Origin of the sequence: Pseudomonas sp. St29, assembly GCF_001547915.1 — a bacterium.
Classification (GTDB): Bacteria; Pseudomonadota; Gammaproteobacteria; order Pseudomonadales; family Pseudomonadaceae; genus Aquipseudomonas.
The window spans coordinates 1,341,999-1,398,769 of record NZ_AP014628.1 but is presented as its reverse complement, the minus strand read 5'-3'; the positions used below and the strand labels follow the sequence as shown (position 1 = coordinate 1,398,769).

The 56,771-nt window shown below is 61.1% G+C and carries 59 protein-coding genes (2 of these 59 cut by a window edge); 3 read left to right on the top strand and 56 right to left on the bottom strand.

Features of this window, described 5'->3' with window-relative positions:
- The 28 genes from PST29_RS06270 to PST29_RS06145 all read right to left on the bottom strand — a co-directional run.
- Positions 1-414: the 5' portion of a phage minor tail protein L gene (locus tag PST29_RS06270; RefSeq protein ID WP_019093175.1), read on the bottom strand. It extends 270 nt beyond the left edge of the window; 414 of the gene's 684 nt are visible here — the first part of the coding sequence; it begins with the start codon at positions 412-414; the stop codon falls past the left edge of the window.
- Between the two features lie 48 nt (positions 415-462).
- The gene (locus PST29_RS06265) at positions 463-726 is read right to left on the bottom strand and encodes a hypothetical protein (protein WP_060842624.1); all 264 of its coding nucleotides are present in this window, start codon (positions 724-726) and stop codon (positions 463-465) included.
- On the bottom strand, positions 726-1,022 hold the full coding sequence (locus PST29_RS30745) for a hypothetical protein (protein ID WP_082729182.1): 297 nt from the start codon (positions 1,020-1,022) through the stop codon (positions 726-728). The genes PST29_RS06265 and PST29_RS30745 overlap by 1 nt, the downstream gene beginning before the upstream one ends.
- Positions 1,023-2,267 carry a hypothetical protein gene (locus tag PST29_RS32310; protein WP_177342978.1) on the bottom strand — a complete coding sequence of 415 codons (1,245 nt, stop codon included), beginning with the start codon at positions 2,265-2,267 and terminating at the stop codon, positions 1,023-1,025.
- The gene (locus tag PST29_RS06260; protein WP_060842623.1) at positions 2,264-2,602 is read right to left on the bottom strand and encodes a phage tail protein; all 339 of its coding nucleotides are present in this window, start codon (positions 2,600-2,602) and stop codon (positions 2,264-2,266) included. Before PST29_RS06260 ends, PST29_RS32310 begins: the two co-directional genes overlap by 4 nt.
- A 39-nt stretch (positions 2,603-2,641) precedes the next feature.
- Positions 2,642-4,051, bottom strand: coding sequence for a phage tail tape measure protein (locus PST29_RS06255; RefSeq protein ID WP_060842622.1), 1,410 nt, complete (start codon positions 4,049-4,051; stop codon positions 2,642-2,644).
- Between the two features lie 59 nt (positions 4,052-4,110).
- Positions 4,111-4,365, bottom strand: a complete 255-nt coding sequence (locus tag PST29_RS06250) for a hypothetical protein (protein WP_060845073.1) — start codon at positions 4,363-4,365, stop codon at positions 4,111-4,113.
- Between the two features lie 29 nt (positions 4,366-4,394).
- Positions 4,395-4,745 (bottom strand): phage tail assembly chaperone family protein, TAC, encoded by a 351-nt coding sequence (locus PST29_RS06245; RefSeq protein ID WP_016964891.1) that lies wholly within the window; start codon positions 4,743-4,745, stop codon positions 4,395-4,397.
- 8 nt (positions 4,746-4,753) lie between these two features.
- The gene (locus PST29_RS06240) at positions 4,754-5,245 is read right to left on the bottom strand and encodes a phage tail tube protein (RefSeq protein WP_016964892.1); all 492 of its coding nucleotides are present in this window, start codon (positions 5,243-5,245) and stop codon (positions 4,754-4,756) included.
- Between the two features lie 90 nt (positions 5,246-5,335).
- Entirely contained in the window at positions 5,336-5,527 is a 192-nt protein-coding gene (locus PST29_RS06235; RefSeq protein WP_019093183.1) for a hypothetical protein, read from the bottom strand.
- A gap of 66 nt (positions 5,528-5,593) precedes the next feature.
- Positions 5,594-6,745 (bottom strand): glycosyl hydrolase family 18 protein, encoded by a 1,152-nt coding sequence (locus PST29_RS06230; RefSeq protein WP_060842621.1) that lies wholly within the window; start codon positions 6,743-6,745, stop codon positions 5,594-5,596.
- A gap of 104 nt (positions 6,746-6,849) precedes the next feature.
- The gene (locus PST29_RS06225) at positions 6,850-7,905 is read right to left on the bottom strand and encodes a phage late control D family protein (RefSeq protein ID WP_060842620.1); all 1,056 of its coding nucleotides are present in this window, start codon (positions 7,903-7,905) and stop codon (positions 6,850-6,852) included.
- Between the two features lie 61 nt (positions 7,906-7,966).
- The gene (locus PST29_RS06220) at positions 7,967-8,173 is read right to left on the bottom strand and encodes a tail protein X (RefSeq protein ID WP_060842619.1); all 207 of its coding nucleotides are present in this window, start codon (positions 8,171-8,173) and stop codon (positions 7,967-7,969) included.
- Positions 8,148-8,993 carry a phage tail protein gene (locus PST29_RS06215; protein ID WP_060842618.1) on the bottom strand — a complete coding sequence of 282 codons (846 nt, stop codon included), beginning with the start codon at positions 8,991-8,993 and terminating at the stop codon, positions 8,148-8,150. Before PST29_RS06215 ends, PST29_RS06220 begins: the two co-directional genes overlap by 26 nt.
- A gap of 9 nt (positions 8,994-9,002) precedes the next feature.
- Entirely contained in the window at positions 9,003-11,558 is a 2,556-nt protein-coding gene (locus PST29_RS06210; protein ID WP_060842617.1) for a phage tail tape measure protein, read from the bottom strand.
- A 141-nt stretch (positions 11,559-11,699) separates the two neighbouring features.
- Positions 11,700-12,005: a phage tail assembly protein gene (locus tag PST29_RS06205; protein WP_060842616.1), complete on the bottom strand. Its 306-nt coding sequence runs from the start codon at positions 12,003-12,005 to the stop codon at positions 11,700-11,702.
- A 12-nt stretch (positions 12,006-12,017) separates the two neighbouring features.
- Complete coding sequence (locus PST29_RS06200) at positions 12,018-12,527, bottom strand: phage major tail tube protein (protein ID WP_016965333.1); 510 nt, start codon at positions 12,525-12,527, stop codon at positions 12,018-12,020.
- A 12-nt stretch (positions 12,528-12,539) separates the two neighbouring features.
- On the bottom strand, positions 12,540-13,706 hold the full coding sequence (locus PST29_RS06195; protein ID WP_060842615.1) for a phage tail sheath subtilisin-like domain-containing protein: 1,167 nt from the start codon (positions 13,704-13,706) through the stop codon (positions 12,540-12,542).
- A 102-nt stretch (positions 13,707-13,808) separates the two neighbouring features.
- Positions 13,809-14,234 (bottom strand): phage tail assembly chaperone, encoded by a 426-nt coding sequence (locus PST29_RS30735; RefSeq protein WP_232513205.1) that lies wholly within the window; start codon positions 14,232-14,234, stop codon positions 13,809-13,811.
- Positions 14,235-14,244: 10 nt separating this feature from the next.
- The gene (locus PST29_RS31560; protein ID WP_148659596.1) at positions 14,245-16,665 is read right to left on the bottom strand and encodes a phage tail-collar fiber domain-containing protein; all 2,421 of its coding nucleotides are present in this window, start codon (positions 16,663-16,665) and stop codon (positions 14,245-14,247) included.
- Entirely contained in the window at positions 16,662-17,267 is a 606-nt protein-coding gene (locus PST29_RS06180; protein WP_060842613.1) for a phage tail protein I, read from the bottom strand. The genes PST29_RS31560 and PST29_RS06180 overlap by 4 nt, the downstream gene beginning before the upstream one ends.
- Position 17,268: 1 nt before the next feature.
- The gene (locus PST29_RS06175; protein WP_060842612.1) at positions 17,269-18,150 is read right to left on the bottom strand and encodes a baseplate assembly protein; all 882 of its coding nucleotides are present in this window, start codon (positions 18,148-18,150) and stop codon (positions 17,269-17,271) included.
- Positions 18,147-18,473, bottom strand: coding sequence for a GPW/gp25 family protein (locus PST29_RS06170; protein WP_060842611.1), 327 nt, complete (start codon positions 18,471-18,473; stop codon positions 18,147-18,149). The genes PST29_RS06175 and PST29_RS06170 overlap by 4 nt, the downstream gene beginning before the upstream one ends.
- A 4-nt stretch (positions 18,474-18,477) precedes the next feature.
- A complete protein-coding gene (locus tag PST29_RS06165; protein WP_060837783.1) occupies positions 18,478-18,681 on the bottom strand; it encodes a hypothetical protein in 204 nt (67 codons plus the stop codon).
- Positions 18,682-18,761: 80 nt separating this feature from the next.
- Complete coding sequence (locus PST29_RS06160) at positions 18,762-19,352, bottom strand: phage baseplate assembly protein V (protein WP_060842610.1); 591 nt, start codon at positions 19,350-19,352, stop codon at positions 18,762-18,764.
- Entirely contained in the window at positions 19,349-19,870 is a 522-nt protein-coding gene (locus PST29_RS06155) for a hypothetical protein (RefSeq protein ID WP_060842609.1), read from the bottom strand. Before PST29_RS06155 ends, PST29_RS06160 begins: the two co-directional genes overlap by 4 nt.
- Before the next feature lie 80 nt (positions 19,871-19,950).
- Positions 19,951-20,301: a phage holin family protein gene (locus tag PST29_RS06150; protein ID WP_016967167.1), complete on the bottom strand. Its 351-nt coding sequence runs from the start codon at positions 20,299-20,301 to the stop codon at positions 19,951-19,953.
- A 518-nt stretch (positions 20,302-20,819) separates the two neighbouring features.
- Positions 20,820-21,566 (bottom strand): LexA family transcriptional regulator, encoded by a 747-nt coding sequence (locus tag PST29_RS06145; RefSeq protein ID WP_060837780.1) that lies wholly within the window; start codon positions 21,564-21,566, stop codon positions 20,820-20,822.
- A gap of 186 nt (positions 21,567-21,752) precedes the next feature.
- Here PST29_RS06145 and mutS point away from each other — a divergent pair, with 186 nt between their 5' ends.
- On the top strand, positions 21,753-24,332 hold the full coding sequence (gene mutS, locus PST29_RS06140) for a DNA mismatch repair protein MutS (RefSeq protein WP_060842608.1): 2,580 nt from the start codon (positions 21,753-21,755) through the stop codon (positions 24,330-24,332).
- 142 nt (positions 24,333-24,474) lie between these two features.
- On the top strand, positions 24,475-24,798 hold the full coding sequence (gene fdxA / locus PST29_RS06135) for a ferredoxin FdxA (protein ID WP_016964674.1): 324 nt from the start codon (positions 24,475-24,477) through the stop codon (positions 24,796-24,798).
- 517 nt (positions 24,799-25,315) lie between these two features.
- Here fdxA and rpoS read toward each other — a convergent pair.
- From rpoS to PST29_RS06100, 8 genes are all read right to left on the bottom strand, one after another.
- Complete coding sequence (gene rpoS, locus PST29_RS06130) at positions 25,316-26,323, bottom strand: RNA polymerase sigma factor RpoS (protein WP_016964675.1); 1,008 nt, start codon at positions 26,321-26,323, stop codon at positions 25,316-25,318.
- A 106-nt stretch (positions 26,324-26,429) separates the two neighbouring features.
- A complete protein-coding gene (locus PST29_RS30730) occupies positions 26,430-27,302 on the bottom strand; it encodes a peptidoglycan DD-metalloendopeptidase family protein (RefSeq protein WP_082729181.1) in 873 nt (290 codons plus the stop codon).
- A 211-nt stretch (positions 27,303-27,513) separates the two neighbouring features.
- Complete coding sequence (locus PST29_RS06125) at positions 27,514-28,149, bottom strand: protein-L-isoaspartate(D-aspartate) O-methyltransferase (RefSeq protein WP_173655928.1); 636 nt, start codon at positions 28,147-28,149, stop codon at positions 27,514-27,516.
- A 41-nt stretch (positions 28,150-28,190) separates the two neighbouring features.
- The gene (gene surE / locus PST29_RS06120) at positions 28,191-28,940 is read right to left on the bottom strand and encodes a 5'/3'-nucleotidase SurE (protein WP_047302063.1); all 750 of its coding nucleotides are present in this window, start codon (positions 28,938-28,940) and stop codon (positions 28,191-28,193) included.
- Complete coding sequence (gene truD / locus PST29_RS06115) at positions 28,928-29,986, bottom strand: tRNA pseudouridine(13) synthase TruD (RefSeq protein ID WP_060842607.1); 1,059 nt, start codon at positions 29,984-29,986, stop codon at positions 28,928-28,930. Before truD ends, surE begins: the two co-directional genes overlap by 13 nt.
- Positions 29,983-30,456, bottom strand: a complete 474-nt coding sequence (ispF, locus tag PST29_RS06110; protein ID WP_060837777.1) for a 2-C-methyl-D-erythritol 2,4-cyclodiphosphate synthase — start codon at positions 30,454-30,456, stop codon at positions 29,983-29,985. Before ispF ends, truD begins: the two co-directional genes overlap by 4 nt.
- A 52-nt stretch (positions 30,457-30,508) precedes the next feature.
- A complete protein-coding gene (gene fghA, locus PST29_RS06105) occupies positions 30,509-31,354 on the bottom strand; it encodes an S-formylglutathione hydrolase (RefSeq protein ID WP_060842606.1) in 846 nt (281 codons plus the stop codon).
- 87 nt (positions 31,355-31,441) lie between these two features.
- Positions 31,442-32,554 carry an S-(hydroxymethyl)glutathione dehydrogenase/class III alcohol dehydrogenase gene (locus PST29_RS06100; RefSeq protein ID WP_060837775.1) on the bottom strand — a complete coding sequence of 371 codons (1,113 nt, stop codon included), beginning with the start codon at positions 32,552-32,554 and terminating at the stop codon, positions 31,442-31,444.
- A 104-nt stretch (positions 32,555-32,658) separates the two neighbouring features.
- On the opposite strand from PST29_RS06100, the gene PST29_RS06095 reads away from it, so the two are divergent.
- Entirely contained in the window at positions 32,659-33,558 is a 900-nt protein-coding gene (locus tag PST29_RS06095; protein WP_060837774.1) for a LysR substrate-binding domain-containing protein, read from the top strand.
- A gap of 116 nt (positions 33,559-33,674) precedes the next feature.
- On the opposite strand, the gene ispD is transcribed toward PST29_RS06095, so the two are convergent.
- From ispD to frr, 20 genes are all read right to left on the bottom strand, one after another.
- Positions 33,675-34,382: a 2-C-methyl-D-erythritol 4-phosphate cytidylyltransferase gene (ispD, locus tag PST29_RS06090; protein ID WP_060837773.1), complete on the bottom strand. Its 708-nt coding sequence runs from the start codon at positions 34,380-34,382 to the stop codon at positions 33,675-33,677.
- On the bottom strand, positions 34,379-34,657 hold the full coding sequence (ftsB, locus tag PST29_RS06085; protein WP_011059544.1) for a cell division protein FtsB: 279 nt from the start codon (positions 34,655-34,657) through the stop codon (positions 34,379-34,381). Before ftsB ends, ispD begins: the two co-directional genes overlap by 4 nt.
- Positions 34,658-34,829: 172 nt before the next feature.
- Positions 34,830-36,119, bottom strand: coding sequence for a phosphopyruvate hydratase (gene eno / locus PST29_RS06080; RefSeq protein WP_060837772.1), 1,290 nt, complete (start codon positions 36,117-36,119; stop codon positions 34,830-34,832).
- Positions 36,120-36,276: 157 nt separating this feature from the next.
- Complete coding sequence (kdsA, locus tag PST29_RS06075) at positions 36,277-37,122, bottom strand: 3-deoxy-8-phosphooctulonate synthase (RefSeq protein WP_042940934.1); 846 nt, start codon at positions 37,120-37,122, stop codon at positions 36,277-36,279.
- Between the two features lie 5 nt (positions 37,123-37,127).
- On the bottom strand, positions 37,128-38,759 hold the full coding sequence (locus PST29_RS06070; RefSeq protein WP_016964687.1) for a CTP synthase: 1,632 nt from the start codon (positions 38,757-38,759) through the stop codon (positions 37,128-37,130).
- Between the two features lie 274 nt (positions 38,760-39,033).
- The gene (tilS, locus tag PST29_RS06065; protein ID WP_060842605.1) at positions 39,034-40,350 is read right to left on the bottom strand and encodes a tRNA lysidine(34) synthetase TilS; all 1,317 of its coding nucleotides are present in this window, start codon (positions 40,348-40,350) and stop codon (positions 39,034-39,036) included.
- A gap of 136 nt (positions 40,351-40,486) precedes the next feature.
- Positions 40,487-41,434: an acetyl-CoA carboxylase carboxyltransferase subunit alpha gene (locus tag PST29_RS06060; protein WP_016964689.1), complete on the bottom strand. Its 948-nt coding sequence runs from the start codon at positions 41,432-41,434 to the stop codon at positions 40,487-40,489.
- A gap of 139 nt (positions 41,435-41,573) precedes the next feature.
- Positions 41,574-45,095 (bottom strand): DNA polymerase III subunit alpha, encoded by a 3,522-nt coding sequence (gene dnaE / locus PST29_RS06055; RefSeq protein ID WP_060837770.1) that lies wholly within the window; start codon positions 45,093-45,095, stop codon positions 41,574-41,576.
- A gap of 69 nt (positions 45,096-45,164) precedes the next feature.
- Entirely contained in the window at positions 45,165-45,797 is a 633-nt protein-coding gene (gene rnhB, locus PST29_RS06050; RefSeq protein WP_060837769.1) for a ribonuclease HII, read from the bottom strand.
- Between the two features lie 11 nt (positions 45,798-45,808).
- Entirely contained in the window at positions 45,809-46,939 is a 1,131-nt protein-coding gene (gene lpxB, locus PST29_RS06045; RefSeq protein WP_060842604.1) for a lipid-A-disaccharide synthase, read from the bottom strand.
- Positions 46,940-46,941: 2 nt separating this feature from the next.
- On the bottom strand, positions 46,942-47,718 hold the full coding sequence (gene lpxA / locus PST29_RS06040; protein WP_060837767.1) for an acyl-ACP--UDP-N-acetylglucosamine O-acyltransferase: 777 nt from the start codon (positions 47,716-47,718) through the stop codon (positions 46,942-46,944).
- Positions 47,715-48,155: a 3-hydroxyacyl-ACP dehydratase FabZ gene (gene fabZ / locus PST29_RS06035; protein WP_007924058.1), complete on the bottom strand. Its 441-nt coding sequence runs from the start codon at positions 48,153-48,155 to the stop codon at positions 47,715-47,717. The genes lpxA and fabZ overlap by 4 nt, the downstream gene beginning before the upstream one ends.
- A gap of 109 nt (positions 48,156-48,264) precedes the next feature.
- Entirely contained in the window at positions 48,265-49,320 is a 1,056-nt protein-coding gene (gene lpxD, locus PST29_RS06030) for a UDP-3-O-(3-hydroxymyristoyl)glucosamine N-acyltransferase (protein WP_060842603.1), read from the bottom strand.
- Positions 49,321-49,323: 3 nt separating this feature from the next.
- Entirely contained in the window at positions 49,324-49,827 is a 504-nt protein-coding gene (locus PST29_RS06025; protein ID WP_016964695.1) for an OmpH family outer membrane protein, read from the bottom strand.
- Between the two features lie 45 nt (positions 49,828-49,872).
- Positions 49,873-52,260: an outer membrane protein assembly factor BamA gene (gene bamA, locus PST29_RS06020; protein WP_060842602.1), complete on the bottom strand. Its 2,388-nt coding sequence runs from the start codon at positions 52,258-52,260 to the stop codon at positions 49,873-49,875.
- Positions 52,261-52,334: 74 nt separating this feature from the next.
- Positions 52,335-53,687: a sigma E protease regulator RseP gene (rseP, locus tag PST29_RS06015; RefSeq protein ID WP_060842601.1), complete on the bottom strand. Its 1,353-nt coding sequence runs from the start codon at positions 53,685-53,687 to the stop codon at positions 52,335-52,337.
- 48 nt (positions 53,688-53,735) lie between these two features.
- Positions 53,736-54,926: a 1-deoxy-D-xylulose-5-phosphate reductoisomerase gene (gene ispC / locus PST29_RS06010; protein WP_060837763.1), complete on the bottom strand. Its 1,191-nt coding sequence runs from the start codon at positions 54,924-54,926 to the stop codon at positions 53,736-53,738.
- Positions 54,923-55,729, bottom strand: a complete 807-nt coding sequence (locus PST29_RS06005; RefSeq protein ID WP_060837762.1) for a phosphatidate cytidylyltransferase — start codon at positions 55,727-55,729, stop codon at positions 54,923-54,925. The genes ispC and PST29_RS06005 overlap by 4 nt, the downstream gene beginning before the upstream one ends.
- Positions 55,729-56,484 (bottom strand): polyprenyl diphosphate synthase, encoded by a 756-nt coding sequence (gene uppS / locus PST29_RS06000; protein ID WP_047302041.1) that lies wholly within the window; start codon positions 56,482-56,484, stop codon positions 55,729-55,731. Before uppS ends, PST29_RS06005 begins: the two co-directional genes overlap by 1 nt.
- A gap of 15 nt (positions 56,485-56,499) precedes the next feature.
- Positions 56,500-56,771 carry the end of a ribosome recycling factor gene (gene frr, locus PST29_RS05995; RefSeq protein WP_011059527.1) on the bottom strand. 286 nt of this gene lie beyond the right edge of the window, so only the last 272 of its 558 coding nucleotides appear in the window; its start codon lies off the right edge, out of view; the stop codon is at positions 56,500-56,502.

The following is a 56,771-nucleotide window of genomic DNA, read 5'->3' as shown; positions in this document are numbered from 1 at the left end:
GAACTTCACCACCTCGTTGTCTTCGCTAGACTTGCGCTCGACATACCAGATGTCTGGCGGCAACTCTTCTTCGGGGTCGGCTTCAGGCTGGCCATCCAGGTACTTGCCAAGGGTCCGGTGACGAATCAACCGGGCCCCTACCAGGTCCTCGAAATACAGCACCAGGGCAGTGATGAAACCGCCGACGTTGCCGACCGACAACGTCGGAGTCGGCTGCGCGCCCTTGCCGGTCATCTCAAAACCCTCGGCCTGAATCGGCCAGGGTGAGTACTCAAGCCCCTGCCAGAAGATCGACGACTGCTGGGGGTAACCGTGAAAGCGATAAAGCTCGGCGCCGAGGCTGGTGGCGTCGAGCTCAAAAAGCTCCACCCACGCGCCTGGCTCCAGGGTCTGGATATCGGCCGTGATCGGCATGGTGATTCCTCGGGGAAAAATAAACCCGCTAAAGCGGGTGGTAGTGGGTCATTCAGGCCGCGCCGGACGTTTCCTAATGTCCGGAAAATCGTCATTACCCTGACACCAGCTGCGAACTTGACCACGGTAGGCGAGCCACTGCTTGCGAGTGCCAGGTAAGAGGTCACGGGGTTCTGCCCCAGAATCGGCCTCTTCCAGTGCCTGAAGTTGATTGATGATCATCATGAGCTCCCCCTCCCGCCATGCATCCTCCACCGGCACTTGTTTCTGATCTTGCGTAATGACTTTCGTCCAATCGATAGTTCCGCTCATCATCGAGCTCCAGGAAGATTGATAAGACCATCAGGTGGATTGACGATGTCAGCAGGAAACCTCACAGACTCGGCAGCACTTGAGTCGTGGGGTAGCAGAAGCCAGATAATCAGTTGCCCATCGACTCTTTCAACATCCAAAGGAAACCACTCACTGTTGATTGCCGCCGCAGGAAGGCTTTCGCCGTCAAGTAACGGTGAAAAATCAAATCGCTCTCCATTAACGACAAGACACTCACCATCCTTTAATACTTTCAACACACCATTGCGGGCATTTGGCGTCAGTTTAATAATCATCTAGAACCATCTCCCTATGGCGAACAGGCTGCCACCAATTATCTGAGTAATTGCAGCTCCTCCTGTATTCCTAATTGTAAACATCCAACCGGTAACACCAGATGCAACAGCGATATCGAACATACCTATCGAATAATAAACACCGCCATTCGAATCCGTAACATGCCCTGTGTACGTAGGATTCCACTTACCGACAAATGTCGCAGGAAAAGGAAAAACTCTAGAACTGATAGTTCCACCTATTGGACAAGCAATAGGGATAGTTCCTGCGTAAGTACATATTAGAGTTCCATCTGCAAACTTAGTGTATGTACCATTCGCATTATTCCCAGACTCAATTATTGCCCCTGTTGGTACTCCGGAACTTTGCGACACCGAACCTAATATGCCTGCTCTTGAAAGCTTCGCATCAAAAGCGGCTTTAAGATCCACTTGTTTTGCGATATCACCAGTAATCCCCCCCCATCCCACAGCCCCAACTGTGGGCGATGAATAAGTACCAGCCCCATTAAGAAATCGCTCATGGTCGCCAGCAGCAGGAGCAGGAACCAAACCCTTTGTACCGGCGGTGGCTGCTGTCGCTCCGGTCATAGTTGAAGTGTAAGAAGAAGAAGGCTTCCCGCCCAACTTGTCCGAATCAACGGCAACTTCGCCTTTACCAAGTTTGGTATTGAGCTGCCCCTGCAACTTGTCAATAGCCTGAAGTAGTGTGTCATTGGCTACAACTGCTGCATTGACCAACGAACCCATACCAGTCAGCGTCGTCGAACGCACACGCGCCGCTGTGAAGTACTGGTTAGTCGCCCCTTCAGCCACCTGATCCGTTGAACCTGGGGAGGAAGGGATCAGCACGAAGGACAAACCATTCCAGCGATACTGCTTGCTGGGGTTGCTCAGACTGTCACCATCATTGACCGCGATATAGATCTTCCCGCCCTCACCCGTCACTGGAAAACCAGCCAGCGTCGCGAACTCCAGCACGTCACTGGGCAACTGCGACTGCGGTACTGTTCCGTTGACCAATTGAGCCACAGTGGCTCCTAGAGCTGATGCCGGAATCGCCGCATCAGCCTTGGCCTGGGCGGCTACGGCCTGCGCAACCCCCTGCTCGGCTGTGGCTTGTGCTGTTGCAGTACGGGTGTCCAGCTCAGCGAAGTTGTCATTGATGGTCTGCCCCCCCGAACGCAGGTTCTGCCCAGTGCCATCGTTGGGAGCACTGCCAAGGTGGATCGGATCGATAGTCATGGATGAAATGCCTGTTCAAAGGTTGCACTGAGCGAATAGATTCCCGCGCCCAACGGCGAGGGCTGGTAGGTCTTGCAGCGGTACAACCCCTTCTCGCCCAACGGCGGGGTCCAATAGAAAGGCCTGGCTCCTTGATGGGCGTCGATGAAGTTGATGATCGGCTTGATCTTCTTGTCGTCGCCGACAAAGGTCAGCGGCCAGGACTGGGTCTTGTTGTTGATCCCGTCCTGGACAACCTGCTGATAGCCATCACCAAAGCGCGCCGACTTGAGGCGAAACTCGACGCTGCCCACGGGCTCGATCTTGGGTACCCAAGTGAATGTTTCGATAGTCATGTCTTTTCTCCGGGCGTGAGCCGTTGCGGCCGCTGGAAATCAGCGGCCGTTGATGACGGACCAGATCTGGCCGCCCGGTTTCAGGTCTCGGGCGATCTGTTCGGCCGCGCCCTGCTTCGCCGCGCTGGCGTAGGCATTGGCCAGGCTCTGGGAGTTAGTGCCTGCACCCGCGGCCTGTCCGTCGGGTACGTTGATGGTCTGCTGGATCACCACCTGCTGGTTGCTGGTGGTGCCGGGCTGTCCACCGCCAAGCGCAACGACCCCCAACGAGCCATCTGAACCACGACTCAGGGGCATGATTGCTTCTGGGCCGGACTCACCGAATAGGGCCATTGGAGCCAACGTTGGAGCGGTGGCCACCGTGTTGGTGAAGGCACCGCCCTTGGCATGAGGAAATACAGGAGGGGACAGGCTGGACGCATCGACCTGCGGCGTGAATACAGTCGTGGCGCCATCAACCGTGAACGTGCTTGAAGTCGGGGTAGCGCTGGGCCAAAAACTCATCACTGCCGAGCCGACCATTCCAAACAACGAACTCAACGCTTTGGACGCCGCCGTCTTCGCCGCCAACATCGCCATGTCCTTGAGCACCGACTTGGCGAAATCGGAAAAGGAGAACTTGCCCGTGGTAGCGAACTGGAGGATCGCTGCATCCATCTGCTCAAACGCACTGGTGAACACCGCCTTCGACTGAGCGGCGACATTACCGGCGTTATTCATGTAGTCATCCAAAGCCGACGAGGCACCATTTTTCCAGTCGCCGAGTGCCTCGCTCATCTGTACATAATTGCTTTGAATCTGCAGGGCCATGTCACTGTGCTTGGTCTTGAGCTCATCAAGCTTGGTGGCATACTCGTCGCCCTGTTCGGCCCCACGGCCATAGGCATCTCCCGCCGGAAACTTGATCCCCGACTTGTCGGCATAGGTCGCTCGCGACTGAACCGCGCCTTGAGGAAATTGCTTATCCAGAGCCTTGCGCGCCGACGCATATTCTTCATCGTTCGCGCTAAGTTGAGCGGCCAGTGCCTGTTGACGACTTCCCCTGCCCAGCTGAGAGGCTGCTAAAGCCCCTGAGTTACGCAGTTTCTCCAGCTCGTCGGAGTACGCCCCCAGCTTTTTTCCAGATACTTCCAGGGACTGCGCATACTCGGTTCCAGCACTTTTGTTCTGCTGGAGCAGTGCGCTCAAGGAACTTTGACTCTTTACAAAATCATCGGCCGCTCTGGCAGCCGGGTCATAGGCCTTGCGCAGGCCATCGAAGGCATTGGAGGTCGCGCCCAACGCGGAAGCAGACGAAGTCGCCATTGCCTCGGCCATTTTCTTGCTGGCCTCCTCGACACGCCTCTGCATGCTGCGCATGCCTTGGTCGGTAATACGCTGGGCCTTGTCCAGGGCCCGCTCCAGGCTGCCAAGGTCCAGCTGCAAACTCCCTTGGGAAGCAGTTGCCATAGGTTTCTCCGGGTCATGAAAAAACCCGTCGAAACGGGTTTGGGGAAAGTGGCCTGAGGTCAGCGCCACTCGTTCATTGCACGTTCGAGTGACAACCCCAAACGTTGTTCGTGAGGCATGAAGTCCAGCAACTCCGACATGCCTCCGCCCAGCCGGTGGGTCTGCAGCGCCACCAGGGCGCTGCCCGCCTCCAGCCGCCTACCGGTATGCAAGGAGCCATATCGGTCGATATAGCGCCCCCATGCCAGGGCTTCCTGGTAGGTCATGCGTTCCTTGGCTTCGGCAATGGTCCGGCCGCCGACTCCGTTCAGCACCAACTCGTGCCAGAACTCATCGGCGGCGGTCAGTTTTTTGCCGCGGCGCCACCGGTGCCATTGACCTCATTCACCGCATTGAGAATCAGGAACCCCAGGGACGGCTCCAGCCCGTAGGCATCGTCGTAACTGAGGGCTTCCGAGCCATCAGCGCCCAAGGCCACCGACGCGGCGATGTAGCGGGCATTGCGGCTCAGCTCGCTGTCACTCTCGGCAAACAGGCGCTCGATAACCCCGAAAGACTGCCGGCGTACATGCAGGGTCAAGGTGTCGGTCACTTCCTTGCCAGTCTTGCTGTCAAGGTGAGTCCAGCTCACCTGTTTCTTCACGGGCAGGGCATCGACGATGCCGCCCTTGGCTTTCAGCTGCTTGAGGTTCATGGCGTGGCTCAGGCCTTCTTGATCCAGGTGGAACCGCCGGTGCGCTGAATGGTGACGGTAGTGGTCACCACAGCGTTGAGGGCGAAGTTGAACGGGAAGTCCGAGACGTAGCCGTCGAAGGCGAACCAGGTACGGGTGGTGGGCAGTTCGAAGTTATCACCCTTGGTATTGAGGGTAGGGACTACACCCTTGCCATCGGACCAGCCCACGACCCATTTGACGCTGGTATCGCCATTGGCTTCGGACAGTTGGTGCAGGCGGATATGGCTGGCGTTGGCCGGGTCGGCGTTCAGCCCGAGACTGGCCGTGCCTGGAGTGCGCAGGCCCTTCTTGTAGCTGCGCTCTTCCGCGTTGAGGCTGGTGTCTTCGATCTGCTCGGCGGGCGCACCGCCCGGATCGAAGGAAGTGGCGTGCTCGATTTCCAGCACGGTGTAGGGGCCGCTGCCGGAGACAGGCGGAACCAGGGCAAAGATTTGCGTACCTTGGGTAAGAATCGACATCAGGTGTTCTCCATCAAACAATAAAAAACCCGCGACGGCGGGCTGTGAGTGTTACTCGGGGAGGAAGCTCAAGACGCTGGAACCCTGGGTTCAGGGAGCCGGCGAGCCATCCAGATAAGGGGGAGCGTTGGGGTCGGGCTCGCGACTCTTGATCAAGTCCACCAGCGCCTGATTGCTCTGCGCCAGCAGGCGGATCGCGCTGTTCAAGGCGGCCTGGCCATCGGTCTGGGCCTGGAGCGCAGCGATCAGTCGATTGATCGCCGCAAGGTCTTCGTCATTCATGGGGCAGTACTCTCTATCCGTCGAACGTCACCCGGGGCAGTCCCGGAATTCTGGCGCCGGCCTGGCTCACTCCCGCCCCGCCGGCAACAGCTCAGCACCGGCCTTGAGCCCGGCCTGCAGCGCCGTCCAGAACTCGGCGTTTTCATAGCCCATGGCCCAGACGCTGGTGCCGCCCAGGCCCAGCTTGGTCACCAATGCGGTCTTGGTCTTGATGCTCGTGGCATCGTCGTACCAGAGCACCGGCTGCGCGCGCTCCGGGGTCCACTCCACGCCATCGGCGAAGCTCTTGACTGGCCCCCAGGTGGCGTAAGGCGTTGCGGAAGCGGCGTCCCGGTGGGTGACGGCGCGGTGCTCGGCAATGATTTCCTGATAGGCCGACCAGTGCACCCGGTTGCCAATGCTGTAGTCCTGACCGTAGGCCGGCAGCCCGGCCAGGACCTTGCCCGGCGCGACTCGCGATACCGCGTAGCCGAGCACAGCCCGTTGCCAGTCGGCGCCGGAGCCCGGGCCGGGCCAGACTTCGTCGTGGAAACCGCCGCTGCTCCAGCCGGGGCCGACCTGGTCGTAGGTCATGACCTGGACGTAATCCACCGCCGCGCCCAGGGCCTTGTAGTCGTAGCCTTGCAGGTACTCGGGCTCGCGGTCGCTGGACTTGGGCGGGACGCTGATGATCAGTTTCTTGTCGCTGGCATGCAGGGCATTGCCCAGGGCTTTGACATAGGCGGAAAAGGCTTTGGTATTCCTCGGTTCGACCTGTTCGAAGTCCAGGTTGATCCCGGCAAAACCGCCCTCCTTGGCCAGCCTCACCAGTTGCTTGATGCTGCCGGCACTCAAGGTCTTGTCGTTGACGATGGAGTGGGAAATCGCCGGGTCGAAATCCGCAATGCCCTGGTTGTAGTCGGACACGGTGGGGTACAGCGGCAGCGATTTGGACTGGGCGAAGCGAATGATGTTTTCGCTGGTCGGGTTCATCCCTTCCTGGTGCAACTGGCCGGTGACGGTCAGCCCATAAGTACTGCCCAGGCCCACTGCGGACAGGTTGCCGTGGAACGCTTGCAGGTTGCTGTAGGAGGCTTCGACCTGGCCGTCGGTGTAGGCCAGGACAAAGGGCCCGGCATGGGCTGTGGCCGCCAGCAGCAAGCTGCAGCCGACGATCAATGTCTGGAACAGAAAGCGCAGGCCTCGCTTCGAGGCTGGGCTGCTGATGCCTGGGTTCATGACTACTCCTGCGGATTGTCCGCGTACTTGAAAAGGCAGAGTGGGTTGCAGCGCAACGCTGCACATGGGGTGGCCACGGCAAAGCTCGCGGGGCTGACGCAGCGTCAAAGCTGCACCACTCTGAGTGGTTTTTTGGCGGGGGTTTTCTTGGCCTTGGCCTTGGCCTTGGCTTTGGCCTTGCCTTGCTTGCCGCCGTTGCATTCGACCGTGGTGCTCCACCCCGACGGGTTGAACAGCTGCTCTACCGAGTCCACCAGGTACTCGCCGTCCAGTCCGGCCTTGAAGCCCTGGGCATTGATCAGGCGCTCGGCAAACAGATCGGTACGCCCGGGCATTTCCAGGCGCAGGCTGGCGCTGCTGCGGTTGAAGGCTGCCAAGCGAGCCTTGGCCGCTTGCTCGGCGGCGGACTTGTTGGGGTACAGGTGCCGATCGGTGTGCACCGCCGGCACGCTGGCCGGCGAGTCGCTGTTGCCCAGGTCGATGACCTTGAGCGTGCCGCTCTTCGGGTCCTGATGCTTGGTCTGCACCGCCTTGTGGGTGCTGCTGTCACTGAGGCGGAACTGATAACGGCTGACGTCGCGACGGCTGAGGCTGACAACGCCCAGGGCCTTGCCGCTGGCACTCAACCCGGACTGACGGGGCAGCACCAGCAACCTGCCTTCGGCCACCTTGGCGGTGCAGTCGTACTGCCGGGCCAGGCGGGTGATGAAGTTGAAGTCGGACTCGTTGAGCTGGTCGATCCGCGGCACCTTGGTCGCCACCGGACAGACCGGCTGCCAGCCGTTGCGGGCCGCCAGATCGCGGACGATCTGCGCCAGCGCAACGTTCTCCCAACTGCCGCTGCGGGTGGTCTTGCCACTGCCGCGCATGTCGCTGGCCTTGCCGCGGATCTCGATGGAATCCGGCGGTCCGTTGACCACCACTTCATCCACCGTGTAGCGCCCCAGGCGAGTCAATGCCTGCCCGGCATAGCCGAGGAACACTTCGATGGCGGCGCCACGACCGGGCAAGGCGACCGCACCGTCACGGTCGTCGATGCGCAGTTCGAACTCGTCCGCTTCCATGCCCGGTTTGTCCAGGGTGCGCAGCGTCAGCAGCCGGTCATTGATCTGCGCGGTGATGTCGCGGCCATCGGCCAGGATGCGAAAGACCGGGGTCATGGCCTGTGCTCCAGAAAATGAAGACCCCGCACGCAGCGGGGTCTGTTGAGTGGAGGCCAGGTCAGTCCCATAGCTGAACCATCGCCTCTGTGCGGATCGGCAGCTCCGGTAGCAGGATCAGTACCCCGGCGCGCAAGGGTTGTGGCTCATCGGCCAGGCCCTGGTTGGCGTCCAGCACCGCCTCAACGCTGCCATTGAGGTGCCCGTAGTAGCGATGACACAGGGTGTCGAGCAGATCGCCGTCAGAGGTTCTGCAGGTCGTTGCCATAGCTCACAAACTCCAGTGAAAACCCTTGTTTGCGGGGAATGCCGCCCGCCAGCAGGTGGCTCTGTTCCTCGTCGATGCTGGTGAGGCACCAGGTGCCCAGCACCTCGCCGTAGCCCGTGGTCAGGCTCAGGGGCTGCAGGCGCCGGCCAATGCTGCGCAACGCCTGCAACTGCCCCAGCCCGCCCTTGAACCCGGGAAAGATCGCGCCCTTGAGGGAGATCTTGTCGTCGCCCTGCCCCACTGCCTGCTGCGCGATGCTGCGGCTCAGGCGCTCCTGGGCCGCCCAGCGAAAGCCGGTTTGCCGGCGCAGCTCATCGAAGGCCGCGGTGTCGAGGTTGAAGTAGAACGGCTCGGCTGCGGCCCCCAGGGGCTGCAGGATCAGCAGGTGCGGGAAGGGTTTCACCGCCTCCGCCGCCGGGGTGGCCTGGGGCGCCAGCGCGCCGGAAGGAAAGATATTGCCCAGGGCCGGACTGATCTGCCCGCCGATGCGGTTGATCGCCGCGCCGGCCTTGGCCACCTGCTCCTGCAAGGCGCCAAGACGCTGCTGCATCTGCCCCGCCACGGTCACGGCCTGGCTGTACTTGGCCGCGACCTCACCCACCGCCGACTGCGCCGCGCCGATGCTGCGCATCGTGCGTTGCAGCTTGGCGCCCAGCACCGGGCCGACCCAGGGCAGGTTTTCCAGCTCCGAGGCGGCGCCGGTGATGTCGCTGATGGCACCGTTCATCGGCCCCAGCATTTCATCGGCGCTGCGTCGCCCCGCCTCCGCTGCCGCCACCAGGGACGTGAGCCCCGATTGCAGCTGTTCCATATAGGCCATGCCGCCTCCTTAAACGTGTGCCGCGTCGAACAACTGACGACCCGCCGCCTGGCGGCTGTATTCGTCGAACTGAAAGCGCAGATAGGGTTCCAGCTCCCGGGCCAGTTGCGCCGGATCTCTGACATCGCCCTGCACCGAAATCGACAGGTAAGGCGCGAAGCTGAACTGCTGTTCGATTGCCGGGGGCGCCGCCGATTTGAACGGCTCCGGGGGATTGCTCAGCGAAAGGCTCGACGCCGACGGTGCCGGGCTGGCCAGCGAACGCGCGGCCTGGCCCATCAGCGGGGAGGGCTGGCCCGGCTGGAAGGACTTGGCGATATCGCCCATCACCGGCGGGATGTTCTGCCCGGCATTGCGCATCATCAGCGGACCGGCTGCGGGCATTTGCTTGAGCGAGTCGTCGGAGCCGAACAGTTTTTTGCCCAAGGCGCCACCTGCGGCAGAACCGCCCCAAGCGCCCAGGGCACCGCCCACCAGCCCACCAATAACAGTACCGATGACCGGCACCACGGAACCAATGGCGGCCCCTGCTGCTGCTCCGGCAGCGGCGCCTGCAAGATTGCCTGCCGCCTCGCCATAGCCTTCGGCTTTTTCATCCTGGGTCTTGGCATTCAGATAGGTGTCCGCAACCTGGAAACCGGCACCAAGCACCGATAGGATCGCGCCGCCCTTGAGCAAAGGTGCGAACCCTTTGGCCACAGAGCCAGCGCCTTTCAGTGCGGCACCGGCCACGCCAGACCTGACCGCCCCTCTGGGCATTTTTTCCAGACCACTGGGCGTCAAAGGGCTCTTGCCACCTTGAATGCCCGCCCCCCTCGCAGGTGGCCTGCGCCTGTCAGCCTTACGCCCACCACGGCCCCGACGGCGTTGCTTGTCCAAGCCGCAGTCGATCATGGACTCGCAACAGTCAATGCCTCCCGCACTGAGGCCAGGCGCTCGCTTTGCCGCCTTGGGGTCAACCTTCAACCCACCCCGCAGGACATTGATCAGGCCCTTGCTCATGGTGTAGACCGCCATGAGCTTTTGCACCGCGACATACGCGGCGCCCAAAGCGACCACACCCTGCACCAACGATGGGTTGTGCTCCGCCAGTTCGCTCAGCTTGCCGACCACCACGGTGATGCTTTTGGCCACCAGATCCGTCACCGGTTGCAGGGCCTGCCCCACCACACGCTGGCCTTCATCGATGGCTAAACCTGCTTCAGCCCACAACTGTTTGGAGGCCTCTCGACGCTCCGCGAGGTTCCTGGCGAGAACGCCAGAGGCGCTCAACGAGTCCTTCTTCACCTGCTCGTACTGCTGCCGGCCCTGGGTCTGGGCCAGCAAGGCCGCCTTGATCTGCATATCGGTGAACAAGTCACCGGTGCGCAGGGACTCTTCCAGGGCCTCAAGCATGGCCTTGGCCTTGGCCGGGTCGGTTTCCTGGCTGATCTGCGCCTGGGCCTCGGCCATCTTCGCCGCCTTGGCCGGGTCGATGGCCCTGACGTAACGCATGGCCAGGGCAAAGCTCGCCTCCAGGCTCGACATGCCCTTCTGGATACCGGTATTCAGCGAAGCCTGATAATCAATGCCGGCGTCTTCATAAGCCTTGACCGCCTCACTGGAGCCGATTTTCTCGATCCAATTCTGCAATTGGCCAGCGGCCTGATCAGCACTGCCCGCAGTGTTCATCTGCACTTGCAGCATGGACCCCAGCTGACTCACCGCCGCCATACCGGTGAGTCCTTCCGCGCTCGCACTGTTGAGCAGCGCCGGGAGCAAGCGCGCCATCTCGGCCGCCTCAAAACTGCCGGCCTGCCCCTGCAGGGCGATGGCCTCCAGAGCCTGCTCCATGACCTTGGGATCGCTGATCCCGGCCTTCAGCTCCAGGGCGCGCATCAGCTTCGCGGTGTCGTCGACACTCGCGCCCTGCCCCACCGCAAACTTGGCGGCCAGCCCTGTGTAGCCTTGTGCCTTGCCCAGCGACATGCCGCTGGCCATCATCTGGCTCACCAGGGCCGCCACATCGTTACGGGCCATGCCCGTGTCACGGGAGGTCTGAATAACCGTGCGGCTCAGCTGCGCTTCCTGAGGCTGGTTGACCACATTGGCCTTGATCGCCATGTCGCGGATCAACGCCTGATAATCGGCACTGATCTTGACCGGGGCGCGCAGTTTATCGACGCCAAACTTTGCCCAGCCATAAGCCGCCTTGAAGTCGACCTTGCCTTGGGCGACCTGCTGTAGCCCACGAGCCTGAAGCTCAGAACCCCGGGCCACCTTGCCCAGCGCTTGATATTCCTGGCGCAGCTTGTGCACCTCAATACCCTGCTGGCGCAGCCCGTTGCGGCTCTCTTCCAACCGGCGCAACAGCCCGGCTGCGGAAGTGGCGCCGGTGTCATGGGCCTTTTTCCATTCATCCTGCAGGCGCAGGGTCTGGCCAATGGTCTTCTCCAGCACCCTGGCCTTGCTGCCCTGCTGTTCCAGCTGCCTGATCCGGTCTTCCACCGTCTTGAAGGCGGCGTCCCAGGTCGAACTGAGGGCAGTACCCACTACCACCAACCCCGATACCAGCTTGTTCGCCATCTGCTTCTCCTGCTCCTTGGGTGACGGGCTCAATCCGTGAGCCACCAGACCATGTCGGAAAAGCCCATGGTCATGATTTCCTCGGCGGAAAAATGCAGCTCGCGAGCGAGCCGTTTCGCCGCCACCTTCATCACCGCCGGATCAAAGCTCGTCGTCTTGCACCAGGCGAAAATAGCCAGCCTGCAGGCGCTGATAGTCCTTGAGCGCCATGCTCTCCAGGTCCTTGGTGCTGATTTGCGCGAGGCTGGCAAACAGCATCAGCTCGCGCTGTTCATCGTCCCCCACACCGGCGGCGCTGGCGGCGCGCACATCACGTACCGTCGGCGCCCGCAGAGTGAGCCGGTCGCAGACCACGCCGTTCATCTCCACCGGCTTGCTCAGCGCCACCATCACGCTGTCGCTGCTCAGGGTCATCCAGCTCGGGGTCTTGTCGCTTGCTTGAGACATGGGGTGTCTTCCTTACAGGCCCAGGGCCGAACGTTGGGCGGCGAGCTGGTCGACGCCGTTGATCACGCGCTTCATGCCCAGGGCATCGATCTCGTAGATCAGCCGACCGTCGACTTCCAGCTTGTAGTAGGTCAGGGCCACGTTGTGCTTGATCTCGGCCTTGTCACCGGACTTCCAGTCGCCCATGTCGACCTCCTTGAGCAGGCCGCGCAGGGTGACGATCACCGGGGTGACCTTGCCCTTGAGGCCCTTGAAGGCGCCACGGAACACACCGTTGAAGCCGCTGCCATCGGCCAGGCCGAACATCTTCAGCGACTCGCGGCGCACGCCGGTGGTGGTGAAGCCGGCCTCTTGCTTCTCCATGCCCATGTCCAGTTCCACCGGCACATCCATGCCGCCGACACGGTGTTCCTCGGTCTTGAGGGTCAACTTGGGCAGGGTCAGGCTCGGCACGTCGCCTTGAAAGCTGATGCCATCGACGAACAGGTTCATGTTCGCCAGGGTTTCGGGAATCATTGCCATTGCGGGGGCTCCTTAAGCGGCTTGGTCGAGGACTTCGGTCAACCACTGGTTGGTGACCTCGACCCGGAAGTGGGGGTTTTCGGCGGGCGGCACGTCGGTAAAGCGGATGTTCCAGTAGACCTTGCCCTGCTCCAGCTGGCTGGCGGTGTTCAGTTCGGTGTCCGCGTAGACCTCGAAATTGATGATCGCGCCCTGGTTCTTCAGGTCGCGCATGAAGGCCTGCAGGCCCTCGGTGACGTCCTTGACGTAGGTCGCGGTGATCGAGCGGTCCACGGCCCATTTGTGGCCGAAGAGGATGGCGTCCATGACGATGTCCATGGTCCGCACCCGGGTGACGAAGGCCCACTTCGGATCGCTGGACAGCGTGCGGTTGCCCCACAGGCGGAAGCCCGCATCGCGAATGATGGTGGTGATGTTGGCGTTGTTCAGCAGGTTGGCGCGGCAGGTTTCATCGCCGTCGAGGAACTCGATCGGCCGCTTGGTGCCGGTGATGCCGACGAACTCCTTGTTCGACGGCGAGGCCCAGAAGCCGTACTCGTTGTCGGTCCAGGCGAACAGACCGGCAACCCAGGCCGAGGCCGGCGCATCGACGGTGGCATTGGCGCCGTTGTCCCAGTGCTGAACACCCGGGTCGACCATATAGGCGCGCTTGGCACCGAAGTTCTTGGCGTAGGCCATGGCCGCTTCGTCGGTGGTATTGGGACCATCGAGAATGGCCAGGCCACGCAGCTTGTCCGCCAGGGCCACCAGGGCGGTGCCGATGGCCAGGGTCGAACTGTGCTTGGGGGTGACCAGCAGACGTGGCTGAGCGTTGAAACGGCTCTTGCCGTCCAGCAGCGCCTGCAGACCGGTACGCTTACCGTCGGCCAGCACCCCGCCGATGATCGCCGAAGTCTGCTCGGCCGCGTCGGTCATCTTGGCCACGCCACAGGCGACGATCACCGCCTTGGCCCGCTGGTAGATGGCCTGGCAGGCCTTGGTGATGGCCGCATCCGGGCCCCAGGCGGCAATGGCCTCGCGCTCGTTGGTGATCAGCAGCAGATCGTTGGCCTTGGCAGCGGCGGTCGGGCCTTCGGTGAAGGTGTCCACCAGGCCGATGATCGAAGACGACGGCAGCGAAATGGTGCGCGTGCCGGTGTCGACGTTAGTCACGGTAACGCCGTGGAAAAAACCACTCATGGATAAACTCCAGACATGAAAAAGCCCCCGGGTGAAGGGGGCTCGTAGGGATGATTGATTGGTGGGAAGCGGGAAACAAAACGCCCCGGTGGTGCGGGGCGTCTATTGGGTTTGCTCGGCGATCCAGGATGGGGCTACTGGGCGGTGCTCGGCTTGCGGGAAGTCCGGGGATTGGGGCCAGTCGCGTAGGGATTGCATGTACACAAGCAACTCCTTGAACTGCTCACCGGTCAGCGTCGTGGCTGTCCCGATTTCGAGCTGGTCACGGTGACGCTCTCGTAACCACATCACAGAGCTCAGTTTCGTGTCGCGCCAATCGCGTTCCGGTGCTGCAAAATCTAGGACTACTTCCGACGTATCGACAAGATATGGCAACCCTCGATCATCATGAGCACGAACTTTGCCAGTGGGTGGATTCCCAATCACTGCCAGATATAGTTCATCAGTGATTTCGACTGCATCATCAGGCATTGACGCGTGCATGCCGCGCAAGTAAGTGGTTTGGGTTGTCTGGCTATAAAAACGCATGTGGCCTCACTTAGCTTCCAATTGCGATGTATTTAGCGCCGTTGGCAACGACACTCCCGTATGTCTTAAAGCTGACCCCATTTTTCGACAGTCCGAACGAGTAGATCGCATCCTGGTTAGATGCGACGTTCGTTTCTCCGAGATATCCGATGGCCAACGCGACATAAGCAACCGAAGGAAACGCCATTGGAAATGACACAACTGCAGGAGTGGAACTTACAGCGCCTGTAGTCCCCCACTGAATAACCCAGCCACCCAACCAGAAAGGTGCTGCGATGTATCCGTTCGCGGCCAGACTTACGGAAAGCCCCCACCGCAACTTCTTCGGTGTTGGCATAACAAAGTCGTTCGCGCTATCAAGCATTTGCGCGTTAGTGGCAACCTTTGCCGTGCCCTGATTGATCTCCGTCGCCTGGGCCGCTAGCGGAGCCAGTGCGGCAACATCAATGTTTCCCTGATTGATTGGCGCGTTCCAGGCTTTGATGCACCACATAACCGCGAGGTTGCGCGGGCGGGTTTCTATGCCACCAGCTGTATTAGTTTGGACAGACGGCGGTGTTATTGAGCCAGACCCTGCATCTCCATAGACCCATAATGTCGGGTCGCTGCCCACATACGAAGTGTTGTTTGTTGTGTGAAAGTGAGATTTAAACTCATCAGCCTGCCAGCTACCGAGTCCGCGGCCCGCATCTACCCCGCGCCCATGGTCCCAACCTCGCAAGAACTCGCCCCGGGACTCGGGCAGGCGGAAGTTTCCGGCACCCTCATCGCCCTTGTTGAAGGTGGTCCCTAGATACGCAGCGAGATCTGGATAAGCGGCAATACTGTGCACGCTACCGTTGAGTTCAAGGTAGCCCGCTGGAACCTCAGCCTTGGGAAATGGAATGATGGCGCCAACAGGGTGCGCAGACTTGAGTGCTGCCAATTCCTTTACCAGCGCCGCTACGTCGATATTTCCCTGATTGACGGGTGCGTTCCAGGCCTTGATGCACCACATCACCGCCAGGTTTCGCGGACGTGTTTCCGTTGACGTCCTGGCAACTCGCGACGCATCGAAGCTGAAAGCCCCATAAGGAAGAGAGCCTCCATCGGCACCGCTATTGGAGCTGATTGTTGTCCCAACTACTGCGCCTGTGGCGTTAACACTTGTACCACCGACTCCACGAGGCATATCGCCCCAGCTCGCCTGGATGTTTTGCAGAGCATCAAACTGGTAGCTACCCAGCGCACGCCCAGCATCCACCCCACGCCCATGATCCCACCCCCGCAAAAACTCACCTCGGGACTCTGGCAAGCGGAAGTTTCCCGCCCCCTCGTCACCCTTGTTGAAGGTGGTCCCCAGGTACGCCGCAAGGTCTGGGTAGGCAGCAACGCTCTGCACACTGCCATCAATCTCCAGAAACCCCGGCGGCACGCTGGCTCTGGGAAACGCCACCATCGAGCCCACCGGCAACGATGACGACTGCGCCACAATCGACTCGATCTCAGCCTTGGTGTAGGTGTCGGTAATGCCATGCCCGGCCAGGGTCGTCGGATTGGTCCCGCCGATCACCCGGCCGTATTTATCGACCGTGACATTGGCATAGGAGCCCGCGCTGATGCCGGTTCGCCCGATGGCCATCTCGAAGGCCAGCGGCGTGGTGCCGAGGACAATCGGCCCGTCGGTAACCAACTGCCAGACGCTGTCGCCGTTGACCGTGCCCTTCTCGATGCTGACGAACAGCCCGGGGGTGACCTCCAGGCTGGTGTCCGCATCCTGGGCACGGGTCCAGACGCCCGTCGACGACACCACATACAAGCCGTTGTCCTTGGCCTGAGTCTGGTTCTTCACCAGCACCCGGGCATCGGCCGGCAGCAACACGCCGTCGATGGTCTGAATTCCGCTCAAGGCGATGTTGGCGGTGGTGGCCACCACTGCCGAATGCTTGAAATCCAGCTTGGCGAGAGCCTCGATCACTGCATTGTCGACATACTCGCGGGTAGCCAGAACCACAGCAGGATCGACCTTCAACACGATCTGCGCGGTATTGGCGACGATGAAGTTCATGCGGATGACTTGGGTCTTGCCGGTGCCCTGGGCCAGCAGGGGCTTGAAGCTAGGCGCGCAGTTGGCCACCGCCACCAGGTCGCCGTCGGCGTCGAACAGGCCGATCTCGCGGATCCAGCGCCCACCGACATCAGGCGGGATCACCTGCTCGGTGATGATGATGTTGGGGTTGGCCGGGTCGGTGCGCACCTGGTTGACCGGGGCGCGGCGCCATTCGTTGATCAGCTTGGTCTGGGCCTTGTTCGGGATGGGGTCGGTGCCGTTGGCATCGCCGACCGCCATTTCCTTGAAGGTCCAGGACGTGCCCAGGGCCGTGGCATTCGCCTGTTTCGCCTCGCCCACTGCCGTGAGGATGGCGAAGAACTGACTGTTGGAATCAATCATGAGTACACATCCAGGGTGTCTGTTTCATCAATACACATGACCTGGCCATAACGGCCGGTCACTTCAATGTCGCGAGGTGTCGGGGGATAAACGTCGAGCACTTCGCCTTGATCCACGTATGCGCCGTAACCGATGACGCCGGAGGTTTCCAGGCTGATGGCCAGGCCGGTCATGTGCCGGCTGACCGGCCGGGCGTCGTCGATCAACCGGGTCAGCTCCTGGTACATCTCCTCGGTGATGCCGGTATCCAGCACCCCTACTTTCAGGGCAAAGGTGGCCGGTTCGCCTTCAGGGACCGTCTGCCACCATTCGACCACTTCGATCAGGTAGCCCAGCGGTTCCACCACCCGGCGCAGCGCACCGAGGGTGCCTTTGCGGGCGTGGATGAAGTAGGAGGCGCGAATGGCGTTGCGCTTGACCGTCTCGGACCAGCGCGGGTCCCAGCGATCCACCGACCAGGCCCAGGCCAGTTGCGGCAGCAGATGCACCGGGCAGGTCGCCGGGTCGTACAGGGTGCGCAGCATGATGGCGGTATCGCCTGCGCTGGCCGCCTCCAGGGCGCGCTCCAGCGGCGTGCTATTGATCGGCAATAAGCTGGTCATCTCAGCTCCCCAGCGTGACGCTGTAACCGGTGCAATACGCCGCTTGAGCCTTGGTCGGGGTGATGTCTTGCCAACCCGCCAGATCGACCCGAGCCACGCCGGCCACATGCAACTGCGCATCAATGGCCGAACGGGCCACCTCGATGCCCAGGCGCCGGCGTGGGTTGACCCAGGCAGCCAGCTTGCGCTCGGCTTCTGCCAGGGCAGCGTCACCTTCCGGGCCGGAGCCCTTCATGTGCAGCACCGCGTCGATGCGATACGGCAAGACCTGGGCACTCTGGACCGTGACCCGGTCGCCGAGCGGTCGCACGTCTTCATCGTTGAGGGCTGCGGCAACGGTCGCCAGCAAGCCAGGACTGGCCGCGCCATTTCCCTCCAGGCTCAGCACCGTGACCGTTACCCGGGCCGGTGCCGGGCTTTCGGCCTCGGCGTCGGCTACCAGCGCAGAAGCGTTACGGGCATGCAGGATGTAGCTGTTGCGCGGGCCGGCCGTGGTCAGTCCTTCATAGGCCAATTGCACGCGCTCGCGCAGCGCGTCGTCAGCTTCCTTGACCTCCTCCAACGGCGGTACCGCCTGCAGGTCTGCAGCCTGGATCACCAGGCGCTGCAGTTTGACGTTGGCCGCCAGGTGGTCCAGGTCCGTGCCCTGGGCATGGGCCAGCAGCAACGCCTTGGCGGCGTCGTTGACCCGGGCCCGCAGCAGCATGTCAGCGTAAGCCGAGACTTCCAGCAGTTTGCTCACCGGGTCGCTTTCCAGGTTGGCCGTCCAGTTCTCGCCCATGTGCCGGCGAAAGGTTTCCAGCTTGCCCTGGTACAAGGCCTCGAAATCCAGGGCTTCAAGCACCTGGGGTGCCGGCAGCGCCGACAGGTCCAACGTACTCATGCCGTCACCTCCAAAACCGCGCGATTGCCCAGGTACTGGCCGGTCAGTTGAAAACTGATCTGGCCTCCCACCACCGCGACCACACTGACCTGCTCCAGCTTCAAGCGTGGCTCCCAGCGCAACAGCGCCCGGGCCACTTCGGCCTGCACCGCGCTTTTCCAGCCGCCGGTCACTGGCAGGTCGACATAACGACGCAGGTTGCTGCCGTATTCGGGGCGCATCCGCCGGCTGCCCTGGGGCGTGGTCAGGATGTCCTCGATGGACTGCCGCACATGCTCGATGCCGGACAGCGACAGGCCGGTACGGCGATCCATTCCGATCATGGCCTTACTCCTGTGCTTGCAGATCCGGGTGGCTGGCGAGGTAGTCCAGGGCAACGCGGTCGCCGGCCTTGACCGATACCTGTCCCTGGACCACCGGCAATTGGCGGCCATCCGGCAGGATCAGATGGCGCGAGGTGTAAAGGCTGTCGCGAAACACCACAGCACCGGTGCCGGCCGGGCGGCCGGTTTTTTTCTTGGGGGTGGCCATTGGATTCTCCGGGTAGAAAAAACCGCTCTGGGCGGGTTGCTTGAGTGATAGGTGGGTCGTGCGGGCAATGGGGCCAAGGATCACTGCGGCGGAGCCGTTGCACCGGGGCCTGACATCACACCCGGGTGGGTATGGGTCGAACCGACGTTGACCCCGTTGTGCTTCAGGCTCTCACCGTTGATCTGCACATCGCCATTCAAGGTGATCGCTCCGCTCAGGGTGATGCTGTCGGCCTTGCCGGTCAGGGCGCTGTCGGTCACCACCGCCGAGCTGGCGCCGACCTGAATGCTCACCGTGCCGCTGGGCAGGCTGATGCTGTAGCTCTTGGCCTGCCAGTCATAGACCAGCGAGCCGCCATCCTCGAAACGCCAGACCTCGACATGGTCGCGGTTGTCCGGCTGGGGACCGGCGTTGCCATACAGGCCGGGAACGAAGGTGCCCTGGGCCGGCTCGCCGCTGGGGCTGATCAGCACGCCCTGCTCCCCCAGGCTCGGTGCCCGCCAGTGCCGGGCCTTGCCCGCGGCCTGGCTGTGCCAGCGCAGCCAGGCGCTGGTCCAGCCGGCACCATCGGAAACCCGTACCAGACCGGCAGCCAGATCCACGCCGACCACGCTGCAAGGCAGGATCAGACCGGCAATCATGCGGTCGTGGGTTGCAGACACGTAACTCACGCCATGTGCTCCGGCGACTGGTAGTCGCCCTCGTGGCCGGGTCCGGTATCGGGGCTGAAGCCCAACACCAGCGTGCCCGGTGGTTGATCGGGCCAGGGCCATTGCTCCTGGCCCAGGTAGACCAGCTGCTGCCACTGCACGATCCACTCGCCGCGATAAGCCGGATCGGCCACCGGGCCGGCAGGCTTGGCCCATACCGCCGTTGCCCCCTCGACAAAGTCCAGGTTCCACTGCTGGCAACGCAACAGCTCAAGCAACTGCGCCGCCAGCATGGCCGCCTGCAAAGGCGCCTGTGCCAGTTCGGGGTCAACCCGTATCCGCCCCTCGAAGGTGGCCCGCATGCAACTGCGGCCATCCCCGGGGTCGGCGGCCTGGTCCATGCCGGTAACCGCGAAGTGGAGCGTCGGTTCAGTGACGCCTTCGAGGATCTTGGGGAAGGCCTCAACCCTCTGCAGTTGCGGCATCGCCAGCTTGATGGTGGAGGTGATGGCGTCTTTTAGCTGGGTCAGTTCGTTCATTGTGTAGTTCCTGAATCAGGTCGAGGCGCCCCAGCCGCCAGGGCCGATGAGCCTTGTTGAAGGCCGGAGCCGATGCGGAATCAGCGCTGGTCCGGGTTCGAGTCCCGTGAAGGCGGTTCGCATACTCCGATGCGCTTGGCCGCCCAGCGCTCGTAGAGGCCGATGGCGACGTCGGCACCGGCCATGGCGGTCAGGCAACCGAAGGCACAGGCGGTCCAGATCGAGACGCCGGCGGCATACAGCAGCATGATGGCCGAGACCCCGCAGACCACGCAGGCTCCAGAGCGCAGCGCCAGGCGCCGTAACAGCGACCAGCCACGGGCGCCCTCCTTGTCGGCGCGCCACATTTCGCCGGAAACGCCACCGACCAGCGCCAGGACGATGACCAGCCAGATCGGCATGTCCAGCAACGCTTGCTGCTCGTTTGTCATTCACGTCTCCCGTGCGGATTGAGGCCAGCGAGATGGCCAGTTGATGGAAAGCTGAAAAGGGTGATTCAAGGGGTCCCTGTCTATTGGCGGCCCACGTTAGGCAGGCATTCCAAAAAGCCCGGTCGCCCGGGCTTTTCAGTAATGCAAACCTTGGTCTTTCGGCACTACTGGCGCGGTACGGACCCATTCAAATTGTTCCTCCGACCGCGACCCTGTCCGCCGGATAACTGCTTCTGGTGCTTTACGCTGCACACCCGGGTCAGTTGCCAACCCTCTGAACCGTCGAGGCCGGTTCATCGCTGCCTTTGCTTTGCCACTAAAGAGCGTCGTTGCAGCCGTTGTTGAACGGCTTGAGATGGATAATATGCACTCATGCATATGCAGTCAATGCGTAAATGCATTTATTTGTGCGCAAAATTTGCACGCGCGCATGAAGCCCGCATAAATGCAGGGGGGGAGGATTTTTCGAGGGCGAAAAAAAGCCCGCTCAGTGGCGGGCTGTGTCTGACCGTGATGGCTTAGCGGGCGTACATGCCCCACCAGAAAACGTGACCGAGGATGCTGATCTGCTCCTCCTGGATCTCCTGGAAGCTGTAGTCCTCGTCCGGATGTTCATCGCGGTTGAAACTGCGCAGGCGGATCCCGGTGGGCAGGCGATACAGCTGCTTCACCCGCAGCTGGCCATTGTGGTTGATCGCGTAGAGGTCGCCATCGATGATGTCGCCAATGGCGCATTTGCCGGCATTGACCCCGACCGTGGCGCCATCGCGCAGCACCGGCAACATGCTATTGCCCCGCACCGTGACGCACTTGGCCTGATCGAACTGCACGCCGTTGTGCCGCAGGCTGCGCTTGCCGAAGCGCAGGCTGGCGCGCTCGCTTTCCTCGATGACGAATCTTCCTGATCCAGCAGCCAATTCAACCTCACGCAGAAAGGGAACCGACACCTCGTCGTCATCGACAGGGGTATCGTCGTCCCACAGGCTTATGTCCTTGAGTTCCGAATGAATCTCGTCACGGGGGGCCGCCGCGCGGGCAGGCGCGATGTCCACGCGCCCGCGCAGTTGATCGGTGCTCACCTGGAAGTATTCGGCGATCCGCGAGATGTGCTTATCCGAGGGATCGACGATCTTCCCGCTGAGAATCCGCGAGAGGGTGGATTGAGGCACACCGGTACGGCGGTGAAGCTCCGTGGGGGAGATTCCATCGCGATCCAGCAGCTCTCTTAAGACGGTAGAAACATTGCGTATTTGCATAGAACGCATATTGCTCGATCTTTTAGGCAATGACAAATGCTGTTTTGCATATTTGCAATGCATTTGCCGGACAAACCTGCTCGCGCCTTGGTGCCTGCGAGCCCGGGGCACCCATGGTAACCTTGCCGCCATCTGCAAAAAGCCGGGCCCAGCGCTCCTTTGCTTCACCCATTCAACGAATCCGCCTAAATACCAATGAGTAAAACTACCTCCGATCTGTCCTCCCACACGCCGATGATGCAGCAGTACTGGCGCCTCAAGAACCAGCACCCTGATCAGTTGATGTTCTACCGCATGGGCGACTTCTACGAGATCTTCTATGAAGACGCGAAGAAGGCCGCCAAGCTGCTGGACATCACCCTGACGGCACGCGGACAGTCGGCGGGCCAGGCGATTCCCATGTGCGGCATTCCCTACCACGCCGCCGAGGGCTACCTGGCCAAACTGGTGAAACTCGGCGAGTCGGTGGTGATCTGCGAGCAGGTTGGTGACCCAGCGACCAGCAAAGGCCCGGTGGAGCGCCAGGTGGTGCGCATCATCACCCCGGGTACTGTCAGCGACGAAGCCCTGCTGGACGAGCGCCGCGACAACCTGATTGCGGCCGTGCTGGGCGATGAGCGCCTGTTCGGCCTGGCGGTACTGGATATCACCAGCGGCAACTTCAGCGTCCTGGAAATCAAGGGCTGGGAAAACCTGCTGGCCGAGTTGGAGCGGATCAATCCGGTCGAACTGCTGATCCCCGATGACTGGCCACAGGGCCTGCCGGCGGAAAAACGCCGCGGTACAAGGCGCCGCGCGCCCTGGGATTTCGAGCGCGATTCGGCTCACAAGAGCCTCTGCCAGCAGTTCTCCACCCAGGACCTCAAGGGCTTTGGTTGCGAAACCCTGACCCTGGCCATCGGCGCCGCCGGTTGCCTGCTCAGCTACGCCAAGGAAACCCAGCGTACTGCCCTGCCCCACCTGCGCAGCCTGCGTCACGAACGCCTGGACGACACCGTGGTGCTGGACGGCGCCAGCCGCCGCAACCTGGAGCTGGACACCAATCTGGCCGGTGGCCGCGACAACACCCTGCAATCGGTGGTCGATCGCTGCCAGACCGCTATGGGCAGCCGCCTGCTGACTCGCTGGCTGAACCGCCCGCTGCGCGACCTCAAGGTCCTGCAGGCGCGTCAGTCGTCCATTACCTGTTTGCTGGACGGTTACCGCTTCGAACGGCTGCAACCGCAGTTGAAGGAAATCGGCGATATCGAGCGGATTCTCGCGCGAATCGGCTTGCGCAACGCCCGTCCGCGCGACCTGGCCCGCCTGCGCGACGCCCTGGCCGCGCTGCCGGAACTGCAAGAGGCGATGACTGAGCTGGAGGCGGATCACCTCAAGCAGTTGGCGCTCACCACCAGCACCTACCCGGAGCTGGCAGCGCTGCTGGCCAAGGCCATCATCGACAACCCGCCGGCGGTGATCCGTGACGGCGGCGTGCTCAAGACCGGCTACGACGCCGAGCTGGACGAGCTGCAATCCTTGAGCGAGAACGCCGGGCAGTTCCTGATCGACCTGGAAGCCCGCGAGAAAGCCCGTACCGGCCTGGCCAACCTCAAGGTCGGCTACAACCGCATTCACGGCTATTTCATCGAGCTGCCCAGCAAGCAGGCCGAGCAGGCACCGGCGGACTACATTCGCCGGCAGACCCTGAAAGGCGCCGAGCGCTTCATCACGCCGGAACTCAAAGCGTTCGAAGACAAGGCGCTGTCGGCCAAGAGCCGGGCCCTGGCCCGGGAGAAGATGCTCTACGATGCGCTGCTGGAAACCCTGATCAGCCATCTGCCCCCCCTGCAGGACACCGCCGGCGCCCTGGCGGAGCTGGATGTGCTGAGCAACCTGGCCGAGCGCGCCTTGAACCTGGACCTCAATTGCCCGCGTTTTGTCAGCGAGCCGTGCATGCGCATCACCCAGGGTCGTCACCCGGTGGTGGAGCAAGTCTTGACCACGCCTTTTGTGGCCAACGACCTGAGCCTGGACGACAACACGCGGATGCTGGTGATCACCGGTCCGAACATGGGCGGTAAATCCACCTATATGCGCCAGACCGCGCTGATCGTGCTGCTGGCCCATATCGGCAGCTTCGTCCCGGCGGCCAGCTGCGAGCTGTCTCTGGTGGACCGGATCTTCACCCGGATCGGCTCCAGCGACGACCTGGCCGGCGGCCGTTCGACCTTCATGGTGGAAATGAGCGAAACCGCGAACATCCTGCACAATGCCACGGAGCGCAGCCTGGTGTTGATGGACGAAGTGGGCCGCGGTACCAGCACTTTCGACGGACTATCCCTGGCCTGGGCTGCGGCAGAACGTCTCGCCCAGCTACGGGCCTACACCCTGTTCGCCACCCACTACTTCGAGCTGACCGTACTGCCGGAAAGCGAACCGCTGGTGGCCAACGTGCACCTCAATGCCACCGAGCACAATGAACGCATTGTGTTCCTGCACCACGTCCTGCCAGGACCTGCCAGCCAGAGCTACGGCCTGGCGGTAGCCCAGCTGGCCGGGGTTCCCAGCGCTGTCATCAGCCGCGCCAGGGAGCACTTGAGCCGTCTTGAAACCACCAGTTTGCCCCATGAGGTGGCGCCTCCAGCACCGGGTAAAACCTCGGTTCCGCAGCAAAGCGACATGTTCGCCAGCCTGCCGCATCCGGTACTGGACGAACTGGCCAAGCTGGATCTGGATGACATGACCCCGCGCCGAGCGCTGGAAATGCTCTATACATTGAAGACGCGCATCTAACGCGAACGCCTTCAAGCTGTTAGAATCTCGCGCGGTTTGGGATGCTGCGGACTATTAGCCTAGTTCGCAGACTATCGCTCCCAAACCTGGCGACCCCGTCATGTTGGGGCTCCGCTGCCGCCGCCTGAGGAGAGAATTAGAAATGACCTTCGTCGTCACCGACAACTGCATCAAGTGCAAGTACACCGACTGCGTAGAAGTCTGTCCGGTGGACTGCTTTTACGAAGGCCCGAACTTCCTGGTGATTCACCCGGATGAGTGCATTGACTGCGCGCTGTGCGAGCCTGAGTGCCCCGCTGTAGCTATTTTCTCCGAGGATGAAGTCCCGGAAGAAATGCAGGAATTCATTCAGTTGAACGTCGAGCTGGCAGAGATCTGGCCGAACATCACTGAAAAGAAAGAACCGTTGCCGGATGCCGAAGAGTGGGATGGCGTCAAAGGCAAGATCAAAGACCTCGAACGCTGATTGCCCCGCGTTCCTGAAAAGGCCCCTTGCGGGCCTTTTTGCGTTTCTGGGAACGGGGTTCTTGCGATTGGGGACTTTTCGCCAGGCAAAAAAAAGGGGCGGTATGACCCGCCCACTTTTTCCCTAGTCCCTGTGTTCCTTTTCATCGTCCTGATGAATCGCTTCCTGCGATGTCCTGACCATCGTCCTTGATGGCTGTGTCTATCCGTCGACACAGGGCTGATATTAGAGAGTTCCCTGATAAGAGCAATCGCACCTATCCCGGGAAATACTGTCGAAGGCCAACAGAAAAATAAAAAAATACCCTTATAAATCAAATAGATAAAAAATAGCCTAAGGTGTTTTAGGCAAGCCTGAAGCACTAGCGAACCGAACACCTACGAAAAAGTAATCTATTGCTTACACGCAAGTTAAGAGTAATCCCATCCTTGATCAGAATCCGAGCACTCAGGGCCAAAACACTTAGCCAATAAAAAGCCCCGAACGAATCGGGGCTCTTGCGGATCAGCTCCAGAAGCTACTGGAACAGCGACTCACTGGACAGGCCATTCTTCTCAAGGATCTCCCGCAGGCGCTTGAGCCCTTCAACCTGAATCTGCCGAACCCGCTCGCGGGTCAGGCCGATCTCCAGGCCGACGTCTTCGAGCGTGCTGCTCTCGTGCCCCCGCAGCCCAAAGCGGCGAACCACAACTTCACGCTGCTTTTCAGTCAGTTCGGAAAGCCATTGATCGATGCTTTGTGACAGATCGTCGTCCTGCAAAAGCTCACAAGGATCCGTCGGACGGTCATCCGTCAGGGTGTCCAGCAGAGTTTTGTCCGAATCCGGTCCCAGCGAGACATCAACCGAAGAAACCCGCTCATTCAGACCGAGCATGCGTTTGACTTCGGCCACCGGCTTCTCCAGCAGGTTGGCGATTTCTTCGGGAGAGGGTTCATGATCGAGTTTTTGCGTCAACTCACGGGCGGCGCGCAGGTAGACGTTGAGCTCTTTGACCACATGAATCGGCAGCCGAATGGTGCGGGTCTGATTCATGATCGCCCGTTCGATGGTCTGACGAATCCACCAGGTGGCGTAGGTCGAAAAGCGGAAACCGCGTTCCGGGTCGAACTTCTCCACTGCCCGGATCAGGCCGAGGTTGCCCTCTTCGATCAGGTCCAGCAGCGACAAGCCGCGATTGACATAGCGCCGGGCGATTTTCACCACCAGGCGCAAGTTGCTTTCAATCATGCGTTTGCGCCCGGCAGGGTCGCCACTCTGCGACAAACGCGCAAAGTGCACTTCCTCTTCAGGAGAGAGCAATGGAGAAAAACCGATTTCATTGAGATACAACTGCGTCGCATCGAGGGCGCGCGTGTAATCAATGTACTTGTGTTGCTTAAGTGATGCGGAGCTTTTGGATTTGGCGCGAACGGAAGGTGGAGTTGCCCCCTCATTATTCGACATCGAATCCATATCGATACTGCTCTCCATAAGGAGAACTTCATCGTCGATGTCAAACTCCGGCACTTCTTTACTGAGAGCCATTGTTATAGTCCTTTGGTGAGTTCGACCTCAGGCTCAAGCGGCGCCTTAATCCTTGGCAACGCTGGAGCCTGTTCCCTCTACGTGAGTGGAACAGGCTGGTGACGGATCAACGTCGTGGCAGGAATTGCAGCGGATCTACAGGTTTACCTTGTCGGCGAATCTCAAAGTGCAGTTTCACCCGGTCTGTACCAGTTGATCCCATCTCGGCAATTGTCTGTCCGACTTTGACCTGCTGTCCCTCCCGAACCAATAGCTTGCGGTTGTGGCCGTAAGCACTGACGTAGGTTTCGTTGTGTTTGATGATGACTAATTCGCCGTAGCCCCTTAAGCCACTCCCGGCGTAAACCACCGTCCCATCAGACGCAGCTAAAACAGGCTGTCCCAAATCCCCGGCGATATCAATGCCTTTATTCAAACTACCGTTTGAAGAGAATTTTCCAATCAGAACGCCGTTTGAAGGCCAGCCCCAACCTGTCGGTGCGGGGCCCGCAGGCGTAACCGGGGCAGGCGCCGGCTTGCTGGCCGCGGGGGCTGCGGTGCCCGATGCTGGAGCCGTTGCGGGTGCCGTAGCAGCACCAACGGGACGACGAATAACCGTGGTCTTGCTCGACGACGAGGCACCGGACTGGGTACTGGTAACCACCGTGGCCGGCGCTGCGCCAGTGCGGCCATCAAAGCGAATGGTTTGCCCGGGATGGATGGTATAGGGCTCGGCAATATTGTTGCGAGCGGCCAATGCCTTGTAGTCCCAGCCATAGCGGAAGGCAATCGAGAACAAGGTGTCGCCACGACGCACAACATATTGCCCAGTCGTGACTGTCGGGCGCTGAGGCGCGGCGGTATTACTGCGCTCAACCACACCTACGCTGCTGGACTTGGTACTGGAACAACCGACCAACAAGGAACTCAAGACAAGGCCAATCATCAGTCGCTGAAAGCTTGATATACCTATTCGCTGCGCAATGACTGTGAGACTCACCCGCCGCTCCCTTTATGGTGGTTGACGATATAGATTGCCTTGCTCAGGCGTGAAATGACGCAAGTATAACTGGACGACCGCGCTTTACCGCTGGCAAAGCGCACCACACAGTGGCAAGAAATGACCATTGAGGGCCACCAGACTCATTGACGATCAATACGGCACTAAGACACAGCGCTTCAAACAGAATTCACCCAGCGCCGACAAATACTCAGGCCAGCGGCCCATTGAGCAGAGGCACAAAACGCACCGCCCCCAGGACATGCCGGGCAAAGCCGTGTTCTTCTCGAATGATCAGCATCAACTGCTGCACTTCTCCTGCCCCCACCGGAATCACCAGGCGTCCGCCCGGAGCCAGCTGGTCGAGCAGCGCCTGGGGAACATCAGTAGCCACAGCGGTCACGATGATGCCGTTGTAAGGCGCCAAGGCTGGCCAGCCCTCCCAACCGTCACCCCAGCGAAACACCACATTGCGCAGGTTCAACTCCTGCAGCCGTTCCTTGGCACGGTCCTGCAGGACCTTGATCCGCTCCACCGAAAACACCCGCTCCACCAACTGCGACAGCACCGCCGTCTGGTAGCCGGACCCGGTGCCTATCTCCAGGACCTTGTCCAGAGGACCGGCCTCCAGCAGCAGCTCGCTCATGCGCGCCACCATGTAAGGCTGGGAGATGGTCTGGTTGTGGCCGATCGGCAGGGCCGTGTCTTCATAGGCCCGATGGGCCAGGGCTTCATCAACGAACAGGTGCCGCGGCGTACGACGAATGACTTCCAATACCTGTGGATTAGACAGCCCTTCATCGTAGAGCCGTTGAATCAGGCGTTCGCGGGTACGCTGGGAAGTCATGCCGATTCCCCGTCGCAGCAAATCGTCTTGCTCACGAGCCATCAGCGCAGCCCCTCCAACCAGCCGTCCAGGCTCCGGAACGCGTCATTGAACGTGCGATCCAGCTGCAACGGAGTGATGGAGACATAACCTTGCATCACCGCATGAAAATCGGTGCCCGGGCCGCCATCTTCGGCATCCCCGGCGGCGGCAATCCAGTAACCCGACTTGCCGCGGGGATCGACGACCTTCATCGGTGCCGCCGCGCGCGCGCGATGGCCCAGGCGGGTCAGCTGTATGCCACGAATATGATCCAGTGGCAGGTTGGGAATATTCACGTTCAACACCGTCCGTGGTGGTAAATCCAGCAAGCCCTGAGCCTGCACCAGCTTGCGCGCGAAATGGGCCGCCGTGGCAAGGTTTTCCACCTGCCGCGACACCAGCGAAAAGGCAATCGCCGGACGCTGCAGAAAGCGCCCTTCCAGGGCTGCGGCGACCGTTCCGGAGTACAGCACGTCATCCCCGAGGTTGGCCCCCAGGTTGATCCCCGACACCACCATGTCCGGCTCATGCTCCAGCAGGCCGTTGAGCCCCAGGTGCACACAGTCGGTCGGCGTGCCGTTGATGCTGATGAAGCCATTGCCGAGGGTATGCGGATGCAACGGACGGTCAAGCGTCAGCGAGCTGCTGGCGCCGCTTTTGTCCTGGTCCGGTGCGATCACCACACAGTCGGCGTAATCCGCCAGCGCAGCATGCAGCGCGGCGATACCGGGTGCGGTTACCCCATCATCGTTAGAAATCAGAATACGCATGAGCTGTCCGTCTGCCCCACCGGCACCAGATCGACGAGTTCACGCACCAATGCGGTGGCGAAACACCCGGCCGGCAGGACGAATTCCAGTTGCAGAATGTCAGGCTCGGGATAATGCCACGTCAAACCGCCAATGGGCAGCCGCAGGATGCGTCGTTCGTGGCTCATGCCGGCTCTGATCAGCCAATCACACAGTGCTGCCTCGCGGCCGGCAATCTGTTGCTCAAGCTCGTGGGACACACCGCTCGCCGGAGAGGCGCCCTCGCCCCACAACGGACCGGTGGGGTGCAGGTCGAGAATCGCCAGGCGCGGGTCCGAGCATTCCTCAGGACCGGCCATGAAAAAACTGCGACTGTCGGTAAACGCCAGCAGGTCACCGACTTGCGCCTGCTCCCAGCTGCCGTCTGCCACCCGTGCCGCCAGCACCTGATTGAACAGATAGCTGCGGGCCGTGGAAAGCAGGCGCGAACGCACATTGCGCTGCTCTGGCAAGGCCTGGCGCGCGGCCCAGCCACGGGCATCCACCAGGTTGCCGCCGTCGTGGCCAAACCGCTGGGCGCCAAAATAGTTGGGAATCCCGTGCTGGGCGATCTGGCGCAAACGCTCATCGATGGCCGCATGATCCGCCGTGAGCTCTGTCAGGCGCAGGGTAAAACCGTTGGCCGCATGGGCACCGCGCTGCAGCTTGCGCTTGTGGCGGGTAGCCTTGAGGATTTTCAGGGTGTGGTTTTCCGCAGAGCCAAGATCCGGGTCAGCCTTGCCCGGCAGTTGCACGCTGAACCATTGGCGAGTCAGCGCCTGGCGATCCTTGAGCCCGGCGTAGCTGACGGTGCGCAACGATACTCCGGCGGCCTTGGCAATCCGCCGCGCGGCCTCTTCGGTATTCAGGCCACGCTTTTCCACCCACAGCCACAGGTGCTCGCCTTCACCGCTCAGCGGGATATCGAGCACTTCATCGACTTGGAAATCTTCGGCAGTGGCCTTGAGCACCGCGCTGCCCAGGGCGTCACCATAGGCCCGCGGGCCCAACAGTTGCGATTCATTCATGGGCGCAGCAACAAGGCCACGGAGTGCACCGCGATACCTTCCTCGCGGCCGACGAAACCGAGTTTTTCAGTGGTGGTGGCCTTCACGTTCACTTGGTCCAGTTCGACTTGCAGGTCCTCGGCAATCAAGGCCCGCATGGTTTCAATATGAGGCGCCATTTTCGGGGCCTGGGCGACGATGGTGTTGTCGACGTTGCCGACCTTCCAGCCTTTGGCGTGGATCAGCGCGACAACATGACGCAGCAGGACGCGGCTGTCGGCACCTTTGAACTGCGGATCGGTGTCCGGAAAATGCTTGCCGATGTCCCCCAGCGCCGCAGCGCCCAGCAGGGCATCACTGAGCGCGTGCAACAACACGTCACCGTCGGAGTGGGCGAGCAAGCCGCAATGATGGGCGATGCGCACACCACCCAAAGTAATGAAGTCGCCCTCAGCGAAACGGTGCACATCGTAGCCGTGGCCAATACGCATAAAAAAACGCCCCGAAAAAGTCAGGGCGTGATTCTACCTGCTTTGGCAGGCATTAGGCGTTAAGAGCACGTGCATGGTGCTGCAAGTGATCGTCGATAAAGCTGGCGATGAAGAAGTAGCTGTGGTCGTAGCCCGGCTGCATCCGCAGCGTCAGCTGATGGCCGGCGCTCCTGGCCGCCTGCTGCAGCACTTCTGGCTTGAGCTGGGTGGCGAGAAAGTCATCTCGATCCCCTTGATCCACCAGCAACGTCAGTTTTTCCCTGGCTTCGGCAAGCAGTACGCTGGCATCCCATTCACGCCAGCGTGAACGTTCCTCACCCAGGTAACGGGAAAACGCCTTCTGCCCCCAAGGACAATCCATGGGATTACTGATAGGAGCGAACGCCGAAACCGACTGATAGCGACCGGGATTACGCAAGGCACAGACCAATGCCCCATGACCGCCCATGGAGTGCCCGCTGATCCCACGTTTCTGCGACGCGGGAAAATGCGCCTCTACCAATTCCGGCAGTTCGTTCACCACATAGTCATGCATCCGATAATGCTGGGCCCAGGGCTCCTGGGTCGCGTTCAGATAGAACCCGGCTCCCAGGCCAAAGTCCCAGGCGCCCTCAGAGTCACCGGGCACGCCGGCGCCGCGAGGGCTGGTATCCGGAGCGACGATGATCAGACCAAGCTCCGCCGCCAGCCGTTGGGCCCCGGCCTTTTGCATGAAGTTCTCGTCGGTGCAGGTCAGGCCGGACAACCAGTAAAGCACCGGTAGCTTGCCGCCCTGTTCCGCCTGGGGCGGCAAATACACCGCGAACACCATGTCGCAGCCCAACAACTGGGAATGATGCTTGTAGCGTTTGTGCCAGCCGCCGAAGCTCTTCTGGCAGGAAAGGTTTTCCAGACTCATGGCAGACCTCCAGCCACAAGCCGCAAGCTACAAGCCGCAAGTGGGAATCCCTTCTTGGTGCTTGTGGCTTGCCGCTTGCCGCTGCTCTTAGAAGTGAATGACCGAACGAATGCTCTTGCCTTCGTGCATCAGGTCGAAGGCCTTGTTGATGTCTTCCAGGCCCATGGTGTGAGTAATGAAGGTATCCAGCGGGATTTCGCCGGTCTGGGACATTTCCACGTAGCTTGGCAGTTCGCTGCGACCACGCACGCCGCCAAAAGCCGAACCACGCCATACGCGACCGGTCACCAACTGGAAGGGACGGGTCGAAATTTCCTGGCCGGCACCGGCCACCCCAATGATCACCGACTCGCCCCAGCCCTTGTGGCAGCATTCCAGCGCGGCGCGCATCAGCTGGACATTGCCGATGCATTCGAAGGAGAAATCCACGCCGCCGTCGGTCATGTCGACAATGACCTCCTGGATCGGACGATCGAAGTCCTTGGGATTGACGCAGTCGGTAGCGCCCAGTTGCTTGGCGATCTCGAACTTGGCCGGGTTGATATCGATGGCAATAATGCGCCCGGCCTTGGCCTTGACCGCGCCGATTACCGCCGACAGGCCAATGCCGCCCAGGCCGAAGATGGCCACGGTGTCACCGGCCTTGACCTTGGCGGTGTTGATCACCGCACCAATACCAGTGGTCACGCCGCAACCCAGCAGGCAGACCTTTTCCAGCGGCGCTTCCTTGGGGATCTTGGCCACGGAAATTTCCGGCAGCACGGTGTACTCGGAGAATGTCGAGGTGCCCATGTAGTGGAAAATGGGCTGGCCTTTGTAGGAAAAGCGCGTGGTGCCGTCAGGCATCAAGCCTTTGCCCTGGGTTGCACGAATGGCCTGACAGAGGTTGGTCTTGCCCGACAGGCAGAATTTGCACTGGCCGCATTCCGGGGTGTACAGCGGAATCACATGATCACCCACGGCCACCGAGGTCACGCCCTCACCCACCGCTTCTACGACTGCACCACCCTCATGGCCGAGGATCGCCGGAAAGATGCCTTCCGGATCGGCGCCGGACAGGGTGTAGGCGTCGGTGTGGCAGACGCCGGAAGCGACGACCCGCAACAGCACTTCGCCGGCCTTGGGCATGGCGACATCCACTTCGACGATTTCCAGGGGCTTCTTGGCCTCGAAGGCTACGGCAGCACGTGACTTGATCATCCTGACTCTCCAGCGAATAAAAACGAGGCAGTGAGTGTAAAACAGCGCAATGCGATGAATAATCCAGGCAAAAGCAAAACATTATTGCCATGCAGGGATAATCAATGAGCGAAAACCGTTGGGAAGGCATCGACGAATTTGTCGCGGTTGCCGAATGCAGCCAGTTCACTGCCGCTGCCGAGCGCCTGGGGGTTTCCTCATCTCACATCAGCCGCCAGGTGGCGCGCCTCGAAGAGCGCTTGCAGACCCGCCTGCTGTATCGCAGTACCCGCCGCGTCACCCTGACCGAGGCCGGGCAGACCTTTCTCCAGCATTGCCAACGCTTGCAGGATGGTCGCGAGGAAGCGTTGCGCGCCGTAGGGGACCTGACCAGCGAGCCCAAGGGCATGCTGCGCATGACTTGCGCAGTGGCCTATGGCGAGCGGTTCATCGTGCCACTGGTCACGCGCTTCATGAGCCTTTATCCACAGTTGCGGGTGGACATCGAATTGAGCAACCGGCCTCTGGACCTGGTGCACGAGGGGCTCGACCTGGCCATTCGCCTGGGACGCCTGCAGGACTCACGCCTGGTCGCCACTCGCCTGGCACCACGCCGCATGTACCTATGTGCATCGCCCTCCTATCTGGAGCGCTATGGCCGCCCCCACAGCCTTTCGGAATTGAGCCGCCACAACTGCCTGATTGGCAGCTCGGATATCTGGCAGTTGGAGGTCGATGGGCGCGAATTTTCGCAACGGGTGCAAGGCAACTGGCGCTGCAACAGCGGACAGGCAGTGCTGGATGCGGCGTTACAAGGCGTCGGGCTCTGCCAACTGCCGGACTACTACGTGCTGGAGCACCTGCAGGACGGTACGCTGGTTTCCTTGCTGGACGCTCACCAGCCGCCCAATACCGCGGTCTGGGCGCTGTACCCGCAGCAACGGCATCTGTCGCCGAAAGTGCGCAAGCTGGTGGACTATCTCAAGCACGGCTTGGCCGAACGCCCGGAATACCGCGATGTGTAGCCGCTGCCGCAGGCTGCGACAAGGCCCGCAGGGCCTTCAGGTTTCAAGAGCGGCGCCTCCTTCGGAGTCGTTCGCAGCTTGCGGCAGCGGCTACGAGGTTCGTCGGCCGCCCGCGATCAGCGCCGATTGGACCAACGCTGGCGCAGCCACTCAAGGTCCTCGGGACGAGTGACCTTGAGGTTGTCGGAGCGGCCTTCGATCAGGCGTGGCGCCTGCCCGGCCCATTCCATTGCCGAAGCCTCATCGGTGACCGCCACATCGGCCACCAGGCTGTCGGCCAGGGCCCGGTGCAGCGCGCCAAGCCGGAACATCTGCGGTGTGTAGGCTTGCCAGATCAGGCTGCGATCCACGGTTTCCAGAACCCTTCCGTGCTTGTCGATCCGCTTCAGGGTGTCCCGGGCCGGCACCGCCAGCAGCCCGCCCACCGGGTCGTGCGCCAACTCGCCCAGTAACTTGTCCAGGTCATCTCGGGAAAGATTGGGGCGCGCGGCATCGTGAACCAGCACCCAGTCTTCGTCGGCCGCGCCCTGGGCGTGCAGATGAAGCAGGGCATTGAGCACCGAACCGGAGCGCTCGGCGCCACCTTCGACCCGCTGAATCCGCGAATCGTGGGCGCAGGCCAGGGTCGGCCAGTAGGGATCATCCAGCGCCAGACTGACCACCAGCCCCTTGAGGCCGGGATGATCGAGAAAACAGCCGAGGCTGTGTTCGAGAATTGTGCGTCCGCCCAGTTGCAGGTACTGCTTGGGACGGTCCGCGGCCATGCGGGCACCGACGCCCGCGGCAGGAATCACGGCCCAGAAGGCCGGTAGCCGATTGCTCATTGGGCCAACTGGTAGAGGGTTTCACCCTCCTTGACCATGCCCAGCTCATGGCGAGCCCGCTCTTCCACGGTCTCCATGCCCTTCTTCAACTCCATGACTTCCGCATCGAGTACGCGATTTCGCTCCAGCAGACGCTCGTTTTCAGCGTGCTGGTCGGCAATCTGCTGAGTCAGGTCAGCTACCTGGGCCAAGCTGCCGTTCCCCACCCACAGGCGGTACTGCAAGCCGGCCAGCAGCAAGAGCAAGACCAGGAACAACCAATTGGGACTGCGCATCGAATATCGGGTATCCAGTGAAAAAAGACAGCCATGCCAACAACTTCGGACCTACTGATAGCACGAAGCCTGGAAGAACCAGGCTTGTGCTCTTAAGGCATCAGATTAGTGGCAAAAAACTCGCTGTCGCGATTTTCCCGACACAATCCGGTGTCTTTTTACCATCTACTGCTTAGCCGCGAAACTCGCCGCGACCGTTGTACTTGGCCTTGCCGTTCAATTGCTCTTCGATACGCAGCAATTGGTTGTACTTGGATACGCGGTCGGAACGGCACAGGGAGCCGGTCTTGATCTGGCCAGCCGAGGTGCCCACGGCCAGGTCAGCAATGGTCGAATCTTCGGTTTCGCCGGAACGGTGCGAGATCACGGCGGTGTAACCGGCGGCCTTGGCCATCTGGATGGCTTCCAGGGTTTCGGTCAGGGTGCCGATCTGGTTGAACTTGATCAGGATCGAGTTGGCGATCTTCTTGTCGATGCCTTCTTTCAGGATCTTGGTGTTGGTCACGAACAGGTCGTCACCGACCAGTTGCACCTTGTCGCCGATCTTGTCGGTAAGAATCTTCCAGCCCGCCCAGTCAGACTCGTCCAGGCCGTCTTCGATGGAGATGATCGGGTAGCGCTGAGTCAGACCTTTGAGGTACTCGGCGAAACCTTCGGCGGTGAACACCTGGCCTTCGCCGGACAGGTTGTACTTGCCGTCTTCATAGAATTCGCTGGCGGCGCAGTCCAGAGCCAGGGTCACGTCGGTGCCCAGGGTGTAACCGGCGTTGGCCACGGCTTCGGAGATGACTTTCAGCGCGTCTTCGTTGGAGGCCAGGTTCGGGGCGAAGCCACCTTCGTCACCCACCGCAGTGTTCAGGCCACGGGCCTTCAGCACGGCTTTGAGGTGATGGAAAATCTCGGTGCCCATGCGCAGACCTTCCGAGAAAGATTTGGCGCCGACTGGCTGCACCATGAATTCCTGGATGTCGACGTTGTTATCGGCGTGCTCGCCACCGTTGATGATGTTCATCATCGGTACTGGCATCGAGTAGACGCCTGGAGTGCCGTTGAGGTTGGCGATGTGGGCGTACAGCGGCAGGTCCTGGTCCTGGGCAGCAGCCTTGGCCGCAGCCAGGGACACGGCGAGGATGGCGTTGGCGCCCAGGGAGGCTTTGTTCTCGGTACCGTCCAGGGCGATCATCGCGTGATCCAGCGCTTTCTGGTCGATCGGGTCTTTACCCAGCAACAGATCGCGGATCGGACCGTTGATGTTGGCTACCGCCTTGAGCACGCCCTTGCCCAGGTAACGGCTCTTGTCGCCATCACGCAGCTCCAGCGCTTCGCGCGAGCCGGTGGAGGCACCGGACGGCGCGCAAGCACTGCCGATGATGCCGTTGTCGAGAAGCACGTCCGCTTCGACAGTGGGGTTGCCACGGGAGTCGAGAACTTCACGACCTTTGATGTCGACGATTTTTGCCATTGTTGTAAACACTCCAAAGTTGACGAAAACGCTGAGTACCGCTCGATTTATAACTTGTGGGTCAAACTGCTGGTTCGTAGGAGCCGGCTTGCCGGCGAACAGGCCCGCGAAAACGCGGTGCCGGTCAGCCGGCTCCTACAGAGGAAGTCGCCGTTTTTTACGCGGTTTCTACCGTGGGGAAACTCTTGACCAGTTCGTCCAGAGCCTTGAGCTGAGCCAGGAACGGCTCAAGCTTGTCCAGACGCAGGGCGCAAGGACCGTCGCACTTGGCGTGGTCGGGATCCGGATGGGCTTCCAGGAACAGACCCGCCAGGGATTGGCTCATGCCGGCCTTGGCCAGGTCGGTGACCTGGGCCCGACGACCGCCAGCGGAGTCGGCGCGACCGCCCGGCATCTGCAGGGCATGGGTAACGTCGAAGAACACCGGGTACTCGAACTGCTTCATGATGCCGAAGCCGAGCATGTCCACCACTAGGTTGTTGTAGCCGAAACTGGAACCGCGCTCGCAGAGGATCAACTGATCGTTGCCCGCCTCTTCGCACTTGCTCAGGATGTGCTTCATTTCCTGGGGCGCGAGGAACTGGGCCTTCTTGATGTTGATCACCGCGCCGGTCTTGGCCATGGCCACTACCAGGTCGGTCTGCCGCGAGAGAAACGCCGGCAACTGGATGATGTCGCAGACTTCGGCGACCACGGCGGCCTGGGCCGGCTCGTGGACGTCGGTGATGATCGGCACGCCGAAGGCCTGCTTCACGTCTTCGAAAATCCGCATGCCCTCTTCCAGGCCCGGGCCACGGTAGGAGGTCACCGACGAACGGTTGGCCTTATCGAAGCTGGCCTTGAACACGTAGGGGATCCCGAGCTTCTCGGTCACCCGCACGTACTCTTCACAGACCTGCATCGCCATGTCGCGGCTTTCCAGCACGTTCATGCCGCCGAACAGCACCATCGGCTTGTCGTTGGCGATCTCGATGTTGCCTACGCGGATGATCTTCTGCGCCATCAGGTTCAAGCCTTCTTCTGGTGTTGAGCCAATGCAGCTTTGACGAAACCGCTGAACAGTGGGTGACCGTCACGTGGCGTCGAGGTGAACTCGGGGTGGAACTGGCAAGCGACGAACCATGGATGATCCGCAGCTTCGACCACTTCGACCAGCGCGCCGTCGCCCGAGCGACCGGATATCTTCAGGCCCGCCTCGATCAGTTGCGGCAGCAACTTGTTGTTCACTTCATAACGGTGGCGGTGACGCTCGACGATCACGTCCTTGGCGTAGCAGTCGTGCACCTTGGAGCCCGCTTCGAGCAAGCATTCCTGAGCGCCCAGGCGCATGGTGCCGCCCAGGTCGGACGCTTCGTTACGCACTTCGACGGCGCCGGTGGCATCTTCCCACTCGGTGATCAGGCCGACGACCGGGTGACCGCTGGCGCGATCGAATTCGGTGGAGTTGGCATCTTTCCAGCCCATGACATTACGGGCGAATTCGATGACAGCCACTTGCATGCCCAGGCAGATACCCAGGTACGGCACCTTGTTCTCGCGAGCGTATTGCACCGCGGTGATCTTGCCTTCCACGCCACGCAGACCGAAGCCGCCCGGCACCAGGATCGCGTCGACGCCTTCCAGCAGCGCGGTGCCCTGGTTCTCGATGTCTTCGGAGTCGATGTAGCGCAGGTTGACCTTGGTGCGGTTGGTGATGCCGGCGTGACTCATCGCTTCGATCAGCGACTTGTAGGCGTCCAGCAGTTCCATGTACTTGCCGACCATGGCGATGGTGACTTCGTGCTCAGGGTTGAGCTTGGCGTCCACCACCTTTTCCCACTCGGACAGGTCGGCGCCGTTGCATTGCAGACCGAAACGCTCGACGACGAAATCGTCCAGGCCCTGGGCGTGCAGCACGGCCGGGATCTTGTAGATGGTGTCGACGTCTTCCAGGGAAATCACCGCACGCTCTTCAACGTTGGTGAACAGGGCGATCTTGCGACGCGAGGACACATCCACCGGATGGTCGGAGCGGCAGATCAGCACGTCAGGCTGCAGGCCGATGGAGCGCAGCTCCTTCACCGAGTGCTGGGTTGGCTTGGTCTTGGTTTCGCCGGCAGTGGCGATGTACGGAACCAGGGTCAGGTGCATCAGCATCGCGCGCTTGGAGCCGACTTCGACCCGCAACTGGCGGATGGCTTCGAGGAACGGTTGCGACTCGATGTCGCCCACGGTACCGCCGATTTCCACCAGGGCCACGTCGGCATCGCCGGCGCCCTTGATGATGCGACGCTTGATCTCGTCGGTGATGTGCGGAATCACCTGGATGGTGGCGCCCAGGTAGTCACCACGGCGCTCCTTGCGCAGTACGTGCTCGTAGACACGGCCAGTGGTGAAGTTGTTGTTCTGGGTCATGGTCGTGCGGATGAACCGCTCGTAGTGGCCCAGGTCCAGGTCGGTCTCGGCGCCGTCGTGGGTGACGAACACTTCACCGTGCTGGAACGGGCTCATGGTGCCCGGGTCGACGTTGATGTACGGGTCCAGCTTGAGCATGGTGACCTTAAGCCCCCGCGCCTCCAGGATGGCCGCCAATGAAGCCGAGGCAATGCCTTTCCCCAATGAAGAAACAACACCGCCCGTGACGAATATGTAGCGCGTCATGAAAAACCCTAGAAGTCTGCGTTAAAGCGGTCAGTGCCGCCGGGGAAAGCGAAGGAAGGCCGAAGCCCCCGATCACCTGCATTAATCACAGTGCACCTTTCAAAAAAACCGCCGCGTGGTGACAGACCGGATGCAAAAACACCGGTAGGTTGCTCGCTACACATTTTTTGGAATCGCCCAGCAAAGACTGCTTGGTAATCGGCAACTCCTGCAATTCAGGCGAATCCACAGAAGTTGTATCAAGAAGGGAGCGTAGTCTACCGGAAAGCCCCTTTCAGCTCAAACCTTGATCGCTGGTCAGTGGTCGCCAATGCAATTGCCAGTCGGCCAGAGGTTCCGCGCCGGGCCCAGGCAGGTTAGCCAGCGCCAACAGCCGCTCCCCCTGATACAACAGCGGCAATCTGCCACGGACAAAACCCGGTAGCCCGGCTTCGTTGAGCAGACGCTTCAGGTCACGATGGCCGCGCCCCGCGACCTGCATGATCTCCCCTCCCTGTCGGTAGCCTATGCGCAACGGTCCCTGGGGCGCCCTTCCGCTGAAAAACACCTCGCCATTGCCCGGCAAACGCAATGGGCATGTCGGATCCAGCCATTCAACCGCCCCCCGCACCGGCTGCAACCAGGCACCGGACAACCACCAGACTCGCCCGCACGCACGATGCAGCTCACCATCGGCCAGGCGCCACAGCGGCCGGCCATCGGCGCCGGCATCCCGCAGGTTCTCCCACCCGTGCCAATGATCGGTATCGGGCAAACGGCCAAAACCACCCAGCCAATGGCTCAGGGCATTGCGCTGGCGGGCCGGGGACAGGGTCTGCAACGGCGCAAGGGCCAGCGACGGCAGGCCAAGCCAGGGAAAACAGTCGCCGCCCTCGGCAGCCGACAGGTCCAGCGCCGCCAGCTCGTCGAGCAGGCCCTGGGCCTCCCTCAGGTGCGCGGCGCTGCGACTCATGCAGGTAGCGGCCTGAGGCCAGCGGGCCAGCAAAGAGGGCATGACCTGATGCCGCAGGTAGTTGCGCGAATACTGATGATCGGCATTCGAAGGGTCCTCGACCCAACTCAGGCCATGCTCGGAGGCATAGCGCTCAAGCTCCTGACGCGACACGCCAAGCAAAGGTCGCAGCAACTGCCCGCCCCCCAGAGGCCGGCACATCGGCATTGCCGACAAACCCCGGACTCCGGCTCCGCGCAACAGACGAAACAGCAGGGTTTCGGCCTGATCATCACGATGCTGCGCCGTCAGCAGCAGTTCATGCGCCGCGGTGAGCGCCGCGAACGCCCCGTATCGAGCCTCACGGGCGGCCTGTTCAAGACTGGCACCAGCCTGCACCTGCACGCGAATCACTTTCAGGGGCACGCCCAGGGCATCACAGATCGCCTGGCAATGATCCGGCCAGGCATCCGCCGCTTCTTGCAGCCCATGGTGGATATGCACAGCCTGCAGTGTCGGCAGGCGTTGCCGGTGCGCCAGACTGGCAAGCAGGTGCAGCAGGACAGTGGAGTCAAGACCACCGGAGAGGGCGACACGCCAGACCTTGGCATCGAGCCAGGGCCTCAGACTGTGCAGCAATTGGGTGCTGAGAGCGTTCATGCAGCGATCGAAACCTGTAGGAGCGGCCGGCTGGCGCAGTCACTTGCCCCGCTATAAGCAACGACGCCGCCATCGAATCGATGGCGGCGCCTGGGTCGCGAACGAGCCTGCCCCTACCGGGGAAAGCGCTAGTCGATCAGAGACCGTAGCTCATCAGGCGGTCATAACGACGGGCCAGCAAGGTGTCGTTATCCATTTCCTTGAGCATCGCCAGCTGCGAGCTGAGCTCGGCGCGGATCGAAGCGGCAGCCGCCGCCGGATCACGGTGGGCGCCGCCCAGTGGCTCGCTGATGACCTTGTCGACAATGCCCAGGCCTTTCAGACGCTCTGCGGTGATGCCCATGGCCTCAGCCGCATCGGCAGCCTTTTCCGAGGTTTTCCACAGGATCGAGGCGCAGCCTTCCGGCGAAATCACCGCATAAGTGGAATATTGCAGCATGTTCAACTGGTCGCAGACGCCGATGGCCAATGCGCCGCCGGAACCGCCCTCACCAATCACGGTGGCGATAATCGGGGTCTTCAAGCGCGCCATGACCCGCAGGTTCCAGGCAATGGCCTCGCTCTGGTTGCGCTCTTCAGCGTCGATGCCCGGGTAGGCGCCCGGGGTGTCGATGAAGGTCAGGATCGGCATCTTGAAGCGTTCGGCCATTTCCATCAGGCGGCAGGCCTTGCGATAACCTTCCGGACGCGGCATGCCGAAGTTGCGACGCACTTTCTCGCGTACTTCGCGGCCTTTCTGATGACCGATGATCATCACCGGCTGCTCGTCCAGGCGGGCAACACCACCGACAATCGCCGCGTCGTCGGAGAAGTGGCGATCGCCATGCAGCTCGTCGAACTCGGTGAAGATGTGCTGGATGTAGTCCAGGGTGTATGGACGACGTGGGTGCCGTGCCAGACGTGCGATCTGCCAGCTGGTGAGCTTGCCGAAGATGTCCTCGGTCAGGGTGTTGCTCTTGTCCTGCAGGCGGGAAATCTCATCGCCGATATTCAGCGAATTGTCATTACCGACCAAGCGCAACTCTTCGATCTTGGCTTGCAGGTCGGCGATCGGCTGTTCGAAATCAAGAAAATTCGGGTTCATAGGCGTCCGTCTGGGCTCGACGTCCAAGGGGGCTTGGGCCGGCCGGTTGTCTATTCGCGCCCTACCTTAAGGGACGGACGCGTTGAGGTCGAGATTAAAAATTCAGGTGACGACAAGGCGCAATGATGGCGCCTCTCCGTCAACGGTATTGGAGGAAGACGTTGTCTCGCCCGAACTGGTCACGCAGGGCTTGAATCAAGCTGTCCGCCGGGTCGATCCGCCAGTTCTCGCCAAACTGCAGCAGGGCCTTGGCGTCATTACGGCTGTACTCCATGGTGATCGGGCACGCGCCGCGGTGGCGCTTGAACAACTCACCCAGCCAGCGTAGCTGATCGCCCTTGAGGGCATCGGTATGGACTTTCAGGCGCAGGCTTTCCGCCAGGTTGGTCCGCGCGTCTTCCATGCTCATCACCCGCTTGACCCGCAAGCGCAGGCCTCCGGAGAAGTCGTCGTTGCTGACCTCGCCTTCCACCACCACCATGGCATCGGTCTGCAACAGCGATTGCGCCGAATGGAACGCATCGGCAAACAACGAGGCCTCGATCCGTCCCGAGCGGTCGTCGAGGGTGATGAAACCCATCTTGTCGCCCTTCTTGTTCTTCATCACCCGCAGGGCAATGATCATCCCCGCCACCGTCTGGGTATCCCGGGCCGGCTTCAGATCGATGATGCGCTGACGGGCGAAACGACGGATCTCGCCTTCATACTCATCGATCGGGTGCCCGGTCAGGTACAGCCCAAGGGTATCTTTCTCGCCCTTCAGGCGCTCCTTGAGGGTCAGTTCCTTGGCCTTGCGGTGGTTGGCATAGACGTCCGCGTCTTCCTCGACAAACACTCCGCCGAACAGGTCGGCGTGGCCACTGTCGTGGGTCCGGGCGGTCTGTTCCGCCGCCTTGATCGCCTCTTCCATGGCCGCCAGCAACACGGCACGGTTCTGATCGATGTTGGCCTGATAAGCCTTGGGCTCATCGAAGAAGTGCGGGCCGAGGCGGTCCAGGGCGCCACTGCGAATCAGACCATCCAGGGTCCGCTTGTTGATGCGCTTGAGGTCGACCCGGGCACAGAAATCGAACAGGTCCTTGAATGGCCCCTCGACACGGGCTTCGGTGATGGCTTCCACCGGCCCCTCGCCCACCCCTTTGATCGCACCAAGGCCATAAACGATGCGGCCTTCGTCGTTCACCGTGAACTTGAACTCGGAAGTGTTCACATCCGGCGCATCGAGGCGCAGCTTCATGGTCCGCACTTCCTCGATCAAGGTCACGACCTTGTCGGTGTTGTGCATATCCGCAGACAGTACCGCCGCCATGAAGGGCGCCGGGTAGTGCGCCTTGAGCCAGGCAGTCTGGTAGGACACCAGGCCGTAGGCGGCGGAGTGGGATTTGTTGAAGCCGTAACCGGCGAACTTTTCCACCAGGTCGAAGATGTTGCCCGCCAGGTCGGCGTCGATGTTGTTGCTGGCGCAACCCTCAATGAAACCGCCACGCTGCTTGGCCATTTCCTCGGGTTTCTTCTTACCCATGGCCCGACGCAGCATGTCCGCACCGCCAAGGGTGTAACCGGCCATGACCTGGGCGATCTGCATCACCTGTTCCTGATACAGGATGATGCCGTAGGTCGGCGCCAGCACCGGGCGCAGGCCCTCGTACTGATAGTCGGGGTGCGGGTAGGCCAGTTCGGCGCGACCGTGCTTACGGTTGATGAAGTCATCCACCATCCCCGATTGCAGCGGCCCCGGACGGAACAGGGCCACCAGTGCGATCAGGTCTTCCAGGCAGTCGGGCTTGAGCTTCTTGATCAGCTCCTTCATGCCCCGGGATTCAAGCTGGAATACCGCGGTGGTTTCAGCTTTCTGCAACAGGCTGTAGGTCGGCTTGTCGTCCAGCGGGATAAAGGCGATATCCAGCGGTTCCTCGCCCACCTTGGCGCGGTCGCGGTTAATGGTTTTCAGCGCCCAATCGATGATGGTCAGGGTCCGCAGGCCGAGGAAGTCGAACTTCACCAGACCGGCCGCCTCGACGTCATCCTTGTCGAACTGGGTTACCAGGCCGCCGCCTTCTTCGTCGCAGTAGATCGGCGAGAAGTCAGTGAGCTTGGTCGGCGCGATCACCACGCCACCGGCGTGTTTACCGACGTTACGCACCACGCCTTCGAGCTTGCGCGCCATTTCCCAGATTTCCGCCGCCTCTTCATCGACCTTGATGAAGTCCCGCAGGATCTCTTCCTGCTCGTAGGCTTTTTCGAGCGTCATGCCGACTTCGAAGGGGATCATCTTCGACAGACGGTCGGCCAGACCATAGGACTTGCCCTGGACCCGCGCCACGTCGCGGACCACCGCCTTGGCCGCCATGGAACCGAAGGTGATGATCTGGCTCACCGCGTTGCGGCCGTACTTCTCGGCCACGTAGTCGATCACCCGGTCACGACCATCCATGCAGAAGTCGACGTCGAAGTCGGGCATCGATACCCGTTCCGGGTTAAGGAAACGTTCGAACAGCAGGTCGTATTCCAGCGGGTCGAGGTCGGTGATCTTCTGCACGTAGGCCACCAGGGAACCGGCACCCGACCCCCGGCCGGGACCTACCGGCACGCCGTTGTTCTTGGCCCACTGAATAAAGTCCATCACGATCAGGAAGTAACCGGGGAACCCCATCTGGATGATGATATCCAGCTCGAAGTTCAGGCGATCGACATAGACCTGGCGCTTGGCCTCGTAGTCCTCGGTGGTGTCCCTGGGCAACAACACGCTGAGGCGCTCTTCCAGGCCGTCGAAGGAAACCTTGCGGAAGTACTCATCGATGGTCATGCCATCGGGAATCGGGTAGTCGGGCAAGAAGTGCTTGCCCAGCTTGACCTCGATGTTGCAACGCTTGGCGATCTCGACCGTGTTTTCCAGGGCCTCAGGCAGGTCGCTGAACAGCTCGGCCATTTCCTCGGCGCTTTTCAGGTACTGCTGGTCGCTGTAGTTCTTCGAGCGTCGCGGATCGTCCAGGGCGCGGCCTTCGCCGATGCAGACCCGGGTCTCGTGAGCTTCGAAGTCTTCCTGCTTGATAAAGCGCACATCATTGGTAGCCACCAGCGGCGCGCCAATCTTGTCGGCCAGGGCCACGGCGGCGTGCAGTTGCTCTTCATCATTGGGCCGGTTGGTACGCTGCACTTCCAGGTAGAAACGGTCCGGGAATACCGTCATCCACTCCCGGGCCAGGGTCTCGGCGACCTCCAGGTCACCGGCGATCAGCGCCATGCCGATCTCCCCCTCCTTGGCCGCCGAGAGCATGATCAGGCCTTCCGCGGCTTCCGCGACCCATTCGCGTTCGATGATGATCTGGCCGTTGCGCTGGCCATCGATAAAGCCCCGGGAAATCAGCTCAGTGAGATTGCGATAGCCCACGGCATTCATCACCAGCAGACTGATGCGGCTCAGGGCATTGTCCGGGTCCTTGTTCGACAGCCACAGGTCGGCACCACAGATCGGCTTGATCCCGGCACCCATGCTGGCCTTGTAGAACTTGACCAGGGAACACATGTTGTTCTGGTCGGTAACCGCTACCGCAGGCATGCCCATGCCGGTCAGGGCTTTGACCAGCGGTTTGATCCGCACCAGGCCGTCGACCAGGGAGTACTCAGTGTGCAGGCGCAGGTGAACGAATGAAGCCGGCATAGTGATCCTGTAATAAGCGCGAAAACAACAAGGCCCGGATTGTACCGGGCCTCGACTAAAACATCAGCCTCAGGACGGAATCTCGCCCCGCGCCTCAAGGGCCTCATAGGCTTGTCGCACCGGGGCGAAGGAGCGCCGGTGAATCGGGGTCGGTCCCAGGCGGGCCAGGGCCTCCAGGTGCACCGGCGTCGGATAGCCCTTGTGGCCGCCAATGCCGTAGCCCGGGTAGATCAGCTCAAAGGCCGCCATCTCGCGGTCGCGGCTGACCTTGGCCAGAATCGATGCCGCAGCAATCGCCGGAACCTTGCTATCGCCCTTGACCACCGCTTCGGCCGGCATGGCCAGCTTGGGGCAGCGGTTGCCATCGATCATTGCCAGCTTCGGGGTCACGCTCAGTCCCTCCACCGCCCGCTGCATGGCCAGCATGGTGGCGTGGAGGATATTCAGTTCGTCGATTTCCTCGACTTCAGCCCGGGCAATGCACCAGCTCAAGGCTTTTTCGCAGATTTCGTCGAACAGCTTCTCGCGACGGGCCTCGGTGAGTTTCTTCGAATCATTGAGACCAAGAATCGGCCGTTTCGGATCGAGAATCACCGCCGCAGTGACAACGGCTCCGCACAAGGGGCCACGGCCGACCTCATCGACACCGGCCACCAGATCCTCGGCATCCGCCACCAGGGTGAAGTCCAGGCCCATCTGCATCTTCGCGTTACTCATTGTGATTTGCCGATCAGCTCAAGCACCGCTTGCGCGGCCTGGTTGGACGCGTCGCGACGCAAGGTTCGGTGGATCTCGTCAAAACCGCGGGTCTGCTCTTCCCCGCCTTCGATCAACGGCGACAAGGTCTGCGCGAGGGCTTCGGCGGTGGCGTCATCCTGCAACAGCTCCGGCACCAGCAGGCGCTGGGCCAGCAGGTTCGGCAAGGAAATGTACGGACTCTTGACCATGCGCTTGAGAATCCAGAAGGTCAGCGGCGCCAAACGGTAGGCCACCACCATTGGACGCTTGTAGAGCAAGGCTTCGAGTGTCGCGGTGCCAGAAGCGATCAGCACCGCGTCGCAGGCGGCCAGGGCCTTGTGGGACTGGCCATCGAGCAAGGTCAGCGGCAGGTCACGACTGGCCAGCAGTTCTTCGAGCTGGAGCCGACGCTCCGGGCTGGCGCACGGCATGATGAAGCGCACGCCGGGACGCAGGGTACGCAAGCGCTGTGCGGCATCCAGGAACAAGGCCCCCAGGCGCCCCACTTCACCGCCACGACTGCCGGGCATCAAGGCCACCAGAGGCCCGTCCGGCAGACCCAGTTCGGCACGCGCCGCCGCTCGGTCCGCCTGCAGCGGAATGGCATCGGCCAGAGAGTGGCCGACGAACTTCACCGGTACGCCTTTCTCTTCGTAGAACCGGGCCTCGAAGGGAAACAGCGTGAGCATCAGGTCGCACCCTTCACGAATCTTCAGCACCCGTTTCTGGCGCCAGGCCCAGACCGACGGACTGACGTAATGCACGGTCTTGATCCCGGCCTGACGCAGCTTGAGTTCGATATTCAGGGTGAAATCCGGAGCATCGATACCGATGAATACATCCGGCTTTTCGGCAATCAGGGTCTGGATCAGCTTCTTGCGTCGCGCCAGCAACTCACGCAGTCGCCCAAGCACCTCGACCAAGCCCATGACCGCCAGGCGCTCCATGGGAAAGTAGGAGGTCAGACCTTCGGCCTGCATCAGCGGACCGCCGACGCCAATGAATTCGACGGCCGGGTGCTGAGCCTTGAGGGCTCGCATCAGACCGGCGCCGAGAATGTCGCCGGAGGCTTCGCCAGCCACCAGCGCAATACGCAGAGTGTTCATGATTAACGGGTGATGCCGCGAGTCGAAGACTGGATCGAGTCACGAAACACCGCGACTTCCGGGAACTCAACCGCCGCTTCGGCCAGTTCGGCCAAGGCTTGATCCACGGTCAGACCCTGACGGTAAACCACCTTGTAGGCGCGCCGCAGTGCGTGGATCGCGTCCTCGCTGAAGCCGCGACGGCGCATGCCTTCAAAATTCATGCTGCGGGCTTCGGCGGGGTTGCCGAACACCGTGACGAACGCCGGTACATCCTTGCCGATGGCGGTGCCCATGCCGGAGAAGCTGTGGGCGCCGATATGGCAGTACTGATGCACCAGGGTGAATCCGGAAAGAATCGCCCAGTCGTCGACATGCACATGGCCGGCCAGCGCTGTGTTGTTGACCAGGATGCAGTGGTTGCCAATGACGCTGTCATGACCGATGTGGGCGTAGGCCATGATCAGGTTGTGATCGCCCAAGGTGGTTTCGGAACGGTCCTGGACGGTGCCACGGTGAATGGTCACGCCTTCGCGGATCACGTTGTGGTCACCGATGACCAGGCGGGTTTCCTCGCCTTTGTACTTCAGATCAGGGGTGTCCTCACCTACCGAAGAAAACTGGTAGATGCGGTTGTGCTTACCGATCCGGGTCGGGCCCTTGAGAATGACATGGGGCCCGATCACTGTACCCTCGCCGATTTCCACACCAGCGCCGATGATCGACCACGGGCCAACCTCAACGTCGTCGGCCAGGATGGCCGTCGGATCGATGATTGCGCGAGGGTCAATCAAACTCATAGTTTGCGTTCCGCACAGATGATTTCAGCAGAGCACACCGGCTTGCCGTCGACCGAGGCCTGGCACTCGAACTTCCAGATCTGGCGCTTGCAACTGATGAACTTGGCCTCAAGAATCAGCTGGTCGCCCGGCAGCACTGGCTGGCGGAAGCGCAGCTTGTCGGAACCGACGAAGTAATACAGGGTGCCATCGGCTGGCTTCACGTCGAGCATCTTGAAACCGAGAATGCCCGCAGCCTGAGCCATGGCTTCGATGATCAGTACGCCCGGCATGATCGGATGCGCAGGAAAGTGACCATTGAAGAACGGTTCGTTGATGCTGACATTCTTGTAGGCACGAATGCACTTGCCCTCAACATCCAGGTCCACTACCCGATCCACCAACAGGAAAGGGTAACGGTGAGGCAGGTATTCGCGAATCTCGTTGATGTCCATCATTTCGGGGGGAAGCCTGTAGTAAAGAGTGGGAGCGCGCGACTAACGCACGCCCCTCTAGCAAATCAAGGAGGCCGTCTAGCGGCTGTGCACACTTGATATGGAAATGGTATCAGCCATCTGATGAAGCATTGCCGTCAGGGGTCACGCCCCCAACGCGCTTTTCCAACTGACGCAGGCGTCGCGCAAGATCATCGAGCTGACGGATGCGTGCCGCGCTCTTGCGCCACTCGGCAGCAGGTTGCATGGCCGTACCGGAAGAGTAGGCACCCGGCTCGGTAATCGAGTGAGTCACCATGGTCATTCCAGTGAGGAATACGTTGTCACAAATATCGATGTGCCCGACCAGCCCAACACCGCCGGCGAGCATACAGTGCTTGCCGATCTTGGTGCTGCCGGAGATCCCCACACAAGCGGCCATGGCGGTGTGATCACCGACCTGAACGTTGTGGGCGATCTGAATCTGGTTATCGAGCTTCACACCATTGCCGATGACGGTGTCAGCCAGGGCGCCACGATCGATCGCGGTGTTGACGCCAATCTCGACATCGTCACCGATGGTCACGCCGCCAATCTGCGCGATCTTCTGCCAGATGCCTTTCTCGTTGGCAAAGCCGAAGCCTTCGCCCCCCAGCACCGCGCCCGACTGGATAACCACTCGTTTGCCGATGCGTACGTCGTGGTACAGGGTGACCCTTGGCGCCAGCCAGCCGCCCTCGCCGATCTCGCAGCGGGCACCGATAAAGCAATGAGCGCCGATGGTCACTCCGGCACCGATGCGAGCACCACTCTCGATCACCGCAAACGGGCCAATGCTGGCCGCTGGATCCACCTGCGCATCAACGGCAATTACCGCGGATGGGTGAATGCCAGCCGGGGCCTTGGGCTTGGGGTCGAACAGATGGGAAATTCGGGCATAGGACAGGTAAGGATCGGCCACCACCAATGCGTCGCCGGCATAGGCCTCGGCATCAGCGGCTTTCAGCAACACCGCCCCGGCCTGGCAGTCCACCAGGTACTTGCGATATTGCGGGTTTGCCAAAAAGCTCAACTGAGCTGGGCCAGCCTCCTGCAAGGTGGCTAGCCCAGTGATTTCCTTCTCCGCGTCGCCACGCAAGGTGGCGCCGAGGAACTCGGCCAACTGGCCGAGTTTTATAATCGCGGTCATGGCTTACTTCAGCTGATTCATGCGCTCGATAACTTGGCGAGTGATGTCGTACTGAGGTTTGACATCGATCACTGCGCCACGCTCGAAGACCAGATCGAAACCGCCTTTCTTGATGACTTCTTCAACTGCGCTGTCCAGCTTCGGCTTCAGTTGCTTGAGCATCTCGCGGTCAGCAACAGCCTTGGCTTCGTTCAGTTCCTTGGACTGGAACTGGAAGTCACGGGCCTTTTGCTTGAACTCGAGCTCCAGACGTTCACGCTCGCCCTGCTGCATCTTGTCGCCACCGGCCACCAGGCGATCCTGGATACCCTTGGCGCTGCTTTCCAGGGTTTTCAGCTTGGTCAGTTGCGGACCGAACTTTTTCTCGGCGTCCACTGCGTACTTCTTCGCCGCGTCGGATTCCAGCAGTGCCATCTGATAGTTCAGAACGGCAATTTTCATTTCGGCAAACGCCGGGCTCGCGACCAGAACGGAGGCCAGGAGAACCAATTGAGTCAACTTACGCACGATGCACTCCTACAAAATCCATTGTCGTTATCTTGGGTCAGGCTGTTAGAAAGTCTGACCGAGGGAGAATTGGAACACCTGGGTCTCAGCGTTATTCGGTTTCTTCACTGGCATCGCCAGGGCAAAGCTCAATGGACCCAGGGCCGTAACCCAAGTCACACCGACGCCCACGGAGCTGGCCAGGTTGCTGAGGCTGATGTCATTGCACTGCGTCTTGGAAGAAATGCCGTTGGTATTTTTCACGTTCGAGCACTTGGAATCGAACACGTTACCCACATCCCAGAACACCGACGTCCGCAGGGAACGCTGATCCTTGACGAATGGCAGCGGGAACAACAGTTCGGCACCACCCTGGATCAAGACGTTACCACCGAACGGCAGCGGATCCTGATCGGGGTCGGCTGCAGTTCCGACGTTGCCCGTTACACCGGCACCACGACTCGGGGTACTGCGTGGACCCAAAGTGCTGTCCTTGAAACCACGAACCGAGTTGAAACCACCAGCATAGTAGTTCTCGTAGAATGGCAAGCCGTCGGTTGAACCGTAGCCATCACCGTAGCCCAGCTCGGTATGGAAGCGCATGGTGTAGTTTTCAGTCAGCGGCTGGAACATCTGGCCACGGTAATCAAGCTTGAAGAACGACAGATCGCTACCTGGGGTCGTGGTTTCCAGGACCAAACTCTGAGAGTGGCCTCGGGTGGCCAACACACCTTTGTTCAAGGTCGATTCGGACCAGCCGGCGGATGCCTTGAAGTTCAGATAGTTGCTGCCCTGCTGATTCACGAAGTCGAAAATCTCATCGACGGTGTACAGACCAGTCTTGATCTTGTCCTGCTGCGCAGTCAGGCCGAAGGTCAGACGCGAAGTCTCACTGATCGGGTAACCCACGCTGACACCGGCACCCAGGCTGTCCACCGCATAGCTGGCCACGTTGACGTCGAGGTCTTTGTAGTCAGTGGTGCGATAGAAGGCGTTGTAGCCCAGGCTCACGCCATCGGCGGTCCAGTAGGGGTCAACGTAGCCGAAGTTGTAGCGGCTCTGGTATTCACTGCGGGTCAGGCCAATGCTGACCTTGTTACCAGTACCCAGGAAGTTGTTCTGAGTGATCGAACCACCAAGGATCAGACCGGCACTCTGGGCGAAACCGACGCTGGCGGTGATCGACCCGGACGCTTGTTCTTCCACCGCGTAGTTCACGTCAACCTGGTCATCGACACCCGGAACAGCCGGAGTCTCAACGTTGACCTCCTTGAAGAAGCCCAGGCGCTCCAGGCGAGTCTTGGACTGGTCGATCAGGTAGGTCGAAGCCCAGCCACCTTCCATCTGACGCATTTCGCGACGCAGCACTTCGTCCTCGGACTTGGTGTTGCCACGGAAGTTGATACGGTTGACGTAGGCACGCTTGCCCGGGTCCACCACGAAGGTGATGTCCACGGTGTGATCTTCATCATGCGGCTGAGGCACGCCGTTGACGTTGGCGAAGGTGTAACCCTCGTTACCGAGACGACGAGTGATCAGTTCGGAAGTGGTGGTCATCAGCTTGCGCGAGAACACCTGGCCCTTCTCCACCAGCAACAGCGCCTTGACCTGGTCTTCAGGGACTTTCAGGTCGCCGCTGAGCTTGACGTCACGAACGCTGTACTTCTCGCCTTCGTTGACGTTGACAGTGATATAGACGTGCTTCTTGTCTGGAGTGATGGACACCTGGGTCGAAGCGATATCCATGTTGATATAGCCGCGATCGAGGTAGTAGGAGCGCAGACGCTCCAGGTCACCGGACAGCTTTTCACGGGCGTACTTGTCGTCGTTCTTGAAGAACGACAGCCAGTTGGTGGTCTTGAGTTCGAACAGGCCGATCAGGTCTTCATCAGGGAAAACCGTGTTGCCCACCACGTTAATGTGCTGGATGGCAGCGACCGTACCTTCGTTGATCTTGACCTTCAGGCCAACGCGGTTGCGTGGTTGCGGCACCACTTCGGTCTCAACGGTGGCCGAGTAACGACCCTGTGCGACATATTGACGCTGCAGTTCGTTACGCACGCCTTCGAGAGTCGCACGCTGGAAGATTTCGCCTTCGGCCAGGCCAGACTGCTTCAGGCCCTTCATCAGGTCTTCGGTAGAGATCGCCTTGTTGCCTTCGATCTCGATACTGGCAACCGACGGCCGCTCGACTACCGTAATGACCAGGACGTTGCCATCGCGGCCCAGCTGGATGTCTTGAAAGAAACCGGTTTTGAACAGCGCACGAGTGGATTCCACCAGGCGACGGTCGTCCGCCTGCTCGCCGACGTTCAACGGCAAGGCACCAAAGACGCTACCCGCGGAAACGCGCTGAAGGCCGTTGACGCGGATATCGGAGATAGTGAAGGACTCGGCGTGAACTTCGGCGATCATCAATACGGTGAGAACCGCAGTTAGCAGCAGACGTTTCATGAAGTCCTTTCTTATTCCAACTGGCAATAAACAAACTGCCGCAAAATGCGGCAGATTCGCAATTCAGCGAAGCGTTACAGACGACCCAGATCGTTGACCAGAGCAAGCAGCATGACTCCGACCACCAAGCTGATACCGATCTGTATCCCCCAACCTTGCACCCGATCCGACAAGGGGCGACCACGCGCCCACTCGATCAGATAGAACAACAAATGCCCCCCATCCAGTACCGGGATGGGCAACAAATTCAGAACACCCAGGCTAATACTCAGATAAGCAAGGAAATTCAAGAAATCAGCAATGCCCGACTGGGCAGAAGCGCCCGCCACTTTAGCAATGGTTATCGGTCCACTCAAGTTTTTTACCGAGAGCTCGCCGAACAACATTTTCTTCAGTGATTCCAGGGTCAGGACGCTCATGGTCCAGGTCCGCCGGGCCCCTTCGCCAATGGCCTCCAGCGGACCATAACTGACCTCGCGGAGCATCTCCGGCGGCCAGTCTACCGCCTTCACCCCGGCCCCAAGATAACCGCTGGGCGCCTTGCTTTCACCGCGACTGGCCAAAGTCACCGGGATCTCGACCTGAGCACCATCGCGCTCCACCTGCAGCACAATCTTGCTGCCAGGGTGCATCCGCACCCGATCGACCACCTGCTGCCAGTCATTGAGCGGCTGCCCGTCAAGGGCCAACAGACGATCACCGCTTTTCAGGCCAGCCGCCTGGGCCGGGCCTTTCGGGTCCAGCTCGGCCAACACCGGCGGCAACGCCGGCCGCCATGGGCGAATCCCCAGGGAGCGGATAGGGTCCGGCTCATCAGCCCCCTTGAGCCACTTGTCCAGTACCAGCTGACGGGGCGACTCCACAGTCGCGCCCTGCTCGCGCACCAACACCTGCAACGCGCCACTTTCACCCAAACGACGCACCAGCTGCAGGTTGACCGCTGCCCAGCCAGTGGTCGGCTCACCGTCGATGGCGACGATTTCCTGACCGGCAGCAAGGCCTGCCTGCGCCGCAATACTGCCCGCCTCCACATCACCGATAACCGGCCGCACCTGCTGGCTGCCCAGCATCGCCAGGCCCCAGAAGAACACCAGCGCCAGGAGGAAGTTGGCAATCGGCCCCGCGGCAACAATGGCAATGCGCTGGCGAACCGACTTGCGATTGAAGGATTGATCCAGCTCCTCGACGGCCACTTCGCCCTCACGCTCATCGAGCATTTTCACGTAGCCGCCCAGCGGAATGGCGGCGATCACGAACTCAGTGCCGCGACGATCGTGCCAGCGCAGCAGCGGCATGCCGAAGCCTACGGAGAAGCGCAGCACCTTGACGCCACAGCGGCGGGCGACCCAGAAGTGGCCGAATTCGTGGAAGGTGACCAGCACGCCCAGGGCTACCAGGGTGCCGACAATCATATAGAGCGCGCTCATCTATTTTCTCCGCAATCCTGTTCGCCGCCACTCGCGCGGTCGCGCATCCTATCGCCCGTTACGCTGCAACCATTGTTCCGCCAGGCTCCGGGCCTTGGCGTCCGCCGCAAACACCGCATCGAGTTCATTGACTGCGACCACAGGTTCACGGACTAAAACTTCGTCGATGATACTCGCGATTTCCGGGTAACGGATGCGCCGTTCGAGAAACGCCGAAACCGCCACTTCGTTGGCCGCATTCAGCATCGCCGGCGCACTGCCACCCGCCTCGGCAGCCTGACGCGCCAGCCGCAGGCAAGGAAACCGCTGCTCGTCGGGTGCTTCGAAGTCCAGGCGGGCAATCGCAAACAGATCCAGCGGCGCAACACCAGAGTCGATACGCTCCGGCCAGGCCAGGGCATTGGCGATCGGCGTGCGCATATCGGGATTACCCAACTGCGCCAGCACCGAACCGTCGACATAATCCACCAGGGAGTGAATCACGCTCTGGGGATGCACCACCACTTCAACCTGTGAAGGCCTGGCATCGAACAACCAACAGGCCTCGATCAGCTCCAGGCCCTTGTTCATCATGCTCGCCGAGTCCACGGAGATCTTGCGTCCCATGGACCAGTTCGGATGGGCACAAGCCTGCTCGGGCGAGACACGCTCAAGCTCGGCCAGCGGCGTCTGACGGAACGGGCCACCCGAGGCTGTCAGCAGAATCCGTCGCACCCCGATTGCCCCCAACCCCCGGGAGAAGTCGGCAGGCATGCACTGGAAGATTGCATTGTGCTCGCTGTCGATGGGCAGCAGCACCGAACCACTCTTGCCCACCGCCTGCATGAACAGCGCGCCGGACATCACCAATGCTTCCTTGTTGGCCAGCAGAATTTTCTTGCCGGCCTCAACGGCTGCCAGGGTCGGACGCAAACCGGCCGCCCCGACAATCGCCGCCATCACCGCATCGACCTCAGGCGCCGACGCGACGTCACACAAACCTTGCTCACCCACCAGAACCCGGGTCGAGAGACCGGCAGCCCGCAGCTCTTCCTGCAAACGACTGGCGGCAGCCGCCTCCGGCACCACCGCAAAGCGCGGCACATGGCGAATGCACAATGCCAGCAACTCGGCCAGGCGACTGAACCCGGTGAGGGCAAACACCTGGTAGCGATCCGGATGACGGGCAATAACGTCCAAGGTACTCAGCCCTATGGAGCCCGTAGCCCCCAGAACCGTTACCTGCTGGACAGCACTCACAGTCCGGCCATCCACAGCAGTACCGCAAACACCGGGATTGCCGCCGTCAGGCTGTCGATCCGATCGAGCACGCCACCATGGCCCGGCAACAGGTTGCTGCTGTCCTTGATGCCCGACTGACGCTTGAACATGCTCTCGGTCAGATCACCGACCACGGAAATAAACACCACGATGGCCGCCCCCAGCAACCCCAGCAGGATCTGCCCGGCACTCCAGTCACGCACCAGCCCGACCACTGCGGTGATCACCAGGCTCAAGGCCAGGCCGCCATACACACCTTCCCAGCTCTTGCCAGGACTGACCTGAGGCGCCAGCTTGCGCTTGCCGAAAGCCTTGCCGGAGAAATAGGCGCCGATATCCGCGCCCCACACCAGCACCATGACCGACATGATCAACCAGTTGCCCAGTGGCAGCTGCTTGATGAACACCAGGCCCTGCCAGGCCGGCAACAGGATCAACAGACCGATCAGCAGCTTGGGCGCGACGCCCGACCAGTGCTCGCTGGTACGCGGATAAGTCAGCACCAGGAAGGTCGCCAACGCCCACCACAGCACTGCAGCGCCCAGCACCCAAGGAGCAACGCCCGGCACCAGGTGCATGAGCAGCAACATCGCCGCCACCACCAAGGCGAAGGCGACCCGAGCCGGCTGCGCCTCGAAACCGGCCAGGCGCGCCCACTCCCAGGCTCCCAGGCTCACCACCAGACCGATGAACAGGGCAAACCCCGAACCTTCCAGCAGGAAAAACCCGCACAAAGCGATCGGCAGCAGGATCAGTGCCGTAATGATTCGTTGTTTAAGCATTAAACCCGGGCTCCAGCCTCGACCTGCTCGCTCGTCTTACCGAAGCGCCGCTGGCGAGATGCGTAATCGGCCAGCGCATTGCGCATGGCTTCGTGTTTGAAGTCCGGCCAGAACAGGTCGGAGAAATACAACTCGGCATAGGCCAGTTGCCACAACAGGAAGTTACTGATGCGATGCTCGCCACCGGTACGAATGCACAAATCCGGCAACGGCAGATCGCCGGTTGCCAGGCAGGTCTGCAACAGACCCGGCGTGATGTCCTCGGGCCGCAGATGACCGGCCTGAACCTCACGCGCCAGGCGCTGGGCAGCCTGAGCGATGTCCCACTGCCCGCCATAGTTGGCGGCAATCTGCAGGATGAAACGATCGGGACCGGCCGTAATGGCTTCCGCCTCGCGCATCGCCGCCTGCAGCTCGGGATGGAAGCGCGAACGATCGCCAATGATCCGCAAGCTGATGTTGTTCTCGTTGAGGCGCTTGGCCTCACGACGCAACGCCTTGAAGAACAGATCCATCAAGGCGCTGACCTCATCAGCCGGGCGCTGCCAGTTTTCACTGGAAAAGGCAAACAGGGTCAGCACCTCGACCTTGGCCTCAGCGCACACCTCGATCACCGCACGCACCGCATCGACACCCGCTTTATGCCCGGCAACACCCGGCATAAAGCGTTTTTTTGCCCAGCGGTTATTTCCGTCCATGATGATCGCGACATGGCGCGGCACCGAGGACAACACGGACTGCTTGGTCTTTTCCATGAAAACGCCTGACCCTTAAACGGCCATCAAGTCCTTTTCTTTTTCCTCAGTCGCCTTGGCGATCTGAGCTTCAAAGTCCTTGATCAGCTTGTCGATTTCGGCGCTGCCACGACGCTCTTCGTCTTCGCTGATTTCCTTGTCCTTGGTCAGTTTCTTCAACTCACCCAGGGCGTCGCGACGGATGTTGCGCACGGCAACCCGTGCATCTTCGGCCGCGGCGCGCGCCTGCTTGGTGAAGCCTTTGCGGGTTTCCTCGGTCAGCGGCGCCATCTTGATCAGCAGCAGCT

Bases quoted from the DNA above. Each gene is read 5' to 3' on its own strand.
- bamA (WP_060842602.1), bottom strand. From the start codon at position 52,260: ATGAAACGTCTGCTGCTAACTGCGGTTCTCACCGTATTGATGATCGCC.
- ispF (WP_060837777.1), bottom strand. From the start codon at position 30,456: ATGCGTATTGGCCACGGCTACGATGTGCACCGTTTCGCTGAGGGCGAC.
- PST29_RS06265 (WP_060842624.1), bottom strand. From the start codon at position 726: ATGAGCGGAACTATCGATTGGACGAAAGTCATTACGCAAGATCAGAAA.
- ftsB (WP_011059544.1), bottom strand. From the start codon at position 34,657: ATGCGCAGTCCCAATTGGTTGTTCCTGGTCTTGCTCTTGCTGCTGGCC.
- PST29_RS06205 (WP_060842616.1), bottom strand. From the start codon at position 12,005: ATGTCTCAAGCAAGCGACAAGACCCCGAGCTGGATGACCCTGAGCAGC.
- lpxD (WP_060842603.1), bottom strand. From the start codon at position 49,320: ATGACCGCGATTATAAAACTCGGCCAGTTGGCCGAGTTCCTCGGCGCC.
- PST29_RS06215 (WP_060842618.1), bottom strand. From the start codon at position 8,993: ATGGCCTATATGGAACAGCTGCAATCGGGGCTCACGTCCCTGGTGGCG.
- PST29_RS06070 (WP_016964687.1), bottom strand. From the start codon at position 38,759: ATGACGCGCTACATATTCGTCACGGGCGGTGTTGTTTCTTCATTGGGG.
- uppS (WP_047302041.1), bottom strand. From the start codon at position 56,484: ATGGAAAAGACCAAGCAGTCCGTGTTGTCCTCGGTGCCGCGCCATGTC.
- rnhB (WP_060837769.1), bottom strand. From the start codon at position 45,797: ATGCAGATGGGCCTGGACTTCACCCTGGTGGCGGATGCCGAGGATCTG.
- surE (WP_047302063.1), bottom strand. From the start codon at position 28,940: ATGCGTATTCTGATTTCTAACGATGATGGGGTAACCGCACCCGGTATC.
- dnaE (WP_060837770.1), bottom strand. From the start codon at position 45,095: ATGCCGGCTTCATTCGTTCACCTGCGCCTGCACACTGAGTACTCCCTG.
- fabZ (WP_007924058.1), bottom strand. From the start codon at position 48,155: ATGATGGACATCAACGAGATTCGCGAATACCTGCCTCACCGTTACCCT.
- PST29_RS06125 (WP_173655928.1), bottom strand. From the start codon at position 28,149: ATGACTTCCCAGCGTACCCGCGAACGCCTGATTCAACGGCTCTACGAT.
- PST29_RS06235 (WP_019093183.1), bottom strand. From the start codon at position 5,527: ATGAATGACGAAGACCTTGCGGCGATCAATCGACTGATCGCTGCGCTC.
- PST29_RS06170 (WP_060842611.1), bottom strand. From the start codon at position 18,473: ATGATCGGAATGGATCGCCGTACCGGCCTGTCGCTGTCCGGCATCGAG.
- PST29_RS06240 (WP_016964892.1), bottom strand. From the start codon at position 5,245: ATGTCGATTCTTACCCAAGGTACGCAAATCTTTGCCCTGGTTCCGCCT.
- PST29_RS06095 (WP_060837774.1), top strand. From the start codon at position 32,659: ATGAGCGAAAACCGTTGGGAAGGCATCGACGAATTTGTCGCGGTTGCC.
- fdxA (WP_016964674.1), top strand. From the start codon at position 24,475: ATGACCTTCGTCGTCACCGACAACTGCATCAAGTGCAAGTACACCGAC.
- PST29_RS06210 (WP_060842617.1), bottom strand. From the start codon at position 11,558: ATGGCGAACAAGCTGGTATCGGGGTTGGTGGTAGTGGGTACTGCCCTC.
- PST29_RS06150 (WP_016967167.1), bottom strand. From the start codon at position 20,301: ATGACAAACGAGCAGCAAGCGTTGCTGGACATGCCGATCTGGCTGGTC.
- PST29_RS06145 (WP_060837780.1), bottom strand. From the start codon at position 21,566: ATGCGTTCTATGCAAATACGCAATGTTTCTACCGTCTTAAGAGAGCTG.
- tilS (WP_060842605.1), bottom strand. From the start codon at position 40,350: ATGAACGCTCTCAGCACCCAATTGCTGCACAGTCTGAGGCCCTGGCTC.
- PST29_RS06255 (WP_060842622.1), bottom strand. From the start codon at position 4,051: ATGGCAACTGCTTCCCAAGGGAGTTTGCAGCTGGACCTTGGCAGCCTG.
- PST29_RS06165 (WP_060837783.1), bottom strand. From the start codon at position 18,681: ATGGCCACCCCCAAGAAAAAAACCGGCCGCCCGGCCGGCACCGGTGCT.
- PST29_RS06200 (WP_016965333.1), bottom strand. From the start codon at position 12,527: ATGGCAATGATTCCCGAAACCCTGGCGAACATGAACCTGTTCGTCGAT.
- PST29_RS06220 (WP_060842619.1), bottom strand. From the start codon at position 8,173: ATGGCAACGACCTGCAGAACCTCTGACGGCGATCTGCTCGACACCCTG.
- PST29_RS06155 (WP_060842609.1), bottom strand. From the start codon at position 19,870: ATGAACGAACTGACCCAGCTAAAAGACGCCATCACCTCCACCATCAAG.
- eno (WP_060837772.1), bottom strand. From the start codon at position 36,119: ATGGCAAAAATCGTCGACATCAAAGGTCGTGAAGTTCTCGACTCCCGT.
- PST29_RS06005 (WP_060837762.1), bottom strand. From the start codon at position 55,729: ATGCTTAAACAACGAATCATTACGGCACTGATCCTGCTGCCGATCGCT.
- lpxA (WP_060837767.1), bottom strand. From the start codon at position 47,718: ATGAGTTTGATTGACCCTCGCGCAATCATCGATCCGACGGCCATCCTG.
- PST29_RS30735 (WP_232513205.1), bottom strand. From the start codon at position 14,234: ATGCGTTTTTATAGCCAGACAACCCAAACCACTTACTTGCGCGGCATG.
- mutS (WP_060842608.1), top strand. From the start codon at position 21,753: ATGAGTAAAACTACCTCCGATCTGTCCTCCCACACGCCGATGATGCAG.
- PST29_RS06230 (WP_060842621.1), bottom strand. From the start codon at position 6,745: ATGAACCCAGGCATCAGCAGCCCAGCCTCGAAGCGAGGCCTGCGCTTT.
- truD (WP_060842607.1), bottom strand. From the start codon at position 29,986: ATGAATGAATCGCAACTGTTGGGCCCGCGGGCCTATGGTGACGCCCTG.
- fghA (WP_060842606.1), bottom strand. From the start codon at position 31,354: ATGAGTCTGGAAAACCTTTCCTGCCAGAAGAGCTTCGGCGGCTGGCAC.
- PST29_RS32310 (WP_177342978.1), bottom strand. From the start codon at position 2,267: ATGACTATCGATCCGATCCACCTTGGCAGTGCTCCCAACGATGGCACT.
- PST29_RS30745 (WP_082729182.1), bottom strand. From the start codon at position 1,022: ATGATTATTAAACTGACGCCAAATGCCCGCAATGGTGTGTTGAAAGTA.
- PST29_RS31560 (WP_148659596.1), bottom strand. From the start codon at position 16,665: ATGATTGATTCCAACAGTCAGTTCTTCGCCATCCTCACGGCAGTGGGC.
- PST29_RS06175 (WP_060842612.1), bottom strand. From the start codon at position 18,150: ATGAGTACGTTGGACCTGTCGGCGCTGCCGGCACCCCAGGTGCTTGAA.
- rseP (WP_060842601.1), bottom strand. From the start codon at position 53,687: ATGAGCGCGCTCTATATGATTGTCGGCACCCTGGTAGCCCTGGGCGTG.
- PST29_RS06225 (WP_060842620.1), bottom strand. From the start codon at position 7,905: ATGACCCCGGTCTTTCGCATCCTGGCCGATGGCCGCGACATCACCGCG.
- PST29_RS06180 (WP_060842613.1), bottom strand. From the start codon at position 17,267: ATGACCAGCTTATTGCCGATCAATAGCACGCCGCTGGAGCGCGCCCTG.
- PST29_RS06060 (WP_016964689.1), bottom strand. From the start codon at position 41,434: ATGAACCCGAATTTTCTTGATTTCGAACAGCCGATCGCCGACCTGCAA.
- ispD (WP_060837773.1), bottom strand. From the start codon at position 34,382: ATGAGCAATCGGCTACCGGCCTTCTGGGCCGTGATTCCTGCCGCGGGC.
- rpoS (WP_016964675.1), bottom strand. From the start codon at position 26,323: ATGGCTCTCAGTAAAGAAGTGCCGGAGTTTGACATCGACGATGAAGTT.
- PST29_RS06100 (WP_060837775.1), bottom strand. From the start codon at position 32,554: ATGATCAAGTCACGTGCTGCCGTAGCCTTCGAGGCCAAGAAGCCCCTG.
- kdsA (WP_042940934.1), bottom strand. From the start codon at position 37,122: ATGGCGCAGAAGATCATCCGCGTAGGCAACATCGAGATCGCCAACGAC.
- PST29_RS06195 (WP_060842615.1), bottom strand. From the start codon at position 13,706: ATGAGTGGTTTTTTCCACGGCGTTACCGTGACTAACGTCGACACCGGC.
- PST29_RS06260 (WP_060842623.1), bottom strand. From the start codon at position 2,602: ATGACTATCGAAACATTCACTTGGGTACCCAAGATCGAGCCCGTGGGC.
- PST29_RS06245 (WP_016964891.1), bottom strand. From the start codon at position 4,745: ATGAACCTCAAGCAGCTGAAAGCCAAGGGCGGCATCGTCGATGCCCTG.
- lpxB (WP_060842604.1), bottom strand. From the start codon at position 46,939: ATGAACACTCTGCGTATTGCGCTGGTGGCTGGCGAAGCCTCCGGCGAC.